Source organism: Streptomyces sp. JJ38, assembly GCF_019303475.1.
In the GTDB taxonomy this organism is placed as follows: Bacteria; Actinomycetota; Actinomycetes; order Streptomycetales; family Streptomycetaceae; genus Streptomyces.
Genome location: NZ_JABLSI010000019.1, coordinates 112,558 through 169,653, shown reverse-complemented (window position 1 = coordinate 169,653; position 57,096 = coordinate 112,558). Strand labels below are relative to the sequence as shown.

Below are 57,096 nucleotides of genomic sequence, written 5' to 3'. Positions count from 1 at the left end.
CCCGCTGTCGACGGCGGGCAGAACCCGAACGTGGGAACACTCCTGAGACACGGGGCCGCGGGAGGCATGCCGCTTGCGGAGTAATGAGGAGACCGGGCTCCTCGACCATGTAAGCCTGTGGTCTTGTTTGATCACGGTCGTACCGGGAGGCCGGTTTGTACCGCTCACGTGAGTGGCTGTGGAATGGGATCAGCCGGGACCGGCACGCACCCCCTGCCGCCCCGGCACGGTCTTGGGCCCGGTGCGACCGCTCGCCGGCACTCCGGTCATCCGGAACCGGCCGCCCGGAGTCCACGGCCACCGACAGCGGATACCGGCTGAGCAGGCGAGGGTGATGGCGGGCGGGGAGGAGAGAGAAGGGGAAGGGCGACCGGCCCGCGCTGACCCCCTCGCACGCCTGAACACCGAACTCGATCGGATCGACGCCCAGCTACGCGCCCTGACCGAAGCCAAGGACCGGATTCAGGGCCTGTTGGAGGCGGTCGTCGCGATCACCCGGGAGGTGGAGCTGCCCGCTGTACTGCACCGCATCGTGACGACGGCCATGGACCTGGTCGGCGCCCGCTACGGGGCCCTCGGGGTTCTTGACGATCCCGGCGAGCGCCTGGCGCAGTTCGTCGCGGTCGGCCTGGCGGAGGAGGAGCGCGAGGCGCTGGCCCAGGTGGGCTTCCCACACGGGCGAGGCGTACTCGGGCACCTGATTCACCATCCGCAGCCCCTGCGGGTGGACGACATCTCCGCGCACCCGGCCTCGGTCGGGTTTCCTGCCGGTCACCCGCACATGCGCACCCTTCTCGGCGTCGCCGTCAGCGTCCGCGGCGAGATCTACGGCGACATCTACCTCTCCGAGCGGTACGACGGTCGGCCCTTCGACGCCAGCGACGAGAACATCGTCGTCGCGCTCGCCAGCGCGGCCGGCATCGCGATCGAGAACGTCCGCCTCCTCGAACAGGTGCGGGCCGGATCGGAACAGTTCCAGCGGCGCCTGCTGCCGACGCTGCCCGACCTGCGGCCCTTCGAGACCGCCGCCTTCTATCGCCCCGCCGTCGAACCCCACCATCTGGGCGGGGACTGGTACGACGCCGTCCCGCTCGCGGACGGCGGCGTGGCGGTGGTCATCGGCGACGTGGTCGGCCACGACCTGGATGCCGCCGCCGCCATGGCCTCCACCCGTCACATGCTGCGCGCGCTCCTGTTCACCCTCCACGCTCCCCCCAGTGCTGTCCTGGCCCAGCTCGACCGCACGCTGGAGGCCATCACCGACAACCCCGTCACCACCACCAGCCTGGCGCGCATCGAACCCGAGGGCGCGGCGTGGAGGTTGGTCTGGAGCAGCGCGGGTCACGTCCCACCGCTGCTGATCACGCCTGACGGCCGGACGGAGTACCTGTTCGCAGACCCCGGAGTGCCGCTGAACGTCGACAGCGGGATGCCTCGACACGACCACACGCACCACCTGGCCCCGGACACCACCGTGGTGTTCTTCACCGACGGCCTGGTCGAACACCCCGACCACCCCATCGACGCATCCCTGCGAGAACTCGCCGAAGTAGCCACCGTGCACGCCTCCCTGCCGCTGAGCGACTTCGTGCGAGCTCTGGCCGACCACAACCCCAGCGACGGACATGACGACATGGCCATCCTCGCCCTGCGCACCCCGAGCCACAGCCACGCGGCTCCCGGATGACTCGGCTGAGACCCCTACCGCCGGGGGCCGCGACACCGCGAGGAACCACCTCCGGCCAGCCCGACAGCACACACGGCGGACGTCGGATGGAAAGGCGGCGGGCCGAACGGTGGAACCGGCCGGGCTGAGGGACGGTGGACAACGGAGCAAGGTCGCCGAAGGGAGCGTCCGATGAAGGTCAGGCGCCCGGACAGGCTCCGGCGCGGTGGCGTGACGGCTCTGCAGATCATCGCCGTCGCCGCGCTCTACTACGCCTTCGGCAGGCTGGGCCTGCTCCAGCAGCTCGTGCGCGGCCAGGTCACACCGCTGTGGCCCCCCACCGGTATCGCCCTGGCCAGCCTGCTCCTGGTCGGCCCGCGGGTCTGGCCTGGCATCGCGCTGGGTGCCGTTCTGGTCAACCTCCCTCTCGGGCCATCCGTCCCTCTCGTCCTCGTGATCGCGGCAGGCAACACAGCCGCGCCCCTGTGTTCCTACGCGCTGCTCCGCCTCACCGGGTTCCGTGCGGAGATGAACCGCTTCCGGGACGCCCTCACGCTGGTCTTCCTCGGCGGATTCACCGGCATGCTCATCAGTTCGACCCTGGGCAGCAGCACCCTGTATCTGGCCCAGGTGCTGCCCACAGGAGAGTTCTGGCCCACCTGGTGGGTCTGGTGGACCGGTGACGCCATGGGTGTCGTGCTCGTCGCCCCCGTGCTGCTCGTCCTCCGCTCGGCCCAGCGACCGCGACTCATTCCACCATCCCGGTGGGCGGAAGGCGCCCTGCTTGCCGCCACCACCGCCGCCTTCGGTCTCCTTCTCCTGGAGACCGCCCCCGCGCCGCTGCTCTTCTTCGGCTTTCCCCTCCTGATCTGGGCCGCCTTCCGCTTCCAGCACGCCGGCGCCGTGCCCTGCGCGCTGGCCGTGTCCACCTTCGCCATCATCGCCGCCACCCGCGAGACAGGCCCCTTCGCCGGACACAGCCTGCTCGCCAACATGGTCTCGCTACAGACCTTCAACGGCACCGCGGCGCTCACCGCGCTGCTTCTCTCCGCGACCATCACCGAACGGAACCAGACCCAGGCGGAGATCGAGGAGGCCTGCGTCCGTCTCGCCGAGATGGTGACGCGCACCACTCCGGACATCGGGGGGTCACCACTTCCAGGAGCCCAGGGCGACGAGGAGGAAGGCGGCGGGCGGGCCCCCTCACCGTAACCGCCGGGCCGTGCCGCGCGGCGAGCCGGAGCAGCGCCCATGCGCTCGTCCGCCATGTCCCCGCCGTGACTCACGCTGATCACCAGCCCCCCTCGCCGCATGCCGGTCCACGGGCTGTCCACCGGCGGCGGGCACCGGGCGTCGGAAGCCCCCACGGCCACTGACGTACCCTCCACTGCGCGAGGCCCAGGTCGGCGGAGACTGACCGGGTCGAACCCGGTGCCCCGGCCTCGCCGCCGGCAAGCGCACAGCGTCTCAGGAACCGCCGCCCTCCGCGGCCTTGGGCTGCTGTTGCGTGGCGCAGTGGATGCCGCCGCCGCCTTCGGCGACGGTGTGGATCTCCAGCTGGACGACCTCGCGGTCGGGGTGGAGGTCGCCGATGACGGCGACGGCCTGCTGGTCGGCTTTGCGGTCGCCGAAGCGAGGGATCAGGACGGCGCCGTTGGCGACGTAGTAGTTGGCGTAGGAGCCGAGGAAGTCCTCCCCGCGACGGCCGAGCCGGGTGGGGTCGGGTTCGGGGAGGTCGATGATCTCGAACCTTCTCCCGCGGGCGTCGGTCGTGTTCTCCAGCACGCCGCGTGCCTGGTCGTAGGCGCGGGTCCACACGTCGGGGCCGTCGCCGTCCCAGGCGCGGCTGAGCAGGACGACACCGTCTTCGCCGAAGCGGGCCAGCGAGTCGACGTGGTGGTCGGTGATGTCCTGGCCCATGACGCCCTCGAACCAGATCACCCTGTCCGCGCCGACGAGGTTCTTGAGGGAGCTCTCGATCTCGTCGCGGCTCAGGTCGGGGTTGCGGTTGGGGTTGACCAGGGAGCTCTCGGTGACCAGGAGGGTGCCGTGGCCGTCCACTTCCAGTGAGCCGCCCTCTCCCACCAGGGGGGCGTCAACACGGGGCACGCCCGCGTACTCCAGGACGGCGCGGGCGACCCCCGCGTCGTGCTCGTGCTCCTGCTTGCCACCCCAGCCGTTGAAGTGCAGGTCGATGCCGACGAGACCCTTCGGGCCCTGGACGAAGGTGGGGCCGCTGTCGCGCATCCACAGGTCATCGGTGGGCACCGTGATCACCTCGACGCCGGAGCCGCAGGCCCGGCGGGCGGCCTTGGCCTCCTCCGGGGCAGCCAGCATGACGACGGGCTCGAACTCGGCCAGCGCCCGGGCGATGCCCGCGATGTCGCGCTGAACGTCGTCCGCCATGTCCTCCCAGACCGAGTCCAGCGGCGGCCAGGACATGAACGTGCGGACATGCTCGCTGGTCTCCGCCGGCATGAACAGCTCAGCCTGATCCCGACCGGACACCGCGCTCTCCTCTGCCCCGGCCGACGGCCGGCCCGACTTCCCCTCCCGTTCCTGGGCGCAGGCCGTCAGCCCCGCGGCGGCCAGCGCGGCAGCCGCACCGCCCCTCAGCACGCTTCGGCGGTTCGGTCTCCTCATGACACGGCCCCCATCCTGGGCGGAAAACAGATCCTGACTGAAATTTCAGTCAGGGTGAGACGGTAGCATTGCCCTCGCCACCGCCCCGAACCTTTCGAGGGAGCCGCATCGTGTCCCCCCGCCGCACCGCCATCCTGGAAGCCGCCGCCCGTGTCATCGCACAGCGCGGCATCAGGGGCCTGCGCGTCGAGGAGCTGGCCGAAGAGGCCGGGGTGTCGACCTCGCTGATCTACTACCACTTCCGCGACCGGGCCGGCCTCCTCGCCCGCACACTCGACTTCATCAACACCCGAGCCGAGCACTACACCCAGCCCACCAGCGACCCCGACACCGACCCCCGGGGCCACCTGGAGGAGATGCTGCTCCTCGAACTCCAGGACACCCCCGCCGTCATCGAGAACAGCACCGGCTGGGGCGAACTGCGCTCCACCGCCGTCTTCCAGCCCGAACTGCGCGACCAGCTCCGCACCACCACCGACAGCTGGAACGACTACACCAGCGACCTCATCCACCGCGCCCAGCAGACCGGCCGCGCCGCGCCCGACATCTCACCGGACGACGCCGCCGACCGGCTCACCGCCCTCGTCGAAGGGCTCAGCAAACGCTGGCTCAGCGGCACCCTCACCCTCGACCGCGCCCGCCACCTCCTACGCGGCGCCATCACCGCGGAACTCGGCCCCTGACCCGCCCAACACGGCCCTCGCCCAGGCCGGAGACAGGGCGTCAGCTGACGAACCGCCCTCTCGGGGCCGGGGAGCCACGGCAACCGGCCGCGGGCGGCAACCGGCAGGGCGAGGACGAGTACACCGCCGCCGACGTCGAGAAGTGGGACCACCGGCCCACCCACGCCGCACCCGGCCTGCGATAACGCCCGGCGATCGCCGCCCTCCGGCAGCCTCGTCGACCCCTCCGTCGTCCGCTGTCCACAGGACGCGTACGGCCGGCGCGCCCCCAGAGGGACGTCGAATAATGCGTTGGCACCCCTGAAAGGCGTCCTGTTAGCCTCAGGAGGTCGTTCTGATTCGTTCTGGGCCTGCGGGCCCTGGAAAAGAGTGCTGTGATGTCCCGGCCCGCGCCGAGTGCGCCTCGCCACACCGCGTAACCGTCTGTCGCCTTCCACCGCCCGTTCCTCCGGGCGGCTTCCGGACGTGTCCTCCGGTGTTCTGACCTGCCTGTCCGCCCTCCTGAGGCGTTGTCGGGCTGCCCACTGACGAGACCACTCGGCCTGCTCTTGCTGTCGTGACCCATTCCCAGCAAGGAGCACCCGGTGTCCAGCCACACCACCACCAACGACGACACTCTCAGCCTCAGCACCTTCACCTGCGCCTGGTGTGGGCTGACCGTGTCCGCGCACGCCGCCGACGGCGCGCCGCGCAACCACTGCCCGTCCTGCCTGCGCTCCCGACATCTCCTCGACCATGCCGAGGGCGGTCCGAGCGACTGCGAGGGCCGGATGTCCCCGATCGCCATCGCCGTGCTCCGCACCGGTGACTGGATGGTGATCCACCGCTGTGTGCGCTGCGACGAGCTCACCTCGAACCCTGTCCGCACCGACGACAACCAGCTCGTCCTGATGCGCGTGGCGGTCCGCCCGCTGGCCCAACCGCCCTTCCCGCTCGAAGCGTTCGGAACCCTCTGACCGCCCGGTGTGGAAGGAGCACAGCCATGGCACGCAAAAACCACAGCGGCCGCGGGCAGCGGCGCCGCCGTCCGCAACGGCACAAGGACGTCCTGCACGCCCAGGGCGGGCACCGGACGGGCGCCTTCCGGTGTGTCTCCTGCCGGCTCGACGTGTCCGCGGACGCGCCCGGCACCGCGCACCGCAACCACTGCCCGAACTGTCTGGCCAGCCTGCACGTCGACCGGAAGATCCCCGGCGACCGCGCCGCGGAGTGCCGAGGCCGGATGGAGGCGCTGGGGATGTCCGTCCGCGACGACGGCGAGTGGATGATCATCCACCAGTGCGCCTCCTGCGGCGAGCTCAGCGCCAACCGCATCGCCGGCGACGACACCCCCCTCGCCCTGATCCGCCTCGCCCTCAGACCCCTCACCGACCCCATGCACGCCCGTCGCGCCCTCCTCAGCCTGTGACCCGGCCACGGGCCGTGGGCGGGGTGGGTCGGGCGCCTTCGGCTCCCCCGAGGACGCCGACCGCGCCGACGCCCGGGTACGCCGCGTCCTCACCGGCGCGCACAGATCCCGCGGACGGTGAGCGCCGTCACTGAAGCGGTCGGCCGGAGCCGCCTAGCGTGAAGGTCACGGGCGTACGGGTACCCGTTCACGGTGAGGAGGGCGGCCATGCTGCGTGCGGTGTGGAACGGCACGGTGATCGCGGAGGCCCCGCGCACGGTGATCGTCGAGGGCAGCCACTACTTCCCGCCCGAGTCGCTCAACCGGCAGTACCTCACGCCGAGCAGGACCCGGTCGCTGTGCTTCTGGAAGGGCGTGGCCCGTTACCACAGCCTCGAGGTCGACGGGCTGACGAACCCGGACGCCGCCTGGTACTACCCCCGGCCCAGCCCGCTGGCCCGGAGGATCAAGGACCACGTGGCGTTCTGGCGGGGCGTGCGCGTGGAGGGCGCGCCAGAGCCGGACCGGCCCGAGGAGAGCGGGAAGTAGCAAGACGGTCAGCGGCGGATAAAGGGGGTCGACGACCCCGGAGGGTGGCGGCCGGTCGCAGCAGGACGGGGCGTGGCCGCTCGGCATCGTGCCGCGGCGCGGCGCGATGCCGAGCGGCGGCGAAGGGAAGCGCCCGGACGGTGACCGCAGGCGCCCGGACGCTTCGGCTGGGTTCGTGACGCGGGGTGAACCACATCCGGTCCACGGCGCCGGGGAGGTGTCGGCGTACTCCCCGAAGGAGGAGACCGCGCTCTGCTGACCTCTGCGAAGTCGTCACCCTGACGGCCCCGCAGTTCTACCGCCGGATAGGTGAGCGCCCTCACATACCGCATGTGACCCGCGGCCTAGCGTCGGCGACGAGAAACCGGAAGGCCACGGAAAGAGGGAGGACGATCGCCATGGCCACCAGCGTGCACGCATCACCGACGCCGGCCGTGATCCCGGTGTACCCCGTGTGGGGCGCCGCGGCCGGACTCGTCGGCGGCATCGGGATGGGCGTCCTCGGCCCCTTCGCCGGAGCCGCCCGCGCGTCCATCGCCCGGGCGATGGGCGAGCACACCGTCCCGACCCGCCAATGAACCACGAGGCGCCCGCGTCAACGCCCGGTCCAACCGCCACACCGCCGGCAGCGGCGCCTGGCCGCACAGCCATCGACGGCGGAGCCGTGCCCTACTGTCTGGCGAGCAGCGCAGAGGCGCTGGCCAGCCCCGCATGGGGCGCCGCACCCCCACCGTGGGCCCCGGGACGACGTGAGGAGACGCGCCACATGAACGACGCCGCATCGGACGACGACGCCGAGCGGACCTGGTGCCTGGCCGAGGTCGACATCTTCTGCGACCTGAACGAAGCAGAGATGCGGGCCATCGCCGCCGCGGCACCGATGAAGACCCACCACGCGGGCGAGATCCTCTACTCGCCCACCCAGCCCTCCGAGGTGCTGTTCATCCTCAAGAAGGGCCGGGTCCGCGTCTTCCGGGTCTCCGCCGACGGCCGCGCGCTGACCACCGCGATCATCTCCCCGGGCACGATCTTCGGGGAGATGGTCCTGCTCGGACAGCACATGTACGACAACTACGCCGAGGCCCTCGACGACACCGTCGTGTGCGTCATGAGCCGCGCGGATGTGAACAGGTTCCTGCTCTCGGACGCCCGCATCGCTGCCCGCATCACCGCGATCTTGGGCAGGCGCCTGTCCGACCTGGAGCAGCGCCTGTCCGACAGCGTGTTCAAGACCGTCGCACAGCGCATCGCCACCACCCTGACCACCCTCACCACCGCCCAGGCCCCGGCCGGACCGCTGCGGCCCGTCGGACGTCACCCGCAGATCGCCCTGACCCACGAACAGCTCGCCGCGCTCGCGGGCACCTCCCGGGAGACCTGCACCAAGGTGCTGCGCGACTACGCCGACCACGGCCTGCTCCGCCTGGCCCGCGGACGCATCACCGTCCTCGACCCCGAACGGCTCAGGGACGCCGCGGGCTGACGTCACCACACCGGAAGACGCGGCCCGCCGCCCGCCCAGCCCGGCGCGGCGCGAAGGGCTGGGATGTGGCCGTCACCGTGGCTTGTCCTCGGGCCGGGCGGCGACGGCGCGGCGGAAGAGAACCTGGACGGCGCGGGTGATGTCGGTGCCGGTGCCGGTCTGGGTGTGGTGGCAGGGTCCGGTGTAGGCGTGAGTGAGGAAGTCCGCGGTGAGCTCGGGGTCGGGCACATCGAACTCACCCGCCGCGTCACCTTGCGTGAGAAGGGTGACGAGCAGGTCGCGGGCGGCGGTCATGGGTTCCTCGCCGACCGCGCCGCCGGGCTCGTGGAAGAGCCGGTGGTAGAGCTCGTGGTGGTCCTGTTCGGCGGCGATCCAGGCGGCGACGAGACCGTCGAGGCGTTCGGCCCAGCTCAGGCCGGGCTGTTCCAGGAGGGCGGCGGGCTGCTGGAGCATCCGGTCCCACATTTCGACCTGGAGGGCGGCCAGGAGTTCCTGTTTGGAGTCGAAGTAGAGGTAGACCGTGCCCTTGGCGACCCCGGCGCGGGCGGCGACCTTGCTGATCGTCAGGGGCTCGTAGCCGTCGGCCAGGAGCAGGGCGGCCGTGGCGTCGAGGATCTGGCGGCGGCGGACGTCCGGGGGCTGGAAGCGGCCGGTGGGCTGGGCGGGGGCGGACTGGTCCGCGGGCACGGTCCCTCCTTCGTCGTCAGGTGACTGACCGGTGGTCGGTCAGTCGGTGCCTCCCAGGGTGTCATGCGGCTTGCGGGCGATGACGATGACCGCGTGGTCCTCGCTGGGGTGCTGGATGCGCGGTACGACCCTCCGTTCGGCGCGGACGACGTCCAGGCCGAGCGCGGTGAGGGCTTCGGTCAGCTCGGCGAGGGTGGCGAGGTCACCGGGCGCACCCCAGTCGCAGGCTTCCTCGTCCCATTCGCCCAGCGCCAGGACCCCGCCCGGGGCGAGGGCCGCGGCCAGGACGGCGAGGGTGTCGGTGCGCGCGGGCCCGCGGGGCGGAAGCGCGTAGGAGCTGAGGGCGAAGTCGTAGGAGGTCTCGGGCTGCCAGGTGGCGCTGTCGGCGACGGCGAGTTCGACGCGGTCGTCCAGGCCGCGGGCGCAGGCGCTGGCGCGGGTGGAGGCGATGGCGCGGGGTGCGAGGTCCACTCCGGTGACGCGCCAGCCGCGCTCGGCGAGCGCGAGGGCGTTGCCACCGGCGCCGCAGCCCAGGTCCAGGGCCCTCCCCGGAGGAAGGTCGCCGGCGGGGGCCAGGAGCATCAGGTCCGGGGCGGCGGTGTCGCTGCCGTCGCCGGTGTAGAGATCGTCCCACTCGAAGTCCAGGTGCCCCGTCGCTCCGGGGCCGTGGGCCTGGCCGCTGCCGTGGGTGGGGCAAGCGTGGCCGGTGTCGTGAGTCACAGTTCCTCCAGCGGGAATGAGCTTGGGCGAATGACCGTTGGTCAGTAGTATGACCACTGGTCATTCGATTCCGTCAAGTCCCTTCGGAGGCACCCCATGGACACCACCGCCCAGTACGACACCGTGATCATCGGCGGCGGGCCCGCCGGCCTGACCGCCGCGCAGGCCCTGACCCGCTACCGCTGCCGCTCCCTGGTCATCGAGTCCCCCGCACCGCCCCGCAACGCCGCCTCCCGCGGCGTCCACGGCCTGATCGGCCTGGAGGGTGCCACCCCCGACGAGCTGCGTACCCGTGCCTGGGAGGAGCTGGACCGCTACGGACTGGCCACGCGGCTCGACGCCACGGTCGGTGAGATCACCCCGCTGGCCGACGACGGCTTCACCCTCCGCGCGGACGACGGGACGACGGTCTGGGCCCGGAACGTCATCCTGGCCACCGGCGTCATCGACCAGCACCCCGACGGCGTGGAGGGCTTCGCCGCGTGCTGGGGGCGCACCGTGATCCACTGCCCCTTCTGCATCGGCGAGGAGAACGCCGAACGCACCTGGGCCCTGGTCGCCGACGACCCCCGCTACCTCGGCATGGCCGCCACCGCCTTCCGCGCCTGGACCGGCGACACCATCGCCATCGCCCCGCCCTCGCTGCCCGGCGCCGACGAACTGCGCCGCAGCCTGCGCGCGCAGGGCAGCGACCTCGTCCAGGGCGAGATCACCCGTCTGCACCACACCGACGGCGACCTCCACGCCGTCGAGCTGGCCGACGGCACCCTCCTGGAGCGCCAGACCCTGCTGTGGCCCCAGCCGCAGCGCCAGGCCCCCCTCATCGAGCGCCTGGCCGCCGAGCACGGCCTCGCCCTGAGCGACGACTGCGTCACCGTCGACGACAGCCGCCAGACCAGCATCCCCGGCCTCTACGCCGCCGGCGACCTCACCGGAGAGACGTGGGAACAGGGAGCCGTCCCCGCCGTCACCGCCGGAGCCGCCGCCGCCGACGCCATCCACTTCGCCCACCTGGACTGACAGCCCCGACACCCCCACCGGAGCCCTCCGTGCCCGAGCAGGACTTCACCGACTACATCGACCGCGTCGGCGGCCACCTCGGCGACCGCACCACCCTCTACCAGTCCGTGGCCGCCCACACCGGAGCCCGCCGCGTCCTCTACCCCGGCAGCTACCTCGACCTCGCACCCTCCTACCACTGGCCCGACGTCACCTACCTCGACGCCGACGCCCGCGCCCGTAAGGCCTTCCGGGGCCCCGACGCCACCACCCTCGCCACCCGGCACAAGCAATACCCCGCACACCCCCGCATCGCCTTCGTCCCCGGCGACTACACCCACACCCTCGCGGAACTCCCCACAGCCGAGTGGGATCTGGCGATCTCCCTGTACGCGGGCCCCGTCTCCGAACACGCCACCCGCTGCCTGCGCCCCGGAGGCTGGCTCCTGGCCAACAACAGCCACGCCGACGCCGGCCTCGCCCACCTCGACCCCCGCTACCGCCTCGCCGCCGTCCTCCACCGCCGCTCCGGCCACTACCGCCTCTCCACCGACGACCTCGACCGCTACCTGCAGCCCAGACGCCCGCCCCACCCCACCCGCGAACAACTCCACGCCACGGGCAGAGGCACCGCCTACACCCACCCGGCCACCGCCTACCTCTTCCGCCTCGACCCCCACACGCGCGAACGGTAGACGCGCAGCGCGTCTTCGCTGCCGTGCGACAGATCGCCGACTCCTGGCGAAAACCACCCGGCACCACGGGGACGTACTCGGCCGCTGGGGGCGAGACGGACTCCCGGAGGCCACCGCGGCCCTCCGCTCCGGCCAAGTAGCCGGTCCTCGGCCGGGCTTCTGCTCCGGCCCCACAGCCGACGCACGAAGCCAACCAGGCGTAGCGCCCGCCCTCTGGTCAACCGCGTAGCCACCAGGCCGATTCCGGCACGGCTGACGTGGCAACGGAACGACCCGCAAGACGTCATGTCCCACTCCCGCAAGGCCGCCAGGAAGCAGAAAGCCCCAGGTCACACGCTATGTGACCTGGGGCTTCTCGGAGCCGCCTAAGGGAATCGAACCCTTGACCTACGCATTACGAGTGCGTCGCTCTGGCCGACTGAGCTAAGGCGGCGTGCCGTGGTGTGCAGCGCGGTTTAGTTTACACACCTCGGCGAGGTGCTCGCGCCGGGGTTCAGCAGCGCTTGCCGTCGGCGGGCACGGTGCCCTTGAGCAGGTAGGCGCCCACGGCGTCGTCCACGCAGGGCACGCCCTGGCCGTAGGCGGTGTGGCCGTCGCCGTCATAGGTGAGCAGGCTCGCCGAGTCGAGCTGGGCGGCCAGGCCCTGGGCCCAGACGTAGGGGGTGGCCGGGTCCCGGGTGGTGCCGACGACGAGGATCGGGTCGGCTCCCTCGGCCTTGATGCGGTTGGCCTCGCCCGTGGGCTCAGCGGGCCAGTCGGCGCAGACCAGCGTGTAGTACGCGAAGTTCCGGCCGAAGACGGGCGAGGCCTTCTCGAAGGCGGGGAGCGCGGCCTTGACCTCCTCGGCGTCGGTGAAGGGGGCGGGCTGGTCGAGGCAGTTGACGGCCGCGTTGGCGTACATGAGGTTGCCGTACGAGCCGTCGGGCGAGCGCTCGTAGTAGGTGTCCGAGAGCGCGAGGAGGGCGGCCCCGTCGCCGTCCTGGGCGTCGGCGAGGGCGCGGCGCAGGCGGGGCCAGTACTGCTTGGTGTACATGGCGGTGATGACGCCGGTCGTGGCGAGCGACTCGGTCAGCTCGCGCTCCTCGCCGGTGGGCAGCGGCTCCTCGTCGATCGCCGACAGGAGGGCGCCGAGCTTGTCGCCCGCCTGGGCGGCGTCGCTGCCGAGGGGGCAGTCAGAGCGGTCGGCGCAGTCCTCGGCGAAGGCGGTGAAGGCCGTCTGGAAGCCGGCCGTCTGGTCGCGGTTGAGCTCCTCGGCCGGCAGCGACGGGTCGATGGCGCCGTCCAGGACGAGGCGGCCCGAGCGGGAGGGGAAGAGGCCCGCGTAGGTGGCGCCGAGCAGGGTGCCGTAGGAGTAGCCGAGGTAGGTGAGCTTGTCGTCGCCGAGGGTGGCGCGCAGGACGTCCATGTCCCGGGCGGCCTCGATCGTGGAGACGTGGCCCAGCAGCTCCCCTGCGTCCTTGGCGCAGCCGTCGGCGAAGGAGTCGTTGGCCTGCTCGAGGGCGGCCGTCTCGGCGGCGTCGTCGGGGGTGACGTCGGCGCTGGTGTAGGCGTCCATGGCGGTGTCGGACAGGCATTCGACCGGTTCGCTGCGGGCGACGCCGCGGGGGTCGAAGCCGACGACGTCGTACTCGGCCCGGACGGGCTCGGGCAGGCCGAGCCCGGCGAAGTCCCGCACGAAGTCCACCGCGGAGCCGCCCGGCCCGCCGGGGTTGACGACGAGGGAGCCGGCGGGCTCGCCCGAGCCGGCGGACCGGGAGCGGACGACGGCCAGCTTGAGGTCCTGGGCGGGGGCGGGGGCCGAGTAGTCGAGCGGCACGGTGAGCTCGGCGCACTGGAAGCCCTCGGGGCCGCAGGCGCGCCAGTCGAGCCGCTGGTCGTAGTAGCGACGCAGGTCGTCGGGGATCTCGGCGGGGAGGGGCCGCAGGACGCGGTCGACGCCCCGGACGGCCGTGTCGGACGCGTTGCCGGGCGACGACGACGCCTGGCCGTCCTCGGCCGTGCAACCGGCGAGGAGCAGTGCGGCCACTGCCGTGAGCGTGCCGGAGGTGCGGAGCAGCCGCCTGGGGTCCATCGGTCACCTTCACCGGGTCGAGTCCGTGGTCACTGCCGTGAGGATCACCACGGAGCGTATATCCCCGGACGACCTCAGCCCACGCGCAGCGCCAGCGTCATCGCCTCGACGGCGAGGAGCGGGGCGACGTTCCGGTCGAGGGCCTCCCGGCACTCCAGGATGGCCTCCATACGCCGCAGGGTCTGCTCGGGGCGCGAGGACGCGGCCAGCCGGGCGACGCTCTCGGCCGCGGAGAGGCCCAGGTCGGGGCCGGTGGGGGCGGAGGCGGACCCGAGCTGCCGGGCCAGCACGTCGCGGTAGAAGGCGGCGAGGTCGGTGAGGGCGAGGTCCAGCGAATCCCGCTGTGTGCGGGTGGCACGGCGCTTCTGCCGGTCCTCCAGCTCCTTCATCGCCCCGGCGGTGCCGCGCGGCATCCGCTTGCCCTCGGTGCCGCCGAGTGCGGCGCGCAGATCCTCCGTCTCCCGGGCGTCGAGCTCCTCGGCGACCTGCTTGGCGTCCTCGGTCGCGGCGTCGATCAGCTCCTGGGCGGCGCCGAGGCAGCCGCCGACCGTGTCCACCCGCGTCGGCAGCTTCAGGACGGCCATGCGTCGGGCGCGGGCCCGCTCGTCGGTGGCGAGGCGCCGGCTGCGCTCGATGTGGCCGCCGGTGGCCCGGGCGCAGGCGGCGGCGAGGGCGGGCTCGATACCGTCCCGCCGGACGAGGAGTTCGGCGACGGCGTCCACCGGCGGGGTGCGCAGGGACAGCAGCCGGCAGCGGGAGCGGATGGTGGGCAGGACGTCCTCGGTGGAGGGGGCGCACAGCAGCCAGACGGTGCGCGGAGCGGGCTCCTCGACGGCCTTCAGCAGGACGTTGCCCGCGCCCTCGGTGAGGCGGTCGGCGTCCTCCAGGACGATGGCCTGCCAGCGCCCCCCGGCCGGGGAGAGCTGGGCGCGCCGCACCAGCTCGCGGGTCTCCTTGACGCCGATCGTGAGTTGATCCGTACGGATGACGTCGACGTCGGCGTGGGTGCCGACGAGGGCGGTGTGGCAGCCGTCGCAGAAGCCGCAGCCGGGGACGCCGCCCGAGGCGCGGTCGGGGCTGACGCACTGGAGGGCGGCGGCGAAGGCGCGGGCCGCCGTGGCGCGGCCGGCGCCGGGCGGGCCGGTGAACAGCCAGGCGTGCGTCATGGACGAGCCGGCCGCGATCGCCGACTCGGCAGCGGTGTCGGCCGGGGTGTGGGCGGCTTCGGCGGCGGTGCCGGCGGCGGCGTGAGCGGTGACGAAGGCGTCGGCGTCCCGGGCGGCGGCCGCGAGCTGGGCCACCACCCTCTCCTGGCCGACCAGGTCGTCCCACACCGCCATGGCTGCCCTTCCGCCGCCGCTCTCGTTCGGTCGATCGATCCCGCTGGCCCGTCGGCACGTCTCACGCGACGTACCCCGGCCGTACTCCGGCGTCCATTGTCGTGGATGGCACCGACAGCGTCGGCACTGCGCCGGGCGGGTGAACTCCGGTCGCGCTCCAGGGCTCGACCGGCGGCGCCCGACTCGCTCCGACTAGTCATATGGCATGGTCACCATGCAGCCCCGGGCCGGCGCTTCGCCGACGGCCGGCCGGTAGCGCCCTCCCTGCCGGACTCCCAGGACGCGAGGGCCCCCGCCCGCAGCGCCTCCGCTTCCACGGAGCGCGCGGGCACCGGCACCGCTCGCACCGGCCGTGGGCTGCGCGGCGTCTGGGCCGCGGGGGCGGCCCAGACGCCGGTGACCGTCACAGGGCTCCGGGCCCGCTCCCGGCCGGATCAGCGGCGTCGGCCCGGCCTGCCGCCGTCCCCGTCCCCGTCCCCGTCCTCGTCTTCGTCCTTGGCGGCCGCGGGCTCCTCGTAGGGGCCGAGCAGTTCGTCCGCCAGGGTCGGCAGGTCGTCCATCGGCGTCTCCTCGGCCCAGGCGGGACGGGGCCGGGCACGGTCCGCCGACTCCGACGCAGGGGGAGCCGGGGGAGCTTCGGAGGCCGCGGGAGCGTCCGGCCGGAGGGGGAGCTCACGCGTGACGTCGTCGGGGTCGCTCCCCCGCGGGGCGCCGCCCCTGGCACCGGAGCCGGACCCGCCCGGGGCCGCGTCGTCCGACACCTGCGGCAGCACCTGCGTCTCCCCGTCGGACGCGCCACCGGACGGACCACCGGACGCACCGGCGGGCGGGTCCTGCGGCACCCGGGGCACCTGCACGGTGTCCTCCTCGGAGCCGCCCACCGCGTTCTCCTGCTCGGCCTGCTGCGCCGCGCGGTTCCGCTCCGCCCGCAGCAGCGCCTCCTCCGCCTTGCGCTGCTTCTCCGCGCGGCGGGCCGCCGCCTCCTCGCGCAGCCGCGTCTCCTCCTCCCGCTGGCGGGCGAGACGCTCCTCCTCCGCTCGCCGGGCGGCCTCCTCGGCCTCGCGGCGCTCCCGCTCCTCCTCGGCGCGACGGCGCAGCTCCTCGGCCCGGCGCCGGGTCTCCTCGGCGAGCCGGGCCTCGGCCGCGCGGCGGGCGGCCTCAGCCTCCTGGCGGCGCCGCTCCTGCTCCCTGGCCTCCTCCTCGGCCCGCAGCCGGGCCAACTCCTCCTGACGCTCCCGCTCCTGCCGGGCGAGCTCCGCCTGGCGCTCCCGCTCCAGCCGCTCGGCCTCGGCCTTGCGGCGCTCCTCCTCCTCGCGGCGCGCGGCCTCCTCGGCCTCGCGGCGCTTGCGCTCCTCCTCGGCGCGGCGCCGGGCCTCCTCGCGCTCCTGGATCTCCTGCTCCGAGAGCGGCAGGACCTGGTCGAGCCGGTGCCGGACGACGCCGGTGACCGACTCCGGCTCCTGGCCCGCGTCCACGACGAGGTAGCGGGCCGGGTCGGCGGCGGCGAGCGCGAGGAACCCGGCACGCACCCGCTGGTGGAAGTCGGACGACTCCGACTCCAGCCGGTCCGGGGCCTCGGTGAAGCGCTCCCTGGCCGTCTCGGGCGAGATGTCCAGCAGGACGGTGAGGTGCGGGACGAGGCCGTCCGTAGCCCAGCGGGAGATGCGGGCGATCTCGGACGGCGACAGCTCGCGGCCCGCCCCCTGGTAGGCGACGGAGGAGTCGACGTAGCGGTCGGTGATGACGACGGCGCCGCGCTCCAGGGCCGGACGGACGACGGTTTCCACGTGCTCCGCGCGGTCGGCCGCGTAGAGCAGCGCCTCCGCCCGGTCGGACAGCCCGGCCGAGGACACGTCCAGCACGATCGAGCGCAGCCGCTTGCCGAGCGGCGTGGCGCCCGGCTCCCGGGTGACGACGACCTCGTGTCCCTTGCCGCGTATCCACTCCGCGAGCGCCTCGGCCTGTGTGGACTTGCCCGCGCCGTCCCCGCCCTCCAGGGCGATGAAGAAGCCCGTCGTGGCCGGGGCCTGCTCCGGGTCCCCGCCGCGGACGGCGTCGAGGAGGTCGCGGCGCAGCGGCACGCCCTGCCGGTCGTCCACGCGGGTGAGCACCAGCGCGGCGACGGGCAGGAGCAGCGCGCCCAGCAGCATGAGGACGAACGCGGCACCGCTGTGGGCGAAGACGAACTTGCCGCTCTCCACCCGCTGGGTGCCGATGAGCGCCGCCAGCAGCGGGGCCAGGATGGCCGACAGCGCGATGCTCAGCCGGACGACGGCGCCGAGGTGCTCCGTCATCCGCGTGCGACGGGACTCCTCCGTCTCCTGGTCGAGCACGGTGTGCGCGGCGCGGGCGGCCACGCCGGCGCTCAGGCCGGTGAAGAGCCCGGCGGCCAGCATCGTCGCCGTGTCGGAGACGAGGCCCGTCAGCAGCAGGCCGCCCCCGGTGACGATCAGGGCCAGGGCCAGCACCCGGCGCCGGGAGAGCGAGGGCAGCACGTGCCCGGCTCCGCGGATGCCGCAGGCGGTGCCGCCGGTGAGGCCGAGGACGAGGAGGGCGAAGGTGGCCGGGCCGCCGCCGAAGTCCGCCGCGTGCAGCACGCTCACCGCGACCGCGCCCCCGACCGCGCCGGCCACCGCGGCGGCGGCCGTGACGAGCAGCGAGACGGCGCCCGTGCGACCCCGTTCGGGACCGGCGGCGGTGCGCGGCCTGCGCAGCCCCTCCAGCGGGGAGCGCGGGCGGGGCGTCGAGGTGGCGGGCAGGGTGAGGAAGACGAGCAAGGAGATCGATGCGGCGAACAGACCGGCCGCGACATAGGACGCCAGGGCCGCCTGGTGGTCGGTGAACCACACGATGCCCGTGCCCAGCAGATTGCTGAGCAGGGTGACGACGAGCAGGACCGCGGCGGCGGCCGGGAAGGCGAGGAACGAGCCACGCACCCACAGGCGGCGCAGGGCCTCGTGCTGGTCGGGCAGCGGGCGTATGGCGGCGCCCTCGGGCGGCGGCTCCGGCAGCAGGGCCGGGGCCGCGCTGTCCTTGGCGACCGTCCACAGCCGCTCGGCCACGCCCGCGAGGAACACGGTGCCGAGGAGGAAGGCGTAGGCGCTGTCCGGCGTCCACGTGATCCACAGCGGCGCGACGATCAGCAGCGCGGCCCGCAGGCCGTCGGCGCCGATCATCGTCCAGCGGCGGTCGAGCGGACCGCCCGGGGCCACGAGGGAGGAGACCGGGCCGAGCAGCACGGCGCCACAGAGCAGGGTGGCGAGCAGGCGGGTGGCGAAGACCGCCACGACGGCGAGGGCCACCCCGCGGTAGCCGCCGCCGAACCACGTCTCACCACCGGTCAGCGCCACGCCGACGACGGCCTGAGCGGTGAGGAGCGTGAGCACGAGGAGCCCGAGGGCGTCTCCGATTCCGCTGACGTAGGTGGCGCTCCACAACCGCCGCAGCGGTGCGTAGCGCACCAGCGCCCGCACGGCGCGCTCGCGGGAGTCCGCGGCGAGGGCTTCGGAGGCGGAGTCGCCCGTCACTGGCTGCTCTGCTCGCGTCATACGGGCAGCGTATCGAGTGCGGCCGACACCGTCGGCCCGGACCCGGAGATCGGGCAGCGCGCGGGCGGATCCGGCGGCTCCGACCCGGACGGCCGGGCGGCCGGGCGGCCCTCGGGCCGGGAACGGCAGCCGGTACACGCGATCCGCCTCGCCCGCTGCCCGGGAGCGCGAACGAGCGAGGCCGCCTCCCCCCGGGCGGGGGCGGCGGCCCGTGCTCTCACTCGGCGGCGGGCCCCGGCTTCGCGGCGGCGGTCTTCTTCGCCGCCGTCTTCTTCGCCGCCGTCTTCTTCGCCGCCGTCTTCTTGGCGGCCGTCTTCTTCGCCGCGGTCTTCTTGGCGGCGGGCTTCTTCGCCGTGGTCTTCTTCGCCGTGGTCTTCTTCGCCGCCGCCTTCTTCGCCGGCTTCTTGGCCGGGCCCTTCGCGCGCTTCTCGGCGAGCAGCTCGAAGGCGCGCTCGGCGGTGATCGTCTCGACGTCGTCGTCGCGGCGCAGGGTCGCGTTGGTCTCGCCGTCCGTCACGTACGGGCCGAAACGGCCGTCCTTGACGACGACCGGGCGGTCGTTGAACGGGTCGGCGCCCAGCTCCTTCAGCGGGGGCTTGGCGGCGGCCCGGCCGCGCTGCTTCGGCTGGGCGTAGATGGCCTGCGCCTGCTCCAGGGTGATGCTGAAGATCTGGTCCTCGCGCTCCAGCGAGCGCGAGTCCGTGCCCTTCTTCAGGTACGGGCCGTAGCGGCCGTTCTGGGCGGTGATCTCCTGCTCCGACTCCGGGTCCACCCCGACGACGCGGGGCAGGGACAGCAGCCGGAGGGCGTCGTCCAGGGTGACCGTGTCCAGGTCCATCGACTTGAACAGGGACGCCGTGCGCGGCTTGACGGCGTTCTTCCCGGTCTTCGGCGTGCCCTCGGGCAGGATCTCGGTGACGTAGGGGCCGTAGCGGCCGGACTTCGCGACGACCGGGTTGCCGCTGTCCGGGTCGGTGCCCAGTTCCCGCTCGCCGCTGGGCTTGGCGAACAGCTCCTCGGCCAGCGCGACGGTCAGCTCGTCCGGCGGCAGGTCGTCGGGGACGTCGGCCCGCTGGCCCGTCTCGCCCTCGGGGCCCGGCTTCTCGACGTACGGGCCGTAGCGGCCGACACGCAGCACGATCCCCTCACCGACGGGGAAGGAGGAGACGCCCTTCGCGTCGATGGCGCCCAGGTCGGAGACGAGTTCCTTCAGCCCGCCCAGGTGGTCGCCGTCGCCGTTGCCGGCCTCGGCGGCGCCGCCCGGCGTCTCGCCCTCGCCGTAGTAGAAGCGGCGCAGCCACGGCACGGACTCGGCGTCCCCGCGCGCGATGCGGTCGAGATCGTCCTCCATCTGCGCGGTGAAGTCGTAGTCGACCAGCCGGCCGAAGTGCTTCTCCAGCAGCCCGACGACGGCGAAGGAGAGGAAGGACGGCACCAGGGCCGTGCCCTTCTTGAACACGTACCGCCGGTCGAGGATGGTGCTGATGATCGACGCGTACGTCGACGGGCGGCCGATCTCCCGCTCCTCCAGCTCCTTGACCAGCGTGGCCTCGGTGTAGCGGGCGGGCGGCTTGGTCGCGTGGCCGTCAGCGGTGATCTCCCGGACGCCCAGCGCGTCGCCCTCGGCGACCTGCGGCAGCCGGCGCTCGCGGTCGTCCAGCTCGGCGTTCGGGTCGTCGGAGCCCTCGACGTAGGCCTTGAGGAACCCGTGGAAGGTGATGATCTTCCCGGTGGTGGAGAACTCGGCCTCCCGCCCGTCGGCGGCGCGTCCGCCGACCTTGACGGTGACGGACTGGCCCACGGCGTCCTTCATCTGCGAGGCGACGGTCCGCTTCCAGATGAGCTCGTAGAGCTTGAACTGCTCGCCGGTGAGTCCCGTCTCGGCGGGGGTGCGGAAGCGGTCGCCGGAGGGGCGGATCGCCTCGTGCGCCTCCTGCGCGTTCTTGACCTTCCCGGCGTACGAGCGCGGCTTGTCCGGCAGGTAGTCCGCACCGTAGAGCTGGGTGACCTGGGCGCGGGCGGCGGTCACGGCCGTCTCGGACAGCGTCGTGCTGTCCGTACGCATATAGGTGATGAAACCGTTCTCGTACAGGCGCTGCGCCACCTGCATCGTGACCTTGGCGCCCATGCCGAGCTTGCGCGAGGCCTCCTGCTGGAGCGTCGTCGTACGGAAGGGCGCGTAGGGAGAGCGGCGGTAGGGCTTCGAGTCGACCGAGCGGACGGAGAACGCGGCCTCCGCGAGAGCCGCGGCCAGGGAGCGGGCGGCCTGCTCGTCCAGGTGGAGCACCTGGTCGGCGCGCTTGAGCTGCCCGTCGGAGCCGAAGTCGCGGCCCTGGGCGACACGGCGGCCGTCGACGGCGGTCAGCCGGGCGCCGAAGGTGTCGGACGCGGAGGTGCCCCCGGCCGAGAAGGTGCCGGTGAGGTCCCAGTACTCGGCGGCGCGGAACGCCATGCGCTCGCGCTCCCGCTCGACCACGAGCCGGGTGGCGACGGACTGCACGCGCCCGGCCGACAGCCGCGGCATGACCTTCTTCCACAGGACCGGCGAGACCTCGTACCCGTAGAGGCGGTCCAGGATACGGCGGGTCTCCTGGGCGTCGACGAGCTTCTGGTCGAGGTCCCGGGTGTTGTTGACGGCGTCGCGGATGGCGTCCTTGGTGATCTCGTTGAAGACCATGCGGCGCACCGGGACCTTGGGCTTCAGCACCTCCTGGAGGTGCCAGGCGATGGCCTCGCCCTCGCGGTCCTCATCGGTGGCGAGGTAGAGCTCGTCGGACTCGGCCAGCAGCTGCTTGAGCTTCTTGACCTGGTCCTTCTTGTCACTGTTGACGACGTAGAGGGGCTCGAAGTCGTGGTCGACGTTCACCCCGAGACGGGCCCAGGGCTCACCCTTGTACTTGGCCGGCACCTCGGCGGCCCCGTTCGGCAGGTCGCGGATGTGCCCGACGCTCGCCTCGACGACGTAGCCAGGGCCGAGATAGCCCTTGATCGTCTTCGCCTTGGCGGGCGACTCGACGATCACGAGTCGGCGACCGCCCGTTGCGGTATCGCTGGTCGGGGACAACTTCTCGCTCTTCTCTCCGGTTGGTGGTCAGCGGGTGCGCTGCGAGGTACTGCGGTGCCGGGGTGGGCCGGCTGACGTCGCACGGGTGCGGTGACCCGGCTCGCCGGCCCGTCGCGACGTCGGCGCGGTGGGATGTCGTGCGCCGCGCTGGTGGGTCGGAGTGTGACCGTACCTCCCGCTCTCCTGTCAAACGGGAAAAGTCAGCAACGCCACTCGAACGGTAACCCGACTAATCACCTCAGTGCGGTTCGACGAGGCCCGGGGTGCCGCCGGACGGGCCGCACCGGGCGGGCGATCGATTCGGATACCACCCAGCATGCACGATATGCGCCGGTTACGGGGTCCCGATCGGCCACCTTCCGGGCGCTCACTGTCGTGGACACCACACTCTGCGCCACGACGGCGTACCACACGTGCGACCGCTCTGTGCCAAGGGCACGCCCACAGTTCCGACAACCGGGGGAGGGCTGGCAGTATGGCGACGTCAGTGCCAACGCCTACGCTCCACTCGGGGGAAGAACGTGTCCGACCCGCAGCAGAATCCTTACAGCCAGCCCGGTCAGCAGCCCGGCCAGCCCGGCCCGTACGGCGCTCCGGGACAGCCCGGTCAGCCCGGCCAGCCCGGCTACGGCTACCCGCAGGCCCCGCCGGCCCCGGGTGGCGCCGCCCCCGGCCAGTACACCGGTGACCCGAACGCGCCGTACGGCTACGACCCCTACGGTCGTCCGTACTCCGACAAGTCCAAGATCACCGCGGGCCTGCTCACGCTGCTCGTCGGCACCTTCGGCATCGGCCGCTTCTACACCGGCCACATCGGCATCGGCATCGGCCAGCTGCTGACCCTCGGCGGCTGCGGCATCTGGTCGATGATCGACGGCATCATCACGCTGACCAAGAGCGACGCGACGGACGCCCAGGGCCGCATCCTGCGCAGCTGAGCCCCGCCGTGAGCGTCTCCGCGCCGCGCACCCGCCGGCCTCGCCATCCGGCCGTGGCGCCGCTGGCCGCTCTCGCGGCCGGCGGCGCGGGGGCGGCGTACCTGTACCGCACCGATCCGCACTCGCCCGGGCAGTTCCTCCCCCGCTGCGTCTTCAACTGGGCCACCGGTCTGGACTGCCCCGCCTGCGGCACCACGCGGATGGCGTACGACCTCCTGCACGGGGACGTCGCGGCGGCCTTCGCCGACAACGCGGCCATGCTCGTCCTCGGCGTTCCCGTCGTGACCTACCTCGGCACACGCTGGCTCGTCTCGGGCCTGCGCGGACGGCGGTACCGCCCCAGGGTCAGCACCCGCGCCATCCTGCCCGCGGCGCTGCTGATGGTGACGTGGACCGTGGCCCGCAACCTCGTCGGCTGACGTGAACACCCCGGCATACGCACAGGTCTGACCGGTTCTCACCCCGGGCGTCCGAAGTACCCCACCGGGGTTCATCACGCTTGCATTACGACTCATATTTTCCTGCAACCGTATGGACGGGGCGCGAGTCCAGATCATCGCCGCCTCGGAACTCTGTGACTCGGGCGGCTGTGACGCTACGGCTTGTCGCGTCCCGTTCAACACGCTCTAACCGCTCAAAAGGAGCAACACCCCATGGCAAACGCCGACAACATCGCGCCCAACGGCCAGCCCTACTCCGAGAAGTCGAAGACCACCGCCGGTCTTCTGACCATCCTTCTGGGCGGCCTGGGTGTCGGCCGGTTCTACACCGGCCACACCGGCATGGCGATCGGCCAGCTGCTGACCGCAGGCGGCTGCGGCATCTGGGCGCTGATCGACGGCATCCTGTTCTTCACGAAGGACGACCGCACCGACGCGCAGGGCCGCATCCTGAAGCCGTGAAGCGGTGCCGCACCCACGCCGAGGGCCGGCGACCGTGACGGTCGCCGGCCCTCGGCGTCTGCGTTTCGCACGGCCCCCGGCGGGACCTCACAGGCTGAGCAGCAGCCAGCCGCCCGTTCCCGCCAGCAACAGCCCCGAGGCCGCGGCGATCAACGCGGCACCGGCGGGCGAGACCGACCCCGACGGCACCGCGACGGGACGACGCCGGCCCGCCCTGGCCACCGTCCACAACAACAGCGCGGCGCCGAACAGGGCGCAGACGCCACCGACGAATGCCGTGGGTGCACTTTCCATGCCGCCGAGCGTCCCACCACCGGGCGGCAGCGAACGGAACGCCGGGTGAACGAACACCTGAACGGCTGACTAACGGAGTCCGGCGCCCAGGACTCGGCCGGCGCCCTCCCGTGGGCGTCCGCACGCCGCCGACGCCAAGCGGGTCTCAGCCCTCCTCGGGCAGCAGGAAGCCCTGCTCGACCAGGAGCCGGATCGCCTCCGGGGTTCGGGAGCGCAGCAGCTCGCGCTCCTCACCGACCAGTTGGGCGATGGCGTCCACAATGCGCCCCGCGGACAGCGTCCCGTCGCACACCCCCGCGAAGCCGGCGCCGACGGTGTCCACCTGCGAGGCCCGGCGCATGCCCCGGCTCTGACGCAGCACCACATGCTCCGGGTCCTCGGCCCCGGGCGGGCCGATCTGCTCCTGGAGCACGCCCTCGGCCAGCCGGAACCTGGTGTCCAGCAGGGCCGCATCGTCGTGCGCCCGCAGGAAGTCCTGGCGCTCGAAGTGCTCCACGACCGTGCCCCCGAGCGGCTGCTCCACCGGGTGGGCCCACTCCTCGATCGTGACCGCCGGGTCCGCCGCCCCCGAGTTGCGCAGCGTGATCCAGCCGAAGCCGACGCCCTCGGTGCGGGAACGCTCGAACTCGTCCAGCCAGGCGTCGTAGCGCTCCGCGTAGCCCGGCCCGTGGTGGTCCCCGGCGTCCCGTAGCCACAGCTCCGCGTACTGCGTGACGTCCTGGACCTCCCGCTGCACCACCCAGGCGTCGCACCCGGCCGGGATCCAGGAGCGCAGCCGGTCCCGCCAGTCCTCCCCCGCGACGTGCTGCCAGTTGGCCAGCACCTGGCAGTAGCCGCCCTCGGCGAGGTGGTCGGCGGCGTCCCGCACGAGGGTGCGGCAGACGTCGTCACCGCGCAGACCACCCTCGCGGTACACCAGCCGCGCGCCCTCCCGATCCGGCGGCGTGATGACGAAGGGCGGGTTCGAGACGATGAGGTCGAACGGCTCGTCGTCCGCGACCGGCGCGTAGAGCGAGCCCTGCCGCGACTCGGGAACCGGGGCCCCCGACAGCGCCAGCGTCAGCCCGGCACAGCGCAGCGCCCGCGGGTTGACGTCCGTCGCGGTGACGTGGGTCGCGTGCTGGGCCGCGTGCAGCGCCTGGACACCGGAGCCCGTCCCCAGGTCCAGCGCCCGCCCGACCGGCGTGCGGACCGTGATGCCCGCCAGCGTCGTCGAGGCCCCGCCGACGCCCAGGACGACGTCCGACGCACGGGCACCGATGCCCCCGGCGCCGCCGACGCCGCACCCCGCGTCCGAGACGATCCACCAGTCCTGCCCCTCCGGGCCGCTGTACGGGCGCACATCCACCGAGGCACGCACCTCGTCGCCCCCGGCGGCCAGCAGCCAGCCGGCCTCCAGCGCGGCGGCCAGCGGCAGGGCGGCCCCGGCCTGGGGGCGGGGCACGGACCGCTGGAGCAGGAACAGCCGGACGAGCACCTCCAGCGCGGAGCCGCCGCGGGTCGCGCGCAGCGCGGGAACGGTCTCGTTGCGGGCGAGCGCCGCGTACGACGAGGCGCCCAGCAGCTCCAGCAGGCCGTCCGCGGTGAACTCGGCGGCCAGGAAGGCCTCCCGCAGCCGGCTGGTCGTGTCGCGGTCGTCAGAGGGCAGGGGATGCGTACTCACCGCTCCATTGTGCGGCGTCCGGCCCCGTCGGCGACCGCTGACCCGTCGGTCCGGCGCGGCACGGGCTCCCGGACCGGGGGGACGGTGGCCGCGGCGCGGCCGGGCCCCGTCTCCCCGGGGCGGGTTACGCCTCCCCGGAAGCCTCGGGCGACTCGGGCCGCTGGCAGCCGGGCTGCTCGGCCATCGCCTGGGCGAGCTCGCCGGCCTGGAGCTGGTCCAGCGCCTCGTCGCCGCTCGTGCCGAGCTTCTTGAGGTCGTCGGCGATACCGGCCAGGCCGTCGGCGAACGCGGACTGGTCCTGCGCGTCGAGACCGTCCACCCGCTTCTTGAGGTCCGTGTAGGCGGTGGAGATGTCGTTGAGCTCCTTCACCGCGTTGTCCCGCAGCTCCGCCCCCTCCTCCACCGGAGGGTCGCCGGCGTCGTCCACGGCGTCCGCCAGCGCGCCGTAGGCCTCCGAGAGCTGCTGGAACGCCTGGGAGTCGGCCTTCTGGACCTCCGCGGAGCTCTGGTCCGCCTCGCTGGCCTCGGCGATCGTGGAGTTCGCGTTCTGGATCTTCTCGACCTGCGGCCCGACCTCGCTGCAGACCGCCTCAGCCCACTCCCGCGTCTCGGAGTCGGTGTCGTCGTCACCGCAACCGGTCAGCGTCAGAGCGAGCACCGCGCCGGTGCTGAGCACCAAGGCAAGCTTCTTGTTCACCGGTCGACCCATCCCTTCGTGGCTACCGGGCCGGAAGATACACGTCGAAGGGGCGCCTACGGCGTGCTCGGCGTGCGATTCGTCCACTTCCGGCACTAAAGCACCTGTTTCATCCTCCGAAAAGTGACGGCTCCGGCATGCCGAGGGCGGACGGCGTGCCCCCGGCACACCGTCCGCCCTCGACCGGACCCCGGCGCGGCTACGGAGCCGCCACCGGGTCCACCTGCGGGGCTGACTGACGCTCCGCCACCTCGCCGTCGCCCAGCGAGCCGCCACGCCGCTTGGAGACGTAGACGGAGGAGACGATCACGACCACGGCCAGGACCGCCACCACGGCCCGGACACCGGCGCTGGCGTCGTCGCCGTAGGAGAGCGTCACGATGGCCGGGGCGATCAGCAGGGCCACCAGGTTCATGACCTTGAGCAGCGGGTTGATCGCCGGTCCCGCGGTGTCCTTGAACGGGTCGCCCACGGTGTCGCCGATGACCGTCGCCGCGTGCGCCTCGCTGCCCTTGCCGCCGTGGTGGCCGTCCTCCACGAGCTTCTTGGCGTTGTCCCAGGCGCCGCCGGAGTTGGCCAGGAAGACGGCCATGAGGATGCCGGTGCCGATGGCCCCGGCGAGGAACGACGCGAGCGCGCCGACACCGAGCGTGAAGCCGACCGCGATCGGCGCCATCACGGCCAGCAGGCCGGGCGTCGCCAGCTCGCGCAGGGCGTCCTTCGTGCAGATGTCCACGACCCGGCCGTACTCCGGCTTCTCCGTGTAGTCCATGATCCCCGGGCGCTCGCGGAACTGCCGGCGCACCTCGAAGACCACCGCGCCCGCCGAGCGGGAGACGGCGTTGATCGCGAGACCGGAGAACAGGAAGACGACCGAGGCACCGAGGATGAGGCCCACGAGGTTGTTGGGCTGGGCGATGTCCAGGCTGAGCCCCAACTCGTCCGCCGCCGCGCCGACCTTGGCCGCCTCGGTCTCGAAGGCCTCCCGGTAGGAGCCGAAGAGAGCGGCGGCGGCCAGGACCGCGGTGGCGATGGCGATGCCCTTGGTGATGGCCTTGGTGGTGTTGCCGACGGCGTCCAGGTCGGTGAGGACCTGGGCTCCCGCGCCCTCCACGTCGCCCGACATCTCCGCGATGCCCTGCGCGTTGTCCGAGACGGGGCCGAAGGTGTCCATGGCCACGATGACGCCCACCGTGGTCAGCAGGCCGGTCCCGGCGAGGGCCACGGCGAACAGCGCCAGCATGACGGACGTGCCGCCCAGCAGGAACGCGCCGTAGACGCTGAGCCCGATGAGCAGCGCCGTGTAGACGGCGGACTCCAGGCCGAGCGAGATGCCGGACAGGACGACAGTGGCCGGGCCGGTCAGGGAGGTCTTGCCGACGTCCTTCACCGGCTTGCGGGTGGTTTCCGTGAAATAGCCCGTGAGCTGCTGGATGAGCGCGGCCAGCACGATGCCGATGGCCACCGCGACGAGTGCGATGAGCCGCGGGTCGCCGTCGTGCGCGGCGATCTCGCCGTCGCCGACGTTGTCCAGCTCGGCGAAGGTCGCCGGCAGATACGCGTAGGCGGCAGCGGCGACGAGCGCCAGGGAGATCACCGCGGAGATGAAGAAGCCGCGGTTGATGGCGGTCATGCCGCTGCGGTCCGTGCGGCGCGGGGAGACGACGAAGACGCCGATCATCGCCGTGATGACCCCGATCGCCGGCACGAGCAGAGGGAAGGCGAGGCCGGCGTCGCCGAAGGCGACGGTGCCGAGGATGAGGCTGGCCACGAGGACGACCGCGTAGGACTCGAAGAGGTCGGCCGCCATGCCCGCGCAGTCACCGACGTTGTCGCCCACGTTGTCCGCGATGGTCGCGGCGTTGCGCGGGTCGTCCTCGGGAATGCCCTGCTCGACCTTGCCCACGAGGTCCGCGCCCACGTCCGCGGCCTTCGTGAAGATGCCGCCGCCGACACGCATGAACATCGCGATCAGGGCGGCCCCGAGACCGAAACCCTCCAGCACCTTCGGCGCGTCGGCGGCGTAGACGAGCACGACGCACGAGGCACCGAGCAGGCCCAGACCGACGGTGAACATACCGACGACGCCGCCGGTACGGAAGGCGATCTTCATCGCGTTGTGCGAAACGGCGACGAGATCCTTTTTCGCACTCCCGTCGCCGGAACTCGCCTCTCTGGCCGCAGCCGCCACTCGCACGTTACTGCGCACCGCGAGCCACATGCCGATATAGCCGGTGGCCGCCGAGAACAACGCACCGACCAGGAAGAACAGCGAACGGCCGAGGCGCTGGTTCATGTCGTCGGCGGGAAGCAGCATGAGCAGGAAGAACACGACGACGGCGAATACGCCGAGCGTGCGCAACTGCCGCGCGAGATAGGCGTTGGCGCCTTCCTGCACGGCCGCGGCGATCTTCTTCATGCTGTCCGTGCCCTCACCGGCCGCGAGCACCTGGCGCAGCAGCACCACGGCGACGGCGAGGGCGGCTGCCGCGATGGCGGCGATCACCAGGACCAGGCCGCGGTTGCCGGACGTGAGCACGGCGTCGGCGGCCAGCTGATGATGGTTCTGCAGAGGGGGAAGTTGCCCCGCCATTCGTCCTCCTTGACGTGTGGCGCGAGAGCGCGCCCATGGCGTTTGCGGGAAAGATGTGGCGGATTCTAGGGATCACCGGCGCCCGGAAACAGGGCGCGGTAACGGGAATTCGCCTGCACCAGCGAAGTCCGACAGAGCCGGGAGCTTGAGAATTCGCTCACAAGAAGGAATGCCGAGTTATTCCTGACGCCGAGAAAATGATCTGTTTAATGATCTTCTCTTTGGCTTTCCGCAGGACATACGAACGGGCGGGAGGACGACGGTCCGGGGCCCGGGGGTGGTGCGGCCCGGCCGCCGGGCCGAGGAGACCACGAGGGCCGGAAACGACGACGGCGCACAGCCCGCGCCGCGGGTGTGCGCCGTGTCGGGGCAAGCGCCGCCGGAACGGCGGAAGCCGGGTACGGGTGAACCCCGCCGGAGCGGCGGGGCCCGGTTCAGAGCGGGACGGCGTGGGCCGCGGTGGACATCCGGTTCAGGGCAGGACGGCGTGGGCCGCGGTAGGCCACGACATGCGGATGAGCCCGCCGTGCTCGTCAGCGGTGACCTCGACATCGTCCACCAGGCCGCTGATCACCGCGAGCCCCATGTCGCTCTCGGCGTCGGCGGCCTCGCCGCGCGGTGCGGCGCCCTCCGTCTCCCGGGCGCCGGGCACGAGCTGGGCCGGGGCGGTGGGGGCGTCGTCCCCCACCTCGATGGAGAACGACTTCTCGTCCTCGATCAGCGAGACCCGGACGGGGGACTCCAGGCCGCTGCTCTGGTGCAGGCCCACGGCCCGGCTGCACGCCTCACCCACGGCCAGCCGGACCTCGTCGAGCACCGCCTCGTCCACCCCGGCCCGACGGGCCACCGCCGCGGCGACCAGCCGGGCGGTACGCACATGCTCCGGCAGAGCGCTGAAACGCAGTTCGACGGTGGCCATAGCCATCCCCCTGAAGGTGGTACGAGTGCTTCGCCCAGGGGGCGGGGCAGCCGGAGCCGACACCCACTCCCCTGGAGCGCGGCCCCGGGCGACAGCGCCCGGGGCATCGGGTGAAGCCGCGTCAGTCGGTGGCCGAGACGGCCTCGTCGACGGAGCTGTGGATCGGGAACACCTTCGTGAGGCCCGTGATCCGGAAGATCTTCAGGATGCGCTCCTGGTTGCACACCAGACGCAGCGAACCCTCGTGGGCACGGACCCGCTTGAGCCCGCCGACCAGCACACCCAGGCCGGTCGAGTCGAGGAACTCGACCCGTTCCATATCCACGACCAGGTGGAAGTTTCCATCGTTCACCAGTTCCACGAGCTGCTCACGCAGCTTGGGCGCGGTGTACACATCGATCTCGCCGCCAACGTCGACGATCGTGCGATCACCGACAGTCCGGGTCGACAAGGACAGGTCCACGGATCTCCTCCAGCACCTTGCAAGCGAGCGGTCGCCCCCCATGGATCGGCAGCCGCAGGGGCATTCAATCACTTCAGTGCGATGGTGCACGACGCCTTGCCGCCAATGTCCGCCGCGCCGGTGACACACTCGGTGCTGATGGCCCGACACCCAGGCGACCCACGCCACCCGGACGAAGCCGAGCGCCCCGACGGGCCCGGCGGCCTCGGCGAGCCCGTCGGGCGGCGCCGGCACGGCGCGGAAACCCGGCGGGCGGACTCCTCACCCCGGTCGGCTCTCGCACTCCTCTCCGCCGGGGCCGCACGCTCCGCACGCATCACTCATACGGAGCACCTGCCCGCCCGGCCGGGCCGCCATGCCGACTGGCCTGCCGCGATTCGGCCGGAAGTGATCGCCGCCGTGCGTGCCGCGGGCATCGACCGACCCTGGGAGCACCAGAGCCAGACGGCCCGGCTCGCCCTGGCGGGCGAGTCCGTCGTCGTCGCGACCGGCACGGCCTCGGGCAAGTCGCTCGCCTACGCCGTGCCGGTGCTGAGCGCGCTGCTGGACGGCGCCGAGCAGCCCGGCGCACGTGGCTCCACCGCGCTGTACCTGGCGCCGACCAAGGCCCTCGCCGCGGACCAGCGCCGCGCGGTGGCCGAGCTGGCCGCGCCCCTGGGCACCGCCGTCCGCCCGGCCGTCTACGACGGGGACACCCCGCCCGAGGAACGTGACTGGGTCCGCCAGTACGCCAACTACCTGCTGACGAACCCGGACATGCTCCACCGGGGCATCCTGCCCGGGCACGCCCGCTGGTCCTCCTTCCTGCGCAGCCTGCGCTACGTCGTGGTGGACGAATGCCACACCTACCGCGGCGTCTTCGGCTCCCACGTCGCCCACGTGCTCAGGCGGCTGCGCCGAGTGGCCGCCCGGTACGGCGCCGAGCCCGCCTTCCTGCTGGCCTCCGCCACCGCGGCGGAACCCGGGCACGCCGCCTCCCGGCTGACCGGACTTCCCGTCGCCGAGATCACCGAGGACGCCTCCCCCCGCGGCGACCTGGTCTTCGCCCTGTGGGAACCGCCGCTGACGGAGCTGCGCGGCGAACGCGGCGCGCCGGTACGGCGTACCGCCACGGCCGAGACGGCGGAGCTCCTGACCGACCTGGCGGCCAACGGCACCCGTACCGTCGCCTTCGTCCGCTCCCGGCGCGGGGCCGAGCTGATCTCCGTGCTGGCCAAGGATCGGCTGGCCGAGGTGGACAGCTCACTCCCGCGGCGTGTCGCCGCCTACCGGGGCGGCTATCTGCCGGAGGAGCGCCGGGCGCTGGAACGCGCGCTGCACACCGGTGAGCTGCTGGGCCTCGCCGCGACGAACGCCCTCGAGCTCGGCATGGACATCTCCGGGCTGGACGCCGTCCTGCTGGCGGGCTATCCGGGCACCCGCGCATCCCTGTGGCAGCAGGCCGGGCGCGCCGGGCGCCGGGGGCAGGGCGCCCTCGCCGTCCTGGTGGCCCGTGACGACCCGCTGGACACCTACCTCGTCCACCACCCCGAGGCGATCTTCACCAAGCCGGTCGAGACGACCGTGCTCGATCCGGACAACCCCTACGTCCTCGCGCCACACCTGTGCGCCGCGGCCGCCGAGCTGCCGCTGACGGAGGACGACCTCGCCCTGTTCTCCCCCGAGGCCGCCGAGCTGATGCCGCAGCTCGAGCAGCGCAGGCTGCTGCGCCGCCGTGGTGCGGCCTGGTACTGGACGAGCCGGCGCCGGGCCGCGGACCTGGCCGACATCCGCGGGCAGGGCGGACGCCCCGTCCAGGTCGTCGAGAGCGGCACCGGACGGCTGCTGGGCACCGTCGACGCCGCGGCGGCTCACACCACCGTCCACGAGGGTGCCGTCCACCTGCACCAGGGGCGCACCTACGTCGTCCAGGAACTCCGCCTGGACGATCCGGACGGCGCTGTGGCGCTGGTCGAGGAGGCCAGCCCGCCCTGGACCACCATGGCCCGGGACACCACCGCGGTCACCGTCCTGGAGACGGACACCGAGGTGCCCTGGGGCGAGGGGCGCCTGTGCTTCGGCTCGGTGGAGGTCACCAACCAGGTCGTCTCGTATCTGCGCCGGAAGCTGATCACCGGTGAGGTGCTGGGCGAGACGAAGCTGGACCTGCCGCCGCGCACCCTGCGCACCCGGGCGGTGTGGTGGACCGTCACCGAGGACCAGTTGGAGGCCGCGGACATCCCGCAGGAGCTCCTGGGCGGCGCGCTCCACGCCGCCGAGCACGCGTCGATCGGCATGCTGCCGCTGTTCGCCACCTGCGACCGCTGGGACATCGGCGGCGTCTCCGTGCCCCTGCACCCCGACACGCTCCTGCCCACCGTCTTCGTCTACGACGGCCACCCCGGCGGCGCCGGCTTCGCCGAGCGCGCCTTCCACACCGCGCTGGAGTGGCTGACCGCCACCCGTGAGGCCATCGCGGCCTGCGAGTGCGAGAACGGCTGCCCGTCGTGTATCCAGTCCCCCAAGTGCGGCAACGGGAACGATCCCCTGGACAAGCAGGGCGCCGTCCGGCTGCTGACGGAGCTGCTGCGCACCGCGGGCTGACGTCACATCACCACCGACGGGGTGAGCGGGCCCGGCCCGGGCCCTGACCTCGGGCGCATAGGGGCCCCAGCGCACCGCGGCCGTCAGGTCGGCCACGGTGCCCCGCACCGCGCAGCGCACCACTGTCGCGCCCTGTGCGGCGGCCACCCGCCCGGCCGCGGCACAGGCCGGGGCCTCGCCGCGAAGGGCGTGATCGGCGGCGGCCAGCGCGGCGAGGTCGGCGGCGGCTCCGGCGCGGTGCCGGGCGGCCACCGCCTGCCCCATGGCGAGCAGCCCCGTGAACAGGGCGCACAGCAGCGCGGCGCACGCCACCGCCCACACCGTCGCCGAGCCCCGGTCGCCCTCGGCCACGCCTGCCGTGCCTCCGCGGCCGAGAGGATCAGCGCGCCTCCACATGGGCCACCGCCTCTCCGTCCACCTCGAGGCCGAGCGCCCCCGGACCGGCCAGGTGTGCCTGGACCCGCACCCGGACGAGGGGACCCTCGCGCCCCACGCTCACCTCGGCGTCCTCCGGGGCGGCCGAGCGGGCGGCTGCCCGCACCGCCTCCGCCGGCTCGGCGCGGGCCGCCGCGCGGGCACCGGCCCGCGCGGCGTCGAGGCACTGGATCTGCGCGGCCGCCGCCGTCAGGCCCCAGACGAACAGGGCGGCCAGCAGGGCGAGTGAGGGCACCACCGCCGCCGTCTCGGCCGTGACCTGACCGCGGTCACCGCCGAACCGGACCCGACCCACCCGGGGCCGGCCGGCCCGCAGGTGAACGGGCCTTGCGTGAACGGGCCGCGTGTGACCGGGCCGGACGTGACCGGGCCGGGCGTCAGAAGCCCGCATCGAGTGCCCTCTCGACGAGTTGCTGCATCGCCGAGCTGACCGGCTCGCTCGTGACGACCTTGTACAGCACCGCCGCGAAGCCACAGGCGGCGATCGTCCCGACGGCGTACTCGGCGGTGCTCATGCCCCGGTCCCGGTGCGCGCCCCGCAGGGCGCGGCGGATCTCCTGCACCTTCCGTTCCAGCATGGTGTCTCCACTTCTCGCTCGGTCGTGTTTCTCACGGGTGATCTGCTGGCCCCGCTCGCTCGGGCCGTCTGCTCGGGGCTGCCCGCCCCGTGGGTGCGGTTCCGTGCCGGGCTCAGAGCAGGGAGCGGCCCAGCCCGATGACGACGGGGGCCACCCCGGCCAGGAGGAACGCGGGCAGGAAGCACAGCGCCAGGGGCCCGGTGACGAGGACTCCCGCGCGCCGCGCCCGGGCCTGGGCCCGGCGCGTCTGCCCCGCGCGGCTCTCCGCGGCCAGCCGCGCGACGGGTGCAACGGAGGGCGCGCCGGAGCTGTGGGCGCGTTCCAGGCAGCGGGCCAGGGCCGCCGCGCCCGGCAGCGCGGCCACCCGGCCCCAAGCGGCCGGTGGATCGGCGCCCAGCCGCAGCTCCGCGCAGGCCCGGGCCAGTCGGCGACCGAGGGGGCCGCCGAGGCAGTCCCCCACGGCGCGGGCGGCCTCCGGCGGCGTGGCGCCGGCCGCCAGACAGGCCGCCAGCAGCTCGGCGGCCAGCGGCAGCTGCTCGGCAACCGCCCGCTCCCGGGCCTGCTCGGCCGACCGTCCGTCACGCCCCGGACGCCTCCGGAGCCATCGCCAGAGGCCGAGGGCGAGGACGACGCCGACGGCTGTTCCGGGCACTCCTCCCAGGAGCAGGAGGGCGAGCACGCCGCCGCCCAGGGACAGGGCGGCATCGCGCCCGGCCCTCTGCGCGACAGGAGAGGCCCCCGCCCGGTGCCGCCTGCGGGGAGGGGCCGCCCCGGTGCCTCCCGGGTCGAGCAGATCGGTCAGCCGCCGGGCCGCCCCCGTCCGGTGGCGGGTGGCCGGGCGGAGGAGGGCGAGGAGGCCCGGCCTGGCGCGGGACGACGTCATCCACAGCCTGTGCACGACGTCACCGCCCCTCGACCGGGACGGGCCCGGCAGCCGGGAGGGCGGCGCGGGACGGGCGTGTGCCGGCCGCCCGGACGATCCGTCGCGTCCAGGCCAGGCCGGCCGCTTCCAGAAGCACCGCACCGGCCAGCACGCCCCAGCCGGCCGGTGAGTGCAGCAGGAAGCGCAGGGGTTCGGCCCCCATCGCCGAGCCCAACAGCAGACCGAAGGCGGGGAGCAGCGCGAGCGCGACGGCCGTCGTGCGCGGGCCGGCGAGCTGGGCGTCGAGCTCCTCGCGCTGGTCGCGTTCCGCGCGCAGGGCGTCGGCCACGCGATCGAGCCCGTCGGCCAGGCCCGCGCCTCCGTCCACCGCGACCTGCCAGCAGGCTGCGACACCGGCCAGCCCCTCGGCGCCGGGCCGGCCGGACGCCCGCCGCAGGGCCGACGGAACGTCCCCGCCGAAGCGCGCCGCGGCCAGCACGGAGGCCCTGAACTCGCCGAGGGCGGCACGCCCCGCCTCGGCCGCCTCGGGCAGGGCTGCGTCCGGCTGACGGCCGGCGCGCAGCTCAGCGGAGAGCGCGGTGCACAGCTCGATGACGGCGGCCTCCCGGCGGTGGGCGGCGCGGCGCCGCTCCCGGGCGCGCAGCGCCCGGCCCACCAGCGGCACGGCGGCGACCCCGGCCAGGAAGGGCAGCGGTGACGCGCCCAGGAGGCCGAGGAGCGCCCCGGCGGGCAGGCAGAGCCAGTGCCGTCCGCACCGCGCTGCCGCGCCCCGGAGCCGGGCGGCGGCCCGGGCCGCCGTGGGGCTCGGCGAACCGGGAGACGCCGTGCCGTCACCGGCGAGCAGGAGACGCGGACGTCGGTCGCCCGCGCCTCGCCCACCGGCCAGCCAGACCGCGGCCCCGGCGAGGGCCAGCGCGGCGTAGACGGTGTCCGGCGCTCCACCCGGCGGCGTCACGACGCACCCGCACGGCGCTCGCACAACTCCCGTAGCCGGGGCCAGCCTGCCGCCCGGACGAAGCCGTCCTCGGCCCACAGCGCGGCGGGCACGGTGTGCACCAGCCCGTCGGCGTTCCGCCGCAGGACGTGGATCTCCGCGAGGCGGCGCTGCCCGGTCCGGGTGCGGACGAGGTGGACGACGAGGGAGAGGGCGGCGGCCAACTGGCTGTGCAGCGCGGCGCGGTCGAGCCCGGCCGTCGTGCCCAGGGCCTCCAGACGGGCGGGCACGTCGGCCGCGGCGTTGGCGTGGACGGTGCCGCAGCCCTCGTGCCCGGTGTTCAACGCGGCCAGCAGGTCGAGCACTTCGCCACCCCTCACCTCCCCGACCACCAGCCGGTCGGGGCGCATCCGCAGCGCCTGGCGGACGAGATCCCGCAGGCTGACGCTGCCCGCGCCCTCCTGGTTGGCCGGGCGCGTCTCCAGCCGGACCACATGCGGATGGTCGGGCCGCAGCTCGGCCGAGTCCTCGGCGAGGACGACGCGTTCGTCGTGGGGGACGAGACCGAGGAGAGCGCTCAGGAGCGTCGTCTTGCCGGAGCCGGTGCCGCCGGAGACGAGGAAGGAGAGCCGGGCGGCGAGCACCGCGCGCAGCAGTCCGTCCCCGCCCGGCGGCAGGGTGCCGGCGGCCACCAGCTCGTCGAGCCGGAACGCGCGCGGCCGCACGACCCGCAGGGAGAGACAGGGGGCGTCCACGGCGACGGGCGGGAGGACCGCGTGCAGCCGGGTTCCGTCCGGCAGCCGGGCGTCCGCCCACGGTCTGGCGTCGTCGAGCCGCCGCCCGGAGGCGGAGGCGAGCCGCTGGGCCAGCCGCCGCACGGCGGCGGAGTCCGGGAACCGCACGGGCGCCCGCTCCAGCCCTCCCCCTCGGTCCACCCAGACCTCGTCCGGACCGTTGACCAGGACGTCGGTCACCGCGGCATCGGCGAGGAGGGGTTCGAGCGGGCCGCTGCCGACGAGCTCGGAGCGCAGCGCCGCGACGACGCCGAGCACCGCGCTGTCCCCCAGCAGCCGCCCCTGGGCCCGCAGCGCGGCGGCGACCCGCGCGGGGGTCGGTTCGGCTCCGGAGGCCGCGAGCCGCGTGCGCACGGCCTCCACCAGTTCGGGCGACGCCGTCATGCCGCGGCCCCCGCCTGTTCGCGGGCGGCCAGGGCCTGCTCCCAGAAGCCCGAGCAGAAGCGGGCCAACGGCCCGCCCCTGACGGCGCCGGGTGGCACGCCCCGCTCGACGGCGCTCCGCAGGCCGTCCTCGGCCGGCAGTTCCCCGGCCAGCGGGAGCCGCAGCAGACGGGCCACCTCACCGCCGCCCAACCCCGAACCGAAGGGGCCGCGGACCACCGCACGCAGGTCGTTCAGCGCCGTGGACAGCCGTGCCGCCACCCGGCCGGACGCCGCGACGCCGCGCAGCTCCGCCGGGACGACGAGCAGCCCCAGGTCCACCTGGGCGAGCGCCTCGCACACGGCGCCGTCGCGCTCCGCCCCGCGCGGCAGGTCGACGACGACCACGCCGCCCCGGCGCCGGGCCGCGGCGAGCACCGAGCGCGTCGCCTCGGCTCCGGCGCCGGGCGCGTCGGCACGTCCCCAGCTCAGCACATGGACGCCGTGCAGCCGCGGCAGGGCGTCCTCCAGCGCGACGGCGCCGACCCGGCCCCGGGAACCGGCGAAGGCGGGCCAGCGCAGGCCCTCGACCGTCTCGCCGCCGAGCAGGACGTCGAGGCCGCCGCCGAGCGGGTCGCCGTCGACCAGCACGGCGCGGCGGCCCGAGCGCGCGGCCGTGACGGCCAGGGCACAGGCCAGGGTGGACGCCCCAGCGCCGCCGCGGCCGGCGGTCACGGAGATCGTCAGGGCCTGCTCGGCCGCGCCCTCCGCGGCATCGGCGATGCGGCCGGCCAGCCAGGGTTCGGCCTCGGGCAGGAAGACCACCTGCTCGGCTCCCGCACGGATGCCGCGCTCCCACACCTCGCGCCGCTCCGGATCGCGCCCGACGAGCAGGACACCGGGCCGACGTGGAGGCGCACCCGCGGCGCCGTGCAGGTGGGCCGCCCGGTCCTCGCCGACGAGCACCAGCGGCGCGGCACGCCAGGCACTCTCGTTCACCGGTGCACCGTGTGCCACCTCCGCCTCGGCTCCGGCCGCCGCGCACAGCCGCAGCAGATCGTCCAGGAGCCGCGCGTCCTCGGTGAGGATCAGGATGGGTTCCGTCGTGGTTTCGGCCATCGGGCCTTCTCCTTCCGGCTTCGCACTCTCACATCCGCGAACGCCGCGGATGCCGTGCGCAATCACGATGCGGAAGCCGGGAAAATCTCGGGGATCTCGGCCCATATCTGTGGAGAACTCGCCAGTTGTGAATAACTCCGCCACCCGTCTTGGTGACAACCGGAGAGCACGCCGACGACTACGTTCGGTTACGTGTTTGATGGGTGGCGGTCGAGTGGCACCACGACGCACCGAGAGCCGGGAGGAGCCGTGCGAGAACGCGAAAAGCCCTCTGGACATGCGACGACCCCCGCCGGGGGGGAGAGCGGGGGTCGTCTTCCTCGGTCGACTCGGGGGGGGAGGAGTCGAACCGGGTTAGCACGGTCGCGAACGATCCGTGACTTCCATGGTGTACCCGAGAGCCTTCTCAGGCAAACCCACACGCCTCAGCGTACGCCGAATGGCGGGCCTTATCCTCGGTCTCGTGGAAAACGCCTCCCTGCCGCGCACCGCCGCCTTCTTCGACCTGGACAAGACGGTCATTGCGAAGTCGAGCACGCTGACCTTCGGCCGGTCCTTCTACCGGGGTGGCCTGATGAATCGCCGGGCCGTCCTGCGCACCGCGTACTCGCAGTTCATCTTTCTCATCGGTCGCGCCGATCACGACCAGATCGAGCGGATGCGCGAGTACCTGTCGGCACTGTGCCGGGGCTGGAACGTCGAGCAGGTCAAGGAGATCGTCGCCGAGACGCTCCACGACATCATCGACCCCATCATCTACGACGAGGCCGCCTCGCTGATAGAGGAACACCACCTGGCCGGACGGGACGTCGTGATCGTCTCGACGTCGGGCGCCGAGGTGGTCGAACCCATCGGCGAGCTGCTCGGCGCGGACCGGGTGATCGCCACCCGGATGGTCATCGAGGAGGGCCGCTACACCGGCGAGGTGGAGTACTACGCCTACGGACCGGCCAAGGCGGAGGCGATCACGGAGCTTGCCGCCTCCGAGGGCTACGACCTCTCCCGGTGCTACGCCTACTCCGACTCCGGGACGGACGTGCCCATGCTGGAGACGGTCGGGCATCCGCACGCCGTGAACCCCGACCGCGTCCTGCGGCGGGAGGCGGCCGAGCGGGGCTGGCCGACGCTCACGTTCACCCGGCCCGTCCGGCTCAAGCAGCGGCTTCCCGAGCTCTCCGTGCCGCCCATGCCGGTGCTGGCCGGGGCGGCGGTGGCCGCCGCGGCGGTGACGGCCGGGCTCGTCTGGTACACGCAACGGCGCCGGCTGCGGGCCTGACCCGCGGACGGCGGCCCGGACACAGAGTTGCGGCGACACCGCTCCGAGGAGCCGTGCCGCCGCTGGCATGTCCACCGAGTTACCAGTGCGTGCTCGAAGTAGCCGCGCAGAGCGGGATCTTTGCCCGATCTCTGGTGCGGTAGGCCCGTAATCGACGGGTCGGCGTCGCGTGGGTGCTCGATCTTCATGCGTCGGTCCGTGGGCCTTCAATCTCTCGGTCATCCTTCCCGGATGGCCGTAGGTCTCGCGGGCCGTTAAGTCCTTTGTACCCCGATACGGGGTGAAGCGGAAGCCAGGGCGCGGAACTTTACTTTCCGCTTCAATCACCCATAGGGGACGCCGACGGCGCTGGCAGCCCCTATGCGGCGCCGCGCTGTAGCGCCTCGCACACGGCCGTGGACTCGCGGGCGCCCAGCTCGGCGGCCCGGCCGCAGTGGGCGATCCACTCGGCCATGCCCTCGGCCGTACCGGAGGCGTATCCGTCCAGCGCCGCGCGGTAGGCGTCCGGCCCGGCCTCCATGTGGCCGACCTCGGCCGGGCAGATCGACTTGGGGTCGAGACCGCTCCCGACGAGCACGACACGCTCGGCGGCACGGGCGATCAGACCGTTGTGGGACACGAAGGGGCGCAGCGTCAGGAGTTCGCCGTGCACCACGGCCGCCGTCACGAGGGCGGGGGCCGAGGTTCCGGCCGCGATCAGCTCCGCCAGACCCTCCAGCCGGGCGGCCACCTCGTCGGCGGCCGGGAGCGGCAGCGTCACGACCGGCTCGTCGACCTGCTCGCCCGCGAGCCGGGGGCGGCCGACGCTCTCCTCCGCACCGGTGCCACCGGCCGCGACGAGGTGGAGCCTGGCCAGCACGCGCAGCGGCGACTGACGCCAGACCGGCAGCAACTGGCCCGCCTCGGCGGTGACGCGCAGCGCGGCACCGACCGTCCTGGCCTGCGGATCGGCCCCGAAGTCCGTGCGCCGGCGCACCTCTTCGAGCGCCCAGTCGGCACCGGCGAGAGCGGCGGAGGCGCGGGCACCGCGGAGCACGGCCTCGGAGGTCACCTCCGCGCTGCGGCGACGCATGACCCGATGCCCGTAGATCCGGTCCACGGCCTTGCGCATCGACTCGACGGACGCGTCGACGCCGGGCAGGGCGCCGAGCGGGGCCAACGGATCAGGCTTCGCACTCATGAGCACGACCCTACGCACCCCCGCCCACGCCCAAGCCCCACGAACGAGTGGTCTTGTTCACTCGATCACCGAATCCGGCCTCGCGCCCCTCCGCGCGCCCTACGCTCATGAACATGAAGATCGCTTTCGTTGGGAAGGGCGGCAGCGGGAAGACGACCCTGTCGTCTCTCTTCGTCCGTCACCTCGCCGCCCGCCGGCTGCCCGTCGTCGCCGTGGACGCGGACATCAACCAGCACCTCGGCGCGGCCCTGGGACTTGACGAGGAGGAGGCGGCCGCGCTTCCCGCCATGGGCGCGCACCTCCCACTCATCAAGGAGTACCTGCGCGGCGCGAACCCCCGCGTCCCCGACGCGGGGACCATGATCAAGACGACGCCCCCGGGCGCGGGATCCCGGCTTCTCGGCGTCGTCGAGGACAACCCCGTCTATGACGCCTGCGCCCGCCACGTCTCGCTGGACGGCGGCACCGGTGGTGCCGTCCGGCTGCTGGTCACCGGGCCGTTCACCGACGCGGACCTCGGAGTGGCCTGCTACCACTCGAAGGTGGGCGCCGTGGAGCTGTGCCTCAACCACCTCGTCGACGGACGGGACGAGTTCGTGGTCGTCGACATGACGGCGGGCTCCGACTCGTTCGCCTCCGGCATGTTCACCCGCTTCGACACCACGTTCCTGGTCGCCGAGCCCACGCGCAAGGGTGTGGCCGTCTACCGCCAGTACCGCGAGTACGCACGGGACTTCGGGGTCGAGCTGAAGGTCGTCGGCAACAAGGTGCAGAGCCCGGACGACCTGGCCTTCCTGCGGGACGCCGTCGGGGAGGACCTCCTCGTCACCGTCGGCCACTCGGAGTGGGTGCGCGCGATGGAGAAGGGCCGAGCGCTGCCGCTGTCCGCCCTGGAGGACGCCAACCGCGAGGCTCTCGACACGCTGTACGCGACGGCGGACGCCGCGTACGAGCGGCGGGACTGGGAGCGCTACACCCGCCAGATGGTTCACTTCCACCTGAAGAACGCGGAGAGCTGGGGGAACGCCCGGACGGGCGCCGACCTCGCGGCCCAGGTCGATCCGGACTTCGTCCTGCGCGAGAGTCTGCGCGCGGGCACCGCGGAAGCGGCCACGCAGCCCGCCTGACCCGGGCTCAGGACCCGCCGCTCGCCGCCACCCGCGTCATGGCGCGGGTGGCGGCGAGCCCGTCGGACGGCGGAGGGGTTGTGGCCCTCAGGACTCGCGCGGCTGCGCGGCGTCTCCGGCCGGCGCGGCGGTCGGCGTCATGAAGTCGCGCCAGCCCCGCGCGGGCTTCTCCCCCACACCGAGCGTCCGCAGCTGCTCCAGGACGGCCGGGTCCTGGGCGTCGAGCCAGTCCACGAGCTGCTCGAAGGAGACGCAGCGCACCTCGTCCCGCCCGCACACGGACGCGATGACGTCCTCGACGGCGTCCATGTAGATGCCGCCGTTCCAGCTGTTGAAGTGGTTTCCGATGATCAGCGGCGCCCGGTTGCCCTGGTAGGCGCGCTCGAAGCCCTGCAGAAGCCCCTCGCGCATCTGCTGCTCCCAGTGGGGCCGCTTCGCCGGGTCGCCGTTGACGGTCCCGGACTGGTTGACCATGAAGTTGTAGTCCATGGAGAGGGTCTCGAAGCTACGCCCGGGCATCGGTACGAGCTGTAGCGGGAGGTTCCACAGCCCCTCTTCCCTCCCGGGCCAGACCTGGCGTCCGATGCCGCTGGAGTCGTAGCGGAAGCCGGCCTCCCGGGCTGCCTCCAGCAGGTTCTCCCGGCCTTCCAGACAGGGTGTGCGCCCGCCGATCAGCTCCTTCTCGTAGTCGAACGGCAGCGCCTGTTCCCCGTTCCAGCCCGTCGTCGTCTTCCAGTTCTGGACGAACCACTTGGCCTGCTCGATCTCGCTCTTCCAGTCCGCCGCCGACCACGTGTCCACCCCGGTCGGACCGCAGAAGTGCCCGTTGAAGTGGGTGCCGATCTCGCTGCCGTCCCGCCAGGCGCCGCGCACCTGCTCCAGCGTCGCCCGGATGTTCTCGTCCTTCAGGTAGCCGATGTCGGAGGCGCCGGGCGAGCGGCCCGGCGGACGGTAGCGGGCCCGCTCGTCCTCGGGCAGGAGGTAGATGCCGCTGAGGAAGTACGTCATGTGCGCGTCGTGCTTCTTGGCGACCTCGCGGAAGTGGGAGAAGAGCTTCTTGCCGTCCTCGCCGGCGCCGTCCCAGGAGAAGACGACGAACTGGGGTGGCCGCTCCCCCGGCTTCAGCCGCGCCACCTCCGGCTGGTTCGGCTGCCGCCCGGTGAAGGAGGTGGAGCCGTCGCCGATCATCCGCGGCAGCGACTGCTCCTTCGCCTGGGCGTCCATGCGGCTCACCCCGCCGCCGTCCTTCCCGACGGTTCCACTGCCGCAGCCGGTCGCCAGCACGGTCATCGCCATCATCGCCGCGGCACCGCCGCAGCGCACACGCAAGCCCGCCACCATTCGTCACCTCGCCACTCGACGCCTTCGTGCGCGGGTGTCCGCAGGCGCTGCCGCCGTGCCGTTCCCCTCACACCGTGTACCAAGAAAGTCGCACGGTGTGATTTGTGGATCAGTATGACAAACCGATGAGCAGCCTCCTTTTCACCCGTGAGAAGGAATGCGAGGCCACGCGACCGCTGATCGCTTTCGCCGCTCTTTACCTTGCCTTACGCTCCGTTTACCGAATCTTGAGCGTCACCAGACAGACACACACCGTGACCCACGTCTGTGTTGTGCGCCGCCCGGCCGCCACCGTGGCCGGGCGGCGCACAGCCGCGACCGAAGACGGAGAGGGATCGATGTCCGACCACACCCGCGCGCCCGGCCTCAGCACACTTCCGGCCGCCCCACCTCCCCGACCGCCCGCCGCCGCCCCCCGCGGAGCCGACCTCTCGGCGTCCATCGCCGTCTTCCTGGTGGCCCTGCCGCTCTCCCTCGGCATCGCGCTCGCCACCGGCGCACCGCTCCAGGCCGGTCTGGTGGCCGCCGCCGTGGGAGGCATCGTCGCAGGGTGGCTGGGAGGAGCCCCGCTCCAGGTCAGCGGCCCCGCCGCGGGGCTCACCGTCGTCACGGCCGAGCTGATCCAGGTGTACGGCTGGCGGACGACGTGCGCGATCACGGTGCTCGCCGGGCTCACCCAGTTCGCCCTGGCCCATCTGCGCGTGGCCAGATCGGCGCTGATGGTCAGCCCCGCGATCGTGCACGGCATGCTCGCGGGCATCGGCGTGACGATCGCCATGGCCCAGCTCCACATCGTCCTCGGGGGCAGTCCGCAGAGCTCCGTCGTCGACAACCTCAGGCAGCTGCCCGAGCAGTTGTCCGATCCCCACCCGGCCGCCCTGTCGGTCAGCGCGCTCACCATCGCCGTCCTGCTCGCCTGGCCCCGGCTGCGCGGACGGTTCGGCCGACTGCGGCGCATCGTCCCGGGACCGCTCGCCGCCGTCCTCCTCGCCACCGGCTTCGCCTTCCTCGCGCCGCTGGAGCTGCCCCGGGTGGACCTGCCGTCCTGGCGCAGCCACGCCCTGCCCGAGCTGCCGCAGGGTCCGGTGCTCGGCCTGCTCGCGGCGGTCCTCACCGTCACCCTCGTGGGGAGCGTCGCCTCACTGCTCTCGGCCTGCGCCGCCGACAAGCTGGCCACCGCGCGCGTCCGGCGCACCGGCGAGCGCCCCCTGCCCCGCGCCGATCTCGACCGGGAGCTGCGCGGCCAGGGTGCGGCCAACATCGTCTCCGGGTCCCTCGGCGGGCTGCCGATCGCCGGCGTCGCCGTGCGCAGCACGGCCAACATCCAGGCCGGTGCCGTCAGCCGCAACTCCACCATCCTGCACGGCTGCTGGATCGCCCTGGCCGCAGCGTTCCTGGGCGGGCTGCTGGAGCCGATCCCGCTCGCCTCGCTGGCCGCGCTGGTCATGGTCGTCGGTGTGCAGATGGTGAACATCACGCATCTGCGGACCGTCACCCGGCACCGGGAGGTCGTCGTCTACCTCCCCACCGTGGCGGGGGTGGCGCTTCTCGGCGTCCTCGAGGGGGTGGGTATCGGCATCGCCGTGGCCGTCGGCGTCGCCCTCCACCGGCTGACGCGCACGCGGATCATCCACTCCGGCCCCGGCGTCCCGGAGGACCCGGCCCGGGGCGACGCAGCCCGGGGCGACGCGGCCCTTGGCGACGCGGCCCACGGCGACGCGGCCCTCGGCGACGCGGCCCACGGCGACGCGGCCCACGGCGACGCGGCCCACGGCGACGACGCGGACGCAGGCCGCGACGGCGAACGGGGCGGGGACGGAAGCGGCGCGTGCGGTGCCACGCGCGGCTGCCGGGGCGAGGAGCCCGGCCGGACGCACCTGATCACCGTCCGGGGCCAGCTGACGTTCCTCGCCGTGCCCCGGCTGAGCCGGACGCTGGCCCAGGTACCGCCGGGCGCCGACGTCCGGGTAGAGCTCGACGGCTCGTTCATGGACCACGCCGCCTACGAGGCCCTGCAGGACTGGCGGGCGAGCCACGAGGCGCACGGCGGAACGGTGGAGATCGCCGGCCGTGCCGGGGCCCGGATCGCCGAGCCGTCCGCCACCCACCACTGCACACCGTGGACGCCGTGGCGCAACCATCAGTGCACCCGCCCCGGCCCGGAGCACCCGGGCGCGGGAGGCCCGCCCAAGCGGCACGGGCAGCTGCTGGGCGGCGTGCGCAACTTCCAGCGGACGACCGCCCCACTCGTCCGAGCGGAGCTGGCCCGGCTGGCCCGGGACGGACAGCGCCCCTCCCAACTGTTCCTGACCTGCGCCGACTCCCGTCTGGTCACCAGCATGATCACGTCCAGCGGTCCGGGTGACCTGTTCACCGTGCGGAACATCGGCAACCTCGTTCCGCTGCCCGGAACCGCGGCCCAGGGCGCGGCCGGGGATCACTCGGTGGCCGCCGCCCTGGAGTACGCGGTCCACGTGCTCCGCGTCGGGGCCATCACCGTCTGCGGGCACTCCGGCTGCGGAGCCATGCAGGCGCTCCACACCGGCGCCACCGCCGAGGACGCCGACACGCCGCCCGGCGCGCTCGCGCACTGGCTGCGGCACGGGCAGCCGAGTCTGGAGCGGCTGGCCGCGCAGAACGGTTCGGCACCGCGCCTGGCGGACCGGCCCGTGGCGGACGAGCTGGAGTCGCTGTGCCTCACCAACATCGTCCAGCAGCTCCACCACCTGCGAGCCCACGCGTGCGTGGCGCAGCGCGTCGCCGAGGGGGCGCTGGAGCTGCACGGCATGTACTTCCACGTCGGCGACGCCCAGGCCTACGTACTGGACGCGACGGACGGCACGACGGGGCGGGCGGCGGTCTTCACGCCGGTGCGGGCGGAGTGAAGAGGCCGCCCTCACGCCGCCGGGCGACCGTCCGCGGACCGTTCGGCCGGGCCGCTCGACCACTTGGCGCAAGAGGTCTAAACCAATTTCCGGGAAACCCTTGTCACACCACCTGGCCACCTGCTGAGGTATGAGCTGGGACACAGCGCACACCCCGGGAAAGGGAGATGCCGTGAGCAACGAGAGCCTGGCGAATCTGCTCCACGAGAGGCGCCGATTCGAGCCCCCGGCCGAGCTGGCCGCAGCCGCGAACGTGACCGCAGAGGCCTACGAGCAGGCGCGGCGCGACCGGCTGGGGTTCTGGGCGGAGCAGGCCCGCAGGCTGAGCTGGGCCACCGAGCCGACCGAGACGCTCGACTGGTCGAACCCGCCGTTCGCGAAGTGGTTCAAGGACGGCGAGCTCAACGTCGCCTACAACTGCGTGGACCGGCACGTGGAGGCCGGGCACGGGGAGCGCGTCGCCATCCACTTCGAGGGCGAGCCCGGGGACAGCCGCGCGATCACCTACGCCGAGCTCCAGCGCGAGGTCTCCAAGGCGGCCAACGCGCTCACCGAGCTCGGCGTGCGCGCGGGCGACCGGGTGGCCGTCTACCTGCCGATGATCCCGGAGGCCGTGTACGCGATGCTGGCCTGCGCCCGCATCGGCGCACCGCATTCCGTCGTGTTCGGCGGCTTCTCCGCCGACGCGCTGGCCACCCGCATCCAGGACGCCGACGCCCGCGTCGTCATCACCTCCGACGGCGGCTACCGCAAGGGCGCGGCCAGCGCGCTGAAGCCCGCCGTGGACGAGGCGCTGACGCGCCCCGGCACGGAGGGCGTCGAGCGGGTCGTCGTGGTCCGCCGCACCGGCCAGGACGTCGGCTGGACCGAGGGACGCGACCTGTGGTGGCACGAGCTGGTGGACGGGCAGAGCGAGCAGCACACGCCCCAGCCGTTCAACGCCGAGCAGCCGCTGTTCATCCTCTACACCTCCGGCACCACGGGGAAGCCGAAGGGCATCCTGCACACCAGCGGCGGCTACCTCACCCAGACGGCCTACACCCACCACGCGGTGTTCGACCTCAAGCCCGAGACCGACGTCTTCTGGTGCACCGCCGACATCGGCTGGGTGACGGGCCACTCCTACATCGTGTACGGCCCGCTGGCGAACGGCGCCACGCAGGTGATGTACGAGGGCACCCCCGACTCCCCGCACAAGGGCCGCTGGTGGGAGATCGTGCAGAAGTACGGCGTCACGATCTTCTACACGGCTCCCACGGCGATCCGCGCCTGCATGAAGTGGGGCGACGACATCCCGGCCAAGTTCGACCTGTCCTCGCTCCGCATCCTCGGCTCGGTCGGCGAGCCGATCAACCCGGAGGCCTGGATCTGGTACCGCGAGCACATCGGCGCCGGCCGCACGCCGATCGTGGACACGTGGTGGCAGACGGAGACGGGCAGCATGATGATCAGCCCGCTCCCCGGGGTCACCGCCACGAAGCCGGGATCCGCCCAGGTGCCGCTGCCGGGCATCGCGGCGACGGTCGTGGACGACGAGGCGGCCGAGGTGCCCGACGGCAGCGGCGGCTACCTCGTGCTGACCGAGCCGTGGCCGTCGATGCTGCGCACCATCTGGGGCGACGACCAGCGCTACCTGGACACCTACTGGTCCCGCTTCGAGAACCGCTACTTCGCGGGCGACGGCGCGAAGAAGGACGAGGACGGCGACATCTGGCTGCTGGGCCGGGTGGACGACGTCATGCTCGTGTCCGGGCACAACATCTCCACCACCGAGGTGGAGTCGGCACTCGTCTCGCACCCCGCCGTGGCCGAGGCCGCCGTCGTCGGGGCCACCGACCCGCAGACGACGCAGGCCATCTGCGCGTTCGTCATCCTGCGCGGCTCGGCGGCCGAGAGCGAGGGCCTCGTCGGCGAGCTGCGGGCCCACGTGGCCCACGAGCTCGGCCCGATCGCCAAGCCGAAGCGCATCATGGCCGTCGGCGAGCTGCCGAAGACCCGCTCCGGGAAGATCATGCGGCGGCTCCTGCGGGACATCGCGGAGGACCGCGACCTGGGCGACACCACCACGCTGACCGACCCCTCGGTCATGCAGCTCATCCAGTCGAAGCTGCCGAGCGCGGCCAGCGAGGACTGAACCGCGACCGCCGCTGCCACCGCAGGCCTCCCCGGCTGGAGGGCGGCGTCGGCTGCGTCACCGGGGTGTCCGGGGTGTCCGCGCTCCGGACACCCCGCCCGCGTTCGCCGGCGTTTCGCCCGCGCTCCGCAAGCGGGTCGGACGAGCTCCGGAAGGGTTCCGGATTGACCGGTTTCCGGGCGGTACGGGTGGACGCGGGCCCCCCGGGCCCGCCGTCCCGGCTTCGTCGGCGTGCCGAAACGCGGAGCCCGGACGCATCGGCCGGCGGCCCCGTCCGGCATGCTGATACCCGGGTACTGCGCGGTAGCGGCGGGCCCGCCTGACGAGTCGACACGCTGAGAAGTCAGCCAGAGGGAGTGAGCGATGAGCGGTGCCCAGGACGAACGCAGCCTCGGTGAGTTGGTCGCCTCGGCCGCAACCGAGTTGTCGGCGCTGGTGCACGAGGAGATCGCGCTGGCGAAGACGGAGATGAGGCAGTCCGTCTCGCGCGGCGTCGCGGGCAGCGGCGCGATCCTCGTCGCGGGCGTGCTGGCGCTCTTCTCGCTTCCGGTGTTCAGTTTCGCGCTCGCGTACTGGCTGGAGGCGTGGTGGAAGATCCCGCTGGCGGTGGCGATGGCCATCGTGGGCGGTCTGATGCTGCTGTTCGCCGTCCTGTGCGGGCTGGCGGCGAAGTCGCTGCTGAAGAAGATCCAGGCGCCGAAGCGCTCCATGGCCTCGGCCCGGGAGTCGGCGTCGGTGCTGACGAAGGCCAAGCCGCACCCGCGGCCCGCGGGCTCGGCGCGGTCCTCGCGGGAGGCGGCGTCCCTCACCTCGGCCCAGCGGGAGCCGGAGCGGGAATCCGCCCTTCCGGCCGGGACGGGCGGGAAGTCGTCCGGGAAGTGACAGACTCGTCCCCATGACCGCCCCCGCATCACCCGGCCCGTCCGTCCCAGCGCTCGACGGTCCCTGGACACACCGGGACGTCGCCGCCAACGGCGCCCGCTTCCACATCGCCGAGCTGGGCGAGGGCCCGCTGGTGCTGTTCGTGCACGGCTTCCCCCAGTTCTGGTGGACCTGGCGCCACCAGCTGACGGCCGCGGCGGAGGCCGGGTACCGGGCCGTCGCCATGGACCTGCGGGGCGTGGGGGGCAGCGACCGCACACCGCGCGGCTACGACCCGGCGAACCTCGCGCTCGACATCACCGGTGTCGTGCGGTCGCTCGGCGAGCCGGACGCGGCGCTGGTCGGCCACGATCTGGGCGGCTATCTGGGCTGGACGGCGGCGGTGATGCGGCCCAAGCTGATCCGGCGGCTCGCCGTCGTCTCGATGCCGCACCCCCGGCGCTGGCGGGCGGCGATGCTGCGTGACGTCAAGCAGAGCGCCGCCGGTTCACACGTCTGGGGGTTCCAGCGGCCCTGGGTTCCGGAGCGGCAACTCGTCGCGGACGAGGGCGCGCTGGTGGCCCGGTTCGTACGGGAGTGGTCCGGGCCGCGGGTCTTCGAGGCGTTCGACGACGAGGTCCTCGACATCTACCGGCGGGCCATGTGCATCCCCTCGACCGCGCACTGCTCGGTGGAGCCGTACCGCTGGCTGGTGCGTTCGCTGGCCCGGCCGGACGGCGTGCAGTTCTACCGCCGGATGAAGCGGCTCGTGCGGGTGCCGACCCTGCATCTGCACGGCTCGCTCGACCCGGTCGTGCGGGCCAGAAGCGCGGCCGGTTCGGGCCAGTACGTGGAAGCGCCGTACCGCTGGCGGCTGTTCGACGGCCTCGGGCACTTCCCGCACGAGGAGGACCCGGCCGCCTTCAACACCGAGCTGATCGACTGGCTCAGGGACCCCGAGCCGGACCGCTAGCCGCCCCCGGCGGAGCGGCCGGGCGGCGCCCCCGCCGGAGCACCCCGGTGACGGCCGGACGACGCGTCCCCGGCAGGGGGTGCCCGACGCGCCCCGGCGGCCACATGCGTCGCACATGTGCCCGGAGCATGAGCCGATTGGGTGGTCGTTGAGCGGTTACCGGCCCCCGGGCGCGGGCACAGTCCGGGGTATGGGCTGGACACAGGACCAACGCGACGTGTCTCGCAACATCCGCGGCAGGGTAGCCGGTTCCCGGCTGGCCGCACGTTCCGCGCATCATCCGCGCGCGTTCCGCGAGCCACAGCCCGGGCAGGCGCCGGGCATCGGGATTCCGCGCATTCTCGGGCGCCGGGCCCGCTGGGTCGGTGCCCGGCTACGGCATCCGCGCACCTGAGCACGCCCGAAGGGCGCCCAAGAGCCTGACACGCGGTAGAGCGCCCGAGCAGCCACACGGCGGCGTCCATGCCCACACCCACGGGCGGCGCGGCAGGGCGGGAGCCCGGCGTCACATCGCGCAGCCCTGGCTGTCCACGGGCTTCTGCACGGCGCGCCCCCGGGTGATGTTCTCGCGCACCTCGTCGAGCGTGAGCGCGTAGCCGGTGTCCGGGTCGTCCAGCGACTTGGCGAAGACGACGCCGTACACCTCGCCCTCCGGAGTGAGCAGCGGGCCGCCCGAGTTGCCCTGCCGGACGACGGTGTAGAGGGAGTAGACGTCGCGGCGGACGGTGCCGCGGTGGTAGATGTCGGGGCCGTCGGCCTGGACCCGGCCGCGCACGCGGGCGGAGCGGGCGTCGAAGCCGCCGTTCTCGGGAAAGCCGGCGACGACGGCGCCGTCTCCGGTGGTGGCGTCGCCGTCGGCCAGCTCCAGCGCGGGGGCGTCCAGGCCGGGCACGTGGAGGACGGCGATGTCGCGCTCCCAGTCGTACAGGACGACGCTCGCGTCGTAGAGCCGTCCCTCGCCGCCCACCTGCACGGTGGGCTCGTCGACGCCGCCGACAACGTGCGCGTTGGTCATCACCCGGTCGTCGTGGAAGACGAAGCCGGTGCCCTCCAGGGACTTGCCGCAGCTCGGGGCCGTCCCGGTGATCTTGACGATGGACTCCTTCGCCTCGGCCACGGCGGGGCCGGCGGCCAGCGCGGGGTCAGGTGAGGGGACGTTGGTGATCGGCTCGGCGGTGAAGGGCGAGAAGACCTGCGGGAAGCCGTTCTGCGTGAGGACGGAGCCGAAGCCGGTGAACCAGGTGGTCGCCTGGCCGGGCATGGCGCGGGAGACGCCCTGGAGCACGGCGGAGCTGCGGACCTCGCGGCCGAGCGTGGGCAGGGACGTCGTCGCCAGGGCCGAGCCGAGCAGCCAGGCGACGAAGAGCATGGCCACGACGTTGACGAACGCGCCGCCCGTGGCGTCCAGGGCCCGCGCGGGGGACCAGGTGATGTGGCCGCGCAGCCGGTTGCCCAGGTGCGTGGTGAACGCCTGCCCGATGGACGCGCAGACGATGACGATGACGACGGCGGCGATGGCCTGCCAGGTGCCGGCGGCGGCGCCGTCGCTGAGCTCGCTCCACAGCGGCGGCAGCAGCACGACGGCGACGAGCCCGCCGCCGAGGAACCCGGCCACCGACAGCACGCCCACGACGAAGCCCTGGCGGTAGCCGATGACGGCGAACCACAGCGCCGCGAGCAACAGCAGGATGTCCAGCACGTTCACCGCATCACCCTCGCCTCGTTCGCCGTATCGGCCGGTTGCCGTTCGTCGGTGGTCTTCGCATCAGCAGCACCGTAAGCATCATCGGGCACCGCTGCATCGCGAGCCCCGGGCACCGAACCCGGAGCCCGGCCGGACCAGGCCCGGGGCCAGGGCCGGGAGGCCGGGGCCCGGGGCCCTCGGCGGCCGAAGGCGGGCGTGCGGGTGCGGCGGACCGTTCAGGAGCGCCAGTCGAGCGGTATGCCGCGCGTGCGGTCCCAGGGGCGCTCCCAGCCGGCGAAGTGGAGGATGCGGTCGATGACGCCCGCCGTGAAGCCCCACACGAGGCTGTCGCGCACCTGGAAACAGGGGCCACGGTAGCCGCTGGGGTGCAGGGCCGTGGCGCGGTTGGCCGGATCCACCAGCTCGGCGACGGGGACGGTGAACACCCGTGCCGTCTCGCCGACGTCCACCACCTGCACCGGGCTGCGCTCGCGCCACCAGCCGAGCACCGGGGTGACGACGAATCCGCTGACCGGAATGTAGAGCTTGGGCAGCACCCCGAAGACCTGGACGCCCGCCGGGTCGAGCCCCGTCTCCTCCTCGGCCTCGCGCAGGGCGGCGCGCACGGGGCCGTCCCCCAGCGGGTCGCCGTCCTCCGGATCGAGGGCACCGCCGGGGAAGGACGGCTGGCCCGCGTGCGAGCGCAGGCTCCCGGCCCGCTCCATCAGCAGCAGCTCGGGGCCGGGCCGCCCGTCGGCGTCCGAGACCTCGCCGAACAGCACCAGCACGGCCGACTGCCGCCCTCCGGTGGGCGGCGGCAGGAAGCGGCTGAGCTGTTCGGGTCGCAGGGAGGCGGCGGCGTCCGCGACGGGCGTGAGCCACCGCGGGATGCCGTCCGAGCTGACGACGACGGGCGCGCCATCCGTGCCGGGTACCCTCACCGCGCCTCCCGCGGCCGGGCGGCCCGCTCGGCGGAGGGGCCGGGCGCGGGCTGCCCCGGGTAGTCGGCCGGGGGGCGCAGCCGCTGGCCGGGCTGGCCGCCGAGCTCGTACTTCAGCAGCTTCCGCGCCTTCTCCGGGTCCGTCTCGCCCTCGCCGTAGGCGGGGCACAGGGCGGTGATGGGGCAGACCCCGCAGGCGGGGCGCCGGGAGTGGCAGACACGGCGGCCGTGGAAGATCGTGCGGTGCGAGAAGTCCGTCCACTCCTTCTTCGGGATGATCTCGGCGATCTCGGCCTCGACGCGCTCCGGGTCGGTCTGCTCGGTGAGGCCCCAGCGGCGTACGAGCCGCCCGAAGTGGGTGTCCACCGTGAGCCCGGGGACCCCGAAGGCGTTCCCGAGGACGACGAAGGCCGTCTTGCGGCCGACGCCGGGCAGGCTGACCAGGTCCTCCAGCCGGCCGGGGACCTCGCCGTCGAAGCGGTCCCGCAGGGCGGCGGAGAGGCCGATGAGGGACTTCGTCTTGTTCCGGAAGAAGCCGGTGGGGCGGACGAGCTCCTCCAGCATCTCGGGGTCGGCCGCCGCCATGTCCTCCGGCGTGGGGTAGGCGGCGAAGACGGCGGGCGTCGTCTGGTTGACGCGCAGGTCGGTCGTCTGGGCGGAGAGCACGGTGGCCACGAGGAGCTGGAACGGGTTCTCGAAATCCAGCTCGGGATGGGCGTAGTAGTAGACGTCGGCCAGCTCGCGGTTGATGCGACGCGCCCGGCGCACCATCCCGAGCCGCGTCTCCGGCTTCGTGCGGCGGCTCCCCGCCCTCCCCCGGTTGGCGGTGCCGCGTTCGCCCACGGCGGAATCACCGGAAGCGCTCACCCGTCCGGCCCCCTCTCCTGTGCTCTGGCTGGGCTGCTGACCACCCGGCCAGCCTACGGGGACGCGCCGACATTCGCCGGTGGCCCGGGTCGATCCCTGCCCGTTCACACCCCTGCCTCACACTGTGAAGGCCCGGTGCGTCAAACTTGTGATTGATCGCACTGTTTCAGACGTCCGGCATCATGGGCCCGTACCCTCATGCGCAGGTCGACAAGGAGAAAACTCGTGGACGACGTTCTGCGGCGCGCCCCGCTTTTCGCGGCGCTCGATGAGGAGCAGGCGGCTGAGCTGCGTGCCTCCATGACCGAGACGACGCTGGCCCGCGGAGAGGCCCTTTTCCACGAGGGCGACCCCGGTGACCGGCTCTACGTCGTCACCGAGGGCAAGGTGAAGCTGCACCGCAGCTCCCCCGACGGCCGGGAGAACATGCTCGCGGTCCTCGGGCCCGGCGAGCTGATCGGCGAGCTGTCCCTCTTCGACCCCGGCCCCCGTACGGCCACGGCCAGCGCGCTCACCGAGGTGAAGCTGCTCGGCCTGGGCCACGGCGACCTCCAGCCCTGGCTGAACGTGCGCCCCGAGGTGGCCTCCGCCCTGCTGCGCGCGGTGGCCCGTCGGCTGCGGCGCACCAACGACTCCATGTCGGACCTCGTCTTCTCCGACGTGCCCGGCCGCGTCGCCAAGGCGCTGCTGGACCTCTCCCGGCGCTTCGGCGTGCAGTCCGAAGAGGGCATCCACGTCGTGCACGACCTCACGCAGGAGGAGCTGGCGCAGCTCGTCGGCGCTTCCCGGGAGACGGTCAACAAGGCGCTCGCCGACTTCGCCAGCCGTGGCTGGCTGCGGCTGGAGGCCCGTGCGGTGATCCTGCTGGACGTCGAGCGGCTGGCCAAGCGCTCCCGCTGAGCCGGACGCCCGGCTGACAGGCGGCCGACTCCCGCGGGACGGACGCCACCCGTCAGACGCGCGGAACGGGCGCCGCGGTCAGATCAGCCCGTGCTCGGCCAGGTAGTCGAGCTGCGCCCGGACGGAGAGCTCGGCCGCGGGCCACAGGCTGCGGTCGACGTCCGCGTAGACCTGCGCGACGACCTCCGGCGCCGTGCGGAAACCGTTCTCCACGGCGGTCTCCACCTGGGCCAGCCGCTTCGCGCGATGCACCAGGTAGTAGTCGACGGCGCCCTGCGCGTCCTCCAGGGCCGGGCCGTGCCCCGGCAGGATCGTCGTCACGCCGTCGTCCACGGCCAGGGAGCGCAGCCGGCGCAGCGAGTCCAGGTAGTCACCGAGCCGGCCGTCCGGGTGCGCGACGACCGTCGTCCCGCGACCCAGCACGGTGTCGCCGGTGAGGACGGCCGCGTCGGCCGGCAGATGGAAGCTCAGCGAGTCCATCGTGTGCCCCGGCGTGGGCACGACGTGCAGCTCCAGGCCGCCGGTGGTCACCACGTCCCCGACGCCCAGCCCCTCGCCGCCCAGGCGCAGCGCGGGGTCGAGGGCGCGGACGTTCGTCCCGGTCAGCTCGGCGAAGCGGGCGGCGCCCTCCGCGTGGTCGGGGTGGCCGTGGGTCAGCAGCGTGAGCGCGACCCGCTTCCCCGCCCGCTCGGTCATGGCGACGACCTCGCGCAGATGCCCCTCGTCCAGCGGCCCCGGGTCGACGACGACGGCGTCGCGGGCGTCCGGCTCGGCGAGAATCCAGGTGTTCGTACCGTCCAGCGTCATCGCGGAGGGGTTGGGCGCGAGCACGCAGGTCGCCCGTTCGGTGACGGGGCCGGTGACCACGGCTCCGCGCGGCTGCCCGGGAAGCTCGGCGGCGTTCGTCATACCCGGAAGATCCTCTTCTCGAACTCCTCGTGCCCCGGCCAGGAGAGCACGATCTCCTCTCCGTCCAGTGTGGCCCGGGCCAGCACCGGCGTCAGATCGCGTCCGGCCGCGGCGGGGAGGGCCTCGTCGGCCGAGCCGAGCACGGCCAGGTCGCGCAGGGTGGCGATGGTGGGCGGCATCATCAGCAGCTCGCCCCGGTCGTAGCCGGCCGCGGCCTCGGCGGGGGTGGTCCACACCGTCCGGTCGGCCTCGCTCGACGCGTTGCGGGTGCGCTGGCCCTTCGGCAGGACGGCGGCGAAGAACCAGGTGTCGTAGCGCCGCTCCTCGAACTCCGGCGTGACCCAGCGCGCCCAGGCGCCGAGCAGGTCGCCGCGCAGCACGAGGTCGCGGCGGGCCAGGAAGTCGGCGAAGGACAGCTCCCGGGCGACGAGGGCGCGGCGGTCGGCCTCCCAGTCCTCCCCGGTGGTGTCGGCGACGACGGACTCGGCGTCCGGGCCCGCCAGCAGCACGCCGGCCTCCTCGAACGTCTCCCGCACCGCCGCGCACACGATGGCCTGGGCCTCCGCAGGGCTCACGCCGAGCCGCCCGGCCCACCACGCGCGGTCCGGTCCGCCAAAGCGGATCTCCGCCTCGTCCCGCGGGTCCACAGCACCGCCGGGGTAGGCGTAGGCGCCGCCCGCGAAGGCCATCGAGGTGCGGCGCCGGATCATGTGGACCTGCGGGCCCTCGGCCCCGTCCCGCAGCAGCATCACGGTCGCGGCCCGCTTCGGCTCGACGGGGGTGAGCTCGCCACGCTGGTGGGCGCGGATGCGCTCCGGCCACGACGCCGGGTACCACTGGCCGTTCCGGCCGTTGTTCGCCATGGGCGGATCGTACGACCCCGGGGCCCGAAGATTCGAGCGTGCGAGCGAAATGACCCGAGATGCCGGACTGCTCCGTTCGGGGGACAGTGGAGGGACGACGAGGAGGGGCAGGCCATGTCCAAGAAGCACCGGCAGAACCGCGACGGCTTCACCGAGCAGGAGAACTCGAAGAACACCGCCTTCCAGCAGCGCACCCGGCAGGCGATGCGCGAGGCGGGGGGCGGCGGCAGCGCCAAGCACCACGGCAAGACGCAGAAGGCCACCGTCAAGCACCGCGGCACCCGCTGACCCCACGCCCCGACCGGCGCCCGCCGGGGCCGCCCGCAGCGGCTCCGCGCATCGCCCCGCGACGGCCGGCCCGGGGCGTTCAGCCGCCGAGGTGGGACAGCAGCCCCGGCGGCGTCGGGTACGGCCGCTCGTCGGGCAGCAGCGCCCGCGCGCCCTCCACGTCCCCGCCCCGCACCCGGGCGTGTGCCTCCCGGGCGAGCGGGGTGACGTCGCGGATGCCGACGATCCACTCGTCCGCGTAGCGCCGCACCGCCTCCCCCGACAGGCCCAGCTGCAGCGAACGGTACGGCAGTGGGCGCAGGTGGACGTCGCGTTCCGGGTCCCACTGCACCCGTGTCGGTGCCGCCGCCAACGCGCGCCGCCACGACGCGCGGTCCCCGTGCAGCCCGGCGGCGTGGTGCGACAGGCACGCCTCCCGCAGCGCCCACTCGAAGCCCGCGCGCGTGATCTCCACCGCGAGCACGGTCTCCTGGCCCGCCTTGGCGCCCCAGCCGCAGCGGTACATCATCCACAGGAACGAGGGCTTGACCCACGTCATCCGATCCCGCTTCCAGCTCGCCGGGAAGCGGCCGTCCCGCGCCGCCGGGACGCCGATGTGCGGCGCGTACGCCTGGTGGACGGTGACGGTGTCGGCCGTGTGGACCGCCCGTATCTCACGTATGGCCTCGCTCATGCGGCCACCCTTCCCCGGGCCGCCGCCGCGCCGCCACCGGATTCCCCGCGCGTCAGCAGGGCGCGTCGGCGACGTACGGCGGGGCGGGGTCGTACTGGATGGCGCGGCGCACGGCGCGGGCGTGCTCCCGCCCGTACAGGCGCCCGACGAGCCACAGGGCGCTGTCGATGCCCGCGGACACGCCCTGGCTGGTGAGCAGGTTGCCGTCCACGACGTAGCGGGCGTCCCGCACGACCGTCACGTCGCCGAGCCCCTCGAGTTCGTCCTCGTGCGCCCAGTGCGTGGCCACGCGGCGCCCCTGCGCCGGGCCCGCCGCGTGCAGCAGGAAGGCGCCGGTGCACACGCCGTGCACCCAGTCCACCTGTTCGGCGGTCTTGGCGATCCACTCGGTGACGACGGGGTTGTGCGGCTGCGTCAGGCGCGCGCCCTCCCCGCCGGGAACGAGAAGGACGTCCAGCGGCGGGTGGTCGTCCAGGCTGTGGTCGGGCAGGATCCGCATGCCG

The 57,096-nt window shown here is 73.3% G+C and carries 50 protein-coding genes, 1 tRNA gene and 1 pseudogene (1 of these 52 only partly in view); 22 read left to right on the top strand and 30 right to left on the bottom strand.

Annotation, left to right across the window (positions count from 1 at the left end; all coding sequences use genetic code 11):
- Positions 1-334: 334 nt before the first annotated feature.
- A complete protein-coding gene (locus HPT28_RS13400) occupies positions 335-1,687 on the top strand; it encodes a PP2C family protein-serine/threonine phosphatase (RefSeq protein WP_219091262.1) in 1,353 nt (450 codons plus the stop codon).
- Positions 1,688-1,858: 171 nt separating this feature from the next.
- A complete protein-coding gene (locus HPT28_RS13395) occupies positions 1,859-2,878 on the top strand; it encodes an MASE1 domain-containing protein (protein WP_219091261.1) in 1,020 nt (339 codons plus the stop codon).
- 255 nt (positions 2,879-3,133) lie between these two features.
- Here HPT28_RS13395 and HPT28_RS13390 read toward each other — a convergent pair whose 3' ends face one another.
- Entirely contained in the window at positions 3,134-4,174 is a 1,041-nt protein-coding gene (locus tag HPT28_RS13390) for an agmatine deiminase family protein (protein WP_308119209.1), read from the bottom strand.
- Positions 4,175-4,419: 245 nt separating this feature from the next.
- Here HPT28_RS13390 and HPT28_RS13385 point away from each other — a divergent pair, with 245 nt between their 5' ends.
- From HPT28_RS13385 to HPT28_RS13360, 6 genes are all read left to right on the top strand, one after another.
- A complete protein-coding gene (locus HPT28_RS13385) occupies positions 4,420-4,992 on the top strand; it encodes a TetR/AcrR family transcriptional regulator (RefSeq protein ID WP_219091259.1) in 573 nt (190 codons plus the stop codon).
- A gap of 584 nt (positions 4,993-5,576) precedes the next feature.
- Positions 5,577-5,948, top strand: coding sequence for an RNHCP domain-containing protein (locus HPT28_RS13380; protein WP_219091258.1), 372 nt, complete (start codon positions 5,577-5,579; stop codon positions 5,946-5,948).
- A gap of 26 nt (positions 5,949-5,974) precedes the next feature.
- On the top strand, positions 5,975-6,400 hold the full coding sequence (locus HPT28_RS13375) for an RNHCP domain-containing protein (RefSeq protein ID WP_219091257.1): 426 nt from the start codon (positions 5,975-5,977) through the stop codon (positions 6,398-6,400).
- 207 nt (positions 6,401-6,607) lie between these two features.
- The gene (locus tag HPT28_RS13370) at positions 6,608-6,928 is read left to right on the top strand and encodes a DUF427 domain-containing protein (protein WP_219091256.1); all 321 of its coding nucleotides are present in this window, start codon (positions 6,608-6,610) and stop codon (positions 6,926-6,928) included.
- A gap of 398 nt (positions 6,929-7,326) precedes the next feature.
- Positions 7,327-7,506: a hypothetical protein gene (locus tag HPT28_RS13365; protein ID WP_219091299.1), complete on the top strand. Its 180-nt coding sequence runs from the start codon at positions 7,327-7,329 to the stop codon at positions 7,504-7,506.
- Positions 7,507-7,694: 188 nt separating this feature from the next.
- Positions 7,695-8,411: a Crp/Fnr family transcriptional regulator gene (locus HPT28_RS13360; protein ID WP_257578536.1), complete on the top strand. Its 717-nt coding sequence runs from the start codon at positions 7,695-7,697 to the stop codon at positions 8,409-8,411.
- Between the two features lie 72 nt (positions 8,412-8,483).
- Here HPT28_RS13360 and HPT28_RS27420 read toward each other — a convergent pair whose 3' ends face one another.
- Together HPT28_RS27420 and HPT28_RS13350 are read right to left on the bottom strand one after the other, a co-directional pair.
- Positions 8,484-9,098 (bottom strand): TetR/AcrR family transcriptional regulator, encoded by a 615-nt coding sequence (locus HPT28_RS27420; protein ID WP_219091254.1) that lies wholly within the window; start codon positions 9,096-9,098, stop codon positions 8,484-8,486.
- A 39-nt stretch (positions 9,099-9,137) separates the two neighbouring features.
- Positions 9,138-9,818 carry a methyltransferase domain-containing protein gene (locus HPT28_RS13350; protein WP_308119207.1) on the bottom strand — a complete coding sequence of 227 codons (681 nt, stop codon included), beginning with the start codon at positions 9,816-9,818 and terminating at the stop codon, positions 9,138-9,140.
- A 96-nt stretch (positions 9,819-9,914) separates the two neighbouring features.
- Here HPT28_RS13350 and HPT28_RS13345 point away from each other — a divergent pair, with 96 nt between their 5' ends.
- Positions 9,915-10,838, top strand: a complete 924-nt coding sequence (locus HPT28_RS13345; RefSeq protein WP_219091253.1) for an NAD(P)/FAD-dependent oxidoreductase — start codon at positions 9,915-9,917, stop codon at positions 10,836-10,838.
- Between the two features lie 29 nt (positions 10,839-10,867).
- On the top strand, positions 10,868-11,512 hold the full coding sequence (locus tag HPT28_RS13340) for a hypothetical protein (RefSeq protein WP_219091252.1): 645 nt from the start codon (positions 10,868-10,870) through the stop codon (positions 11,510-11,512).
- 359 nt (positions 11,513-11,871) lie between these two features.
- On the opposite strand, the gene HPT28_RS13335 is transcribed toward HPT28_RS13340, so the two are convergent.
- The 5 genes from HPT28_RS13335 to topA all read right to left on the bottom strand — a co-directional run bounded on the left by HPT28_RS13335 (position 11,872) and on the right by topA (position 21,535).
- Positions 11,872-11,945 (bottom strand) — tRNA-Thr (locus HPT28_RS13335).
- 60 nt (positions 11,946-12,005) lie between these two features.
- Positions 12,006-13,583: an alpha/beta hydrolase gene (locus HPT28_RS13330; RefSeq protein ID WP_219091251.1), complete on the bottom strand. Its 1,578-nt coding sequence runs from the start codon at positions 13,581-13,583 to the stop codon at positions 12,006-12,008.
- A gap of 74 nt (positions 13,584-13,657) precedes the next feature.
- Positions 13,658-14,923, bottom strand: coding sequence for a DNA polymerase III subunit delta' (locus tag HPT28_RS13325; protein ID WP_219091250.1), 1,266 nt, complete (start codon positions 14,921-14,923; stop codon positions 13,658-13,660).
- Positions 14,924-15,357: 434 nt separating this feature from the next.
- Positions 15,358-18,471, bottom strand: coding sequence for a dTMP kinase (gene tmk / locus HPT28_RS13320; RefSeq protein WP_219091249.1), 3,114 nt, complete (start codon positions 18,469-18,471; stop codon positions 15,358-15,360).
- 217 nt (positions 18,472-18,688) lie between these two features.
- Positions 18,689-21,535, bottom strand: a complete 2,847-nt coding sequence (gene topA, locus HPT28_RS13315; protein WP_219091248.1) for a type I DNA topoisomerase — start codon at positions 21,533-21,535, stop codon at positions 18,689-18,691.
- Between the two features lie 521 nt (positions 21,536-22,056).
- Here topA and HPT28_RS13310 point away from each other — a divergent pair.
- From HPT28_RS13310 to HPT28_RS13300, 3 genes are all read left to right on the top strand, one after another.
- Positions 22,057-22,473 (top strand): TM2 domain-containing protein, encoded by a 417-nt coding sequence (locus tag HPT28_RS13310; protein WP_219091247.1) that lies wholly within the window; start codon positions 22,057-22,059, stop codon positions 22,471-22,473.
- A 53-nt stretch (positions 22,474-22,526) separates the two neighbouring features.
- Positions 22,527-22,892, top strand: a complete 366-nt coding sequence (locus HPT28_RS13305; protein WP_374226960.1) for a DUF2752 domain-containing protein — start codon at positions 22,527-22,529, stop codon at positions 22,890-22,892.
- Positions 22,893-23,126: 234 nt separating this feature from the next.
- Entirely contained in the window at positions 23,127-23,375 is a 249-nt protein-coding gene (locus HPT28_RS13300; protein WP_219091245.1) for a TM2 domain-containing protein, read from the top strand.
- An 87-nt stretch (positions 23,376-23,462) separates the two neighbouring features.
- Here the strand turns inward: HPT28_RS13300 and HPT28_RS13295 are convergent, their stop codons facing one another.
- The 6 genes from HPT28_RS13295 to HPT28_RS13270 all read right to left on the bottom strand — a co-directional run bounded on the left by HPT28_RS13295 (position 23,463) and on the right by HPT28_RS13270 (position 30,004).
- On the bottom strand, positions 23,463-23,669 hold the full coding sequence (locus HPT28_RS13295; RefSeq protein ID WP_219091244.1) for a hypothetical protein: 207 nt from the start codon (positions 23,667-23,669) through the stop codon (positions 23,463-23,465).
- 145 nt (positions 23,670-23,814) lie between these two features.
- Positions 23,815-25,332 (bottom strand): methyltransferase, encoded by a 1,518-nt coding sequence (locus HPT28_RS13290; protein WP_219091243.1) that lies wholly within the window; start codon positions 25,330-25,332, stop codon positions 23,815-23,817.
- 124 nt (positions 25,333-25,456) lie between these two features.
- Positions 25,457-26,029, bottom strand: coding sequence for a small secreted protein (locus HPT28_RS13285; protein ID WP_308119205.1), 573 nt, complete (start codon positions 26,027-26,029; stop codon positions 25,457-25,459).
- 199 nt (positions 26,030-26,228) lie between these two features.
- The gene (locus tag HPT28_RS13280) at positions 26,229-28,622 is read right to left on the bottom strand and encodes a sodium-translocating pyrophosphatase (protein WP_219091241.1); all 2,394 of its coding nucleotides are present in this window, start codon (positions 28,620-28,622) and stop codon (positions 26,229-26,231) included.
- Positions 28,623-29,094: 472 nt separating this feature from the next.
- Positions 29,095-29,541: an ATP-binding protein gene (locus tag HPT28_RS13275; RefSeq protein WP_219091297.1), complete on the bottom strand. Its 447-nt coding sequence runs from the start codon at positions 29,539-29,541 to the stop codon at positions 29,095-29,097.
- Between the two features lie 121 nt (positions 29,542-29,662).
- Entirely contained in the window at positions 29,663-30,004 is a 342-nt protein-coding gene (locus HPT28_RS13270) for an STAS domain-containing protein (protein ID WP_219091240.1), read from the bottom strand.
- An 81-nt stretch (positions 30,005-30,085) separates the two neighbouring features.
- On the opposite strand from HPT28_RS13270, the gene HPT28_RS13265 reads away from it, so the two are divergent.
- Positions 30,086-32,587, top strand: a complete 2,502-nt coding sequence (locus HPT28_RS13265) for a DEAD/DEAH box helicase (RefSeq protein ID WP_219091239.1) — start codon at positions 30,086-30,088, stop codon at positions 32,585-32,587.
- Between the two features lie 87 nt (positions 32,588-32,674).
- Here the strand turns inward: HPT28_RS13265 and HPT28_RS13260 are convergent.
- The 7 genes and pseudogenes from HPT28_RS13260 to ssd form a co-directional block, all read right to left on the bottom strand.
- A pseudogene (locus tag HPT28_RS13260) lies at positions 32,675-32,983 on the bottom strand (Rv3654c family TadE-like protein); the annotation flags it as partial.
- Complete coding sequence (locus tag HPT28_RS13255; RefSeq protein WP_374226959.1) at positions 32,967-33,257, bottom strand: TadE family type IV pilus minor pilin; 291 nt, start codon at positions 33,255-33,257, stop codon at positions 32,967-32,969. The gene HPT28_RS13255 and the pseudogene HPT28_RS13260, both read right to left, overlap by 17 nt.
- Positions 33,258-33,399: 142 nt before the next feature.
- Complete coding sequence (locus HPT28_RS13250) at positions 33,400-33,600, bottom strand: DUF4244 domain-containing protein (RefSeq protein ID WP_219091238.1); 201 nt, start codon at positions 33,598-33,600, stop codon at positions 33,400-33,402.
- 112 nt (positions 33,601-33,712) lie between these two features.
- Positions 33,713-34,483: a type II secretion system F family protein gene (locus tag HPT28_RS13245; protein ID WP_219091237.1), complete on the bottom strand. Its 771-nt coding sequence runs from the start codon at positions 34,481-34,483 to the stop codon at positions 33,713-33,715.
- A 19-nt stretch (positions 34,484-34,502) separates the two neighbouring features.
- Complete coding sequence (locus HPT28_RS13240) at positions 34,503-35,438, bottom strand: type II secretion system F family protein (RefSeq protein WP_219091236.1); 936 nt, start codon at positions 35,436-35,438, stop codon at positions 34,503-34,505.
- On the bottom strand, positions 35,435-36,595 hold the full coding sequence (locus tag HPT28_RS13235) for a TadA family conjugal transfer-associated ATPase (RefSeq protein WP_219091235.1): 1,161 nt from the start codon (positions 36,593-36,595) through the stop codon (positions 35,435-35,437). The genes HPT28_RS13240 and HPT28_RS13235 overlap by 4 nt, the downstream gene beginning before the upstream one ends.
- The gene (ssd, locus tag HPT28_RS13230) at positions 36,592-37,692 is read right to left on the bottom strand and encodes a septum site-determining protein Ssd (RefSeq protein ID WP_219091234.1); all 1,101 of its coding nucleotides are present in this window, start codon (positions 37,690-37,692) and stop codon (positions 36,592-36,594) included. Before ssd ends, HPT28_RS13235 begins: the two co-directional genes overlap by 4 nt.
- A 451-nt stretch (positions 37,693-38,143) precedes the next feature.
- Between ssd and HPT28_RS13225 the strand changes: the two genes are divergently transcribed.
- Positions 38,144-38,968: an HAD family phosphatase gene (locus HPT28_RS13225; RefSeq protein ID WP_219091295.1), complete on the top strand. Its 825-nt coding sequence runs from the start codon at positions 38,144-38,146 to the stop codon at positions 38,966-38,968.
- A 358-nt stretch (positions 38,969-39,326) separates the two neighbouring features.
- Here the strand turns inward: HPT28_RS13225 and HPT28_RS13220 are convergent, their stop codons facing one another.
- Positions 39,327-40,148 (bottom strand): Fic family protein, encoded by an 822-nt coding sequence (locus HPT28_RS13220; RefSeq protein ID WP_219091233.1) that lies wholly within the window; start codon positions 40,146-40,148, stop codon positions 39,327-39,329.
- Positions 40,149-40,261: 113 nt separating this feature from the next.
- On the opposite strand from HPT28_RS13220, the gene HPT28_RS13215 reads away from it, so the two are divergent.
- Positions 40,262-41,275: an ATP-binding protein gene (locus tag HPT28_RS13215; protein WP_219091232.1), complete on the top strand. Its 1,014-nt coding sequence runs from the start codon at positions 40,262-40,264 to the stop codon at positions 41,273-41,275.
- 87 nt (positions 41,276-41,362) lie between these two features.
- On the opposite strand, the gene HPT28_RS13210 is transcribed toward HPT28_RS13215, so the two are convergent.
- Positions 41,363-42,616: a hypothetical protein gene (locus HPT28_RS13210; protein WP_219091231.1), complete on the bottom strand. Its 1,254-nt coding sequence runs from the start codon at positions 42,614-42,616 to the stop codon at positions 41,363-41,365.
- A 338-nt stretch (positions 42,617-42,954) separates the two neighbouring features.
- Here HPT28_RS13210 and HPT28_RS13205 point away from each other — a divergent pair, with 338 nt between their 5' ends.
- The 4 genes from HPT28_RS13205 to HPT28_RS13190 all read left to right on the top strand — a co-directional run bounded on the left by HPT28_RS13205 (position 42,955) and on the right by HPT28_RS13190 (position 49,469).
- Positions 42,955-45,501 carry a bifunctional SulP family inorganic anion transporter/carbonic anhydrase gene (locus tag HPT28_RS13205; protein WP_219091230.1) on the top strand — a complete coding sequence of 849 codons (2,547 nt, stop codon included), beginning with the start codon at positions 42,955-42,957 and terminating at the stop codon, positions 45,499-45,501.
- A gap of 172 nt (positions 45,502-45,673) precedes the next feature.
- Positions 45,674-47,635: an acetate--CoA ligase gene (acs, locus tag HPT28_RS13200; RefSeq protein WP_219091229.1), complete on the top strand. Its 1,962-nt coding sequence runs from the start codon at positions 45,674-45,676 to the stop codon at positions 47,633-47,635.
- 363 nt (positions 47,636-47,998) lie between these two features.
- Entirely contained in the window at positions 47,999-48,517 is a 519-nt protein-coding gene (locus HPT28_RS13195) for a phage holin family protein (protein ID WP_219091228.1), read from the top strand.
- A gap of 13 nt (positions 48,518-48,530) precedes the next feature.
- Positions 48,531-49,469 carry an alpha/beta fold hydrolase gene (locus HPT28_RS13190; protein WP_219091227.1) on the top strand — a complete coding sequence of 313 codons (939 nt, stop codon included), beginning with the start codon at positions 48,531-48,533 and terminating at the stop codon, positions 49,467-49,469.
- 505 nt (positions 49,470-49,974) lie between these two features.
- On the opposite strand, the gene HPT28_RS13185 is transcribed toward HPT28_RS13190, so the two are convergent.
- The 3 genes from HPT28_RS13185 to nth form a co-directional block, all read right to left on the bottom strand.
- Complete coding sequence (locus HPT28_RS13185) at positions 49,975-51,174, bottom strand: MarP family serine protease (protein ID WP_219091226.1); 1,200 nt, start codon at positions 51,172-51,174, stop codon at positions 49,975-49,977.
- A 215-nt stretch (positions 51,175-51,389) separates the two neighbouring features.
- Positions 51,390-52,094, bottom strand: a complete 705-nt coding sequence (locus HPT28_RS13180; RefSeq protein ID WP_219091225.1) for a CoA pyrophosphatase — start codon at positions 52,092-52,094, stop codon at positions 51,390-51,392.
- Positions 52,091-52,960, bottom strand: a complete 870-nt coding sequence (gene nth, locus HPT28_RS13175) for an endonuclease III (protein ID WP_219091224.1) — start codon at positions 52,958-52,960, stop codon at positions 52,091-52,093. The genes HPT28_RS13180 and nth overlap by 4 nt, the downstream gene beginning before the upstream one ends.
- Before the next feature lie 225 nt (positions 52,961-53,185).
- Here nth and HPT28_RS13170 point away from each other — a divergent pair, with 225 nt between their 5' ends.
- Positions 53,186-53,860, top strand: coding sequence for a Crp/Fnr family transcriptional regulator (locus tag HPT28_RS13170; RefSeq protein ID WP_219048882.1), 675 nt, complete (start codon positions 53,186-53,188; stop codon positions 53,858-53,860).
- Positions 53,861-53,938: 78 nt separating this feature from the next.
- Here HPT28_RS13170 and HPT28_RS13165 read toward each other — a convergent pair whose 3' ends face one another.
- Positions 53,939-54,769 (bottom strand): MBL fold metallo-hydrolase, encoded by an 831-nt coding sequence (locus tag HPT28_RS13165; RefSeq protein WP_219091223.1) that lies wholly within the window; start codon positions 54,767-54,769, stop codon positions 53,939-53,941.
- A complete protein-coding gene (locus tag HPT28_RS13160) occupies positions 54,766-55,632 on the bottom strand; it encodes an NUDIX hydrolase (protein ID WP_219091222.1) in 867 nt (288 codons plus the stop codon). The genes HPT28_RS13165 and HPT28_RS13160 overlap by 4 nt, the downstream gene beginning before the upstream one ends.
- A 114-nt stretch (positions 55,633-55,746) precedes the next feature.
- Between HPT28_RS13160 and HPT28_RS13155 the strand changes: the two genes are divergently transcribed.
- On the top strand, positions 55,747-55,920 hold the full coding sequence (locus HPT28_RS13155) for a hypothetical protein (RefSeq protein WP_219091221.1): 174 nt from the start codon (positions 55,747-55,749) through the stop codon (positions 55,918-55,920).
- 79 nt (positions 55,921-55,999) lie between these two features.
- Here HPT28_RS13155 and HPT28_RS13150 read toward each other — a convergent pair whose 3' ends face one another.
- Together HPT28_RS13150 and HPT28_RS13145 are read right to left on the bottom strand one after the other, a co-directional pair.
- Positions 56,000-56,593, bottom strand: coding sequence for a DUF4291 domain-containing protein (locus HPT28_RS13150; protein WP_219091220.1), 594 nt, complete (start codon positions 56,591-56,593; stop codon positions 56,000-56,002).
- Positions 56,594-56,645: 52 nt separating this feature from the next.
- Positions 56,646-57,096 carry the 3' portion of a DJ-1/PfpI family protein gene (locus tag HPT28_RS13145; RefSeq protein WP_219091219.1) on the bottom strand. The gene runs 152 nt beyond the window's last position, so 451 of the gene's 603 nt are visible here — the last part of the coding sequence; its start codon lies off the right edge, out of view — the gene reads right to left on this strand; it ends in the stop codon at positions 56,646-56,648.

What these genes read in the sequence shown, in the direction of transcription:
- HPT28_RS13400 (WP_219091262.1), top strand. Translation starts at nt 335, where the DNA reads ATGGCGGGCGGGGAGGAGAGAGAAGGGGAAGGGCGACCGGCCCGCGCT.
- HPT28_RS13395 (WP_219091261.1), top strand. Translation starts at nt 1,859, where the DNA reads ATGAAGGTCAGGCGCCCGGACAGGCTCCGGCGCGGTGGCGTGACGGCT.
- HPT28_RS13375 (WP_219091257.1), top strand. Translation starts at nt 5,975, where the DNA reads ATGGCACGCAAAAACCACAGCGGCCGCGGGCAGCGGCGCCGCCGTCCG.
- HPT28_RS13370 (WP_219091256.1), top strand. Translation starts at nt 6,608, where the DNA reads ATGCTGCGTGCGGTGTGGAACGGCACGGTGATCGCGGAGGCCCCGCGC.
- HPT28_RS13365 (WP_219091299.1), top strand. Translation starts at nt 7,327, where the DNA reads ATGGCCACCAGCGTGCACGCATCACCGACGCCGGCCGTGATCCCGGTG.
- HPT28_RS13360 (WP_257578536.1), top strand. Translation starts at nt 7,695, where the DNA reads ATGAACGACGCCGCATCGGACGACGACGCCGAGCGGACCTGGTGCCTG.
- HPT28_RS13345 (WP_219091253.1), top strand. Translation starts at nt 9,915, where the DNA reads ATGGACACCACCGCCCAGTACGACACCGTGATCATCGGCGGCGGGCCC.
- HPT28_RS13330 (WP_219091251.1), bottom strand. Translation starts at nt 13,583, where the DNA reads ATGGACCCCAGGCGGCTGCTCCGCACCTCCGGCACGCTCACGGCAGTG.
- HPT28_RS13325 (WP_219091250.1), bottom strand. Translation starts at nt 14,923, where the DNA reads ATGGCGGTGTGGGACGACCTGGTCGGCCAGGAGAGGGTGGTGGCCCAG.
- tmk (WP_219091249.1), bottom strand. Translation starts at nt 18,471, where the DNA reads ATGACGCGAGCAGAGCAGCCAGTGACGGGCGACTCCGCCTCCGAAGCC.
- HPT28_RS13300 (WP_219091245.1), top strand. Translation starts at nt 23,127, where the DNA reads ATGGCAAACGCCGACAACATCGCGCCCAACGGCCAGCCCTACTCCGAG.
- HPT28_RS13295 (WP_219091244.1), bottom strand. Translation starts at nt 23,669, where the DNA reads ATGGAAAGTGCACCCACGGCATTCGTCGGTGGCGTCTGCGCCCTGTTC.
- HPT28_RS13280 (WP_219091241.1), bottom strand. Translation starts at nt 28,622, where the DNA reads ATGGCGGGGCAACTTCCCCCTCTGCAGAACCATCATCAGCTGGCCGCC.
- HPT28_RS13275 (WP_219091297.1), bottom strand. Translation starts at nt 29,541, where the DNA reads ATGGCCACCGTCGAACTGCGTTTCAGCGCTCTGCCGGAGCATGTGCGT.
- HPT28_RS13265 (WP_219091239.1), top strand. Translation starts at nt 30,086, where the DNA reads ATGGTGCACGACGCCTTGCCGCCAATGTCCGCCGCGCCGGTGACACAC.
- HPT28_RS13250 (WP_219091238.1), bottom strand. Translation starts at nt 33,600, where the DNA reads ATGCTGGAACGGAAGGTGCAGGAGATCCGCCGCGCCCTGCGGGGCGCG.
- HPT28_RS13245 (WP_219091237.1), bottom strand. Translation starts at nt 34,483, where the DNA reads ATGACGTCGTCCCGCGCCAGGCCGGGCCTCCTCGCCCTCCTCCGCCCG.
- HPT28_RS13235 (WP_219091235.1), bottom strand. Translation starts at nt 36,595, where the DNA reads ATGACGGCGTCGCCCGAACTGGTGGAGGCCGTGCGCACGCGGCTCGCG.
- ssd (WP_219091234.1), bottom strand. Translation starts at nt 37,692, where the DNA reads ATGGCCGAAACCACGACGGAACCCATCCTGATCCTCACCGAGGACGCG.
- HPT28_RS13220 (WP_219091233.1), bottom strand. Translation starts at nt 40,148, where the DNA reads ATGAGTGCGAAGCCTGATCCGTTGGCCCCGCTCGGCGCCCTGCCCGGC.
- HPT28_RS13215 (WP_219091232.1), top strand. Translation starts at nt 40,262, where the DNA reads ATGAAGATCGCTTTCGTTGGGAAGGGCGGCAGCGGGAAGACGACCCTG.
- HPT28_RS13210 (WP_219091231.1), bottom strand. Translation starts at nt 42,616, where the DNA reads ATGGTGGCGGGCTTGCGTGTGCGCTGCGGCGGTGCCGCGGCGATGATG.
- HPT28_RS13205 (WP_219091230.1), top strand. Translation starts at nt 42,955, where the DNA reads ATGTCCGACCACACCCGCGCGCCCGGCCTCAGCACACTTCCGGCCGCC.
- HPT28_RS13195 (WP_219091228.1), top strand. Translation starts at nt 47,999, where the DNA reads ATGAGCGGTGCCCAGGACGAACGCAGCCTCGGTGAGTTGGTCGCCTCG.
- HPT28_RS13190 (WP_219091227.1), top strand. Translation starts at nt 48,531, where the DNA reads ATGACCGCCCCCGCATCACCCGGCCCGTCCGTCCCAGCGCTCGACGGT.
- HPT28_RS13165 (WP_219091223.1), bottom strand. Translation starts at nt 54,769, where the DNA reads ATGACGAACGCCGCCGAGCTTCCCGGGCAGCCGCGCGGAGCCGTGGTC.
- HPT28_RS13160 (WP_219091222.1), bottom strand. Translation starts at nt 55,632, where the DNA reads ATGGCGAACAACGGCCGGAACGGCCAGTGGTACCCGGCGTCGTGGCCG.
- HPT28_RS13155 (WP_219091221.1), top strand. Translation starts at nt 55,747, where the DNA reads ATGTCCAAGAAGCACCGGCAGAACCGCGACGGCTTCACCGAGCAGGAG.
- HPT28_RS13150 (WP_219091220.1), bottom strand. Translation starts at nt 56,593, where the DNA reads ATGAGCGAGGCCATACGTGAGATACGGGCGGTCCACACGGCCGACACC.